A 57,671-nucleotide genomic window follows, 5' to 3' on the forward strand; every position below is an offset into this window, starting at 1 on the left:
TGTGACTAACATTGTCGGGTTTGCTTTTAGCAATATGAGTGCGGTAGCATCGTCACAAAGGGAACTTAAGGGCCGGGGAAAGACAATCTTTAAAGTAGTTATCTTTGCTGGACTTGGATCAGCGATTGGGTCGCTAATCCTACTCAAGAGTTCCAATAAAAGTTTTGCTGACATTGCTCCCGTGGTTATCATGCTTTCGGGATTATTAATTATGTGGCCCAAGAGTAAGAAACAGCAGACGGAAACTCACCTTAGTCTGTGGGGAAAGCGCTAACAGCAATTGCATTAACGGTAGTAGGAATGTACCTAGGCTACTTCGGAGCTGGTGGTGGTATCCTTATCATGGCCATTTTACTTCGAGCTCTTAACGAATCATATGCGGTTGATAATGCAATTCGAAATGTGATGTCCTTGGTCATGAATTGGATTTCAGCCATTATCTTTATTTTTACGATTCAAATTAACTGGTCCGTTTTAATTACTTTAACTATTGGACTAATCATTGGTGGCTACATTGGACCAGCAATTGTACGTCACATTCCATCTAATATTATGAAGTATGGTGTCGGAATTTTAGCAATTTTACTAGCTATTTATCTTGGCATTAAAACTTATTAATGATGTTGCAACGAGTCCTTGGTTATGGTATTTTTAAAGCAGATAAAATACGACAATAAAGAGGACGAGTACCATTAATTACTTTTTCAGCGAGTCGAAGATAGTGGAAGTTCGGTAAAGGATTAATGTGAAAAACACCTTGAGTTTTCAGTTTGAACTAAGTAGGACTGACGGTTACAATCCGTTATCATTGTTCGAGTTGGTTTATGTAATATAAACAAGATGGGTGGTACCGCGATGACTTCGTCCCTTTTGAGATGAAGTCTTTTTTTATTGTTTAAAGAAGGGTGATAAGAATGAAAAACGTGTTAGCAAAAGATCTTTATACTAAGAAACGGGACTTTGGAGACGAATCAGTTGTCCTAACGGGATGGATTCGGACCATTCGTAATTCTAAAAAAATTGCCTTTATTGAGGTAAATGATGGATCATATATCAAAAACGTTCAGGTGATTGTCAAAAGTGATCTGGATAACTTTGATGACGTAATTAAGCTTCCAATTAGTTCAACTCTAAAGGTAACTGGAAAACTAGTTGAGACCCCTGATGCACAACAACCATTTGAGATTCATGCCGAAAAGGTTGATATCGAAGGCGTGTCTGACTTAGATTACCCACTGCAAAAGAAGAAGCAATCCCTTGAATATCTTCGTTCCATTGCTCACTTACGTCCTAGAACCAACACGTTCTATGCCGTATTCAAGATTCGTTCATTAGCAGCTTTTGCCATTCATCAATATCTGCAAAACCGTGGCTTTGTATACGTAAACACACCAATTGTCACTAGTAGTGATACTGAGGGTGCTGGTGAGATGTTTCAGATCACTAGTTTAGATCAGAACGACCTCCCGAAGGATGCAAATGGTAAGGTTGATTATTCAAAAGACTTTTTTGGTCAAGAAACCAATTTGACCGTTAGTGGACAGCTTCCGGTTGAGGCATTTGCGTTGGCCTTCCGAAATGTTTACACCTTTGGTCCTACCTTTCGAGCTGAGAACTCACACACGAAGCGTCATGCTGCGGAGTTTTGGATGATTGAACCTGAAATGGCATTTGCCGACCTAGATGACATTATTGCCACTTCTGAAGACATGTTGAAGTATGTAATTAATTATTTGTTGAAAAATGCGTCAGAAGATCTGCAGTTTTTAAATGATAATGTTGATGACAATTTAATCAAATTGCTTCAAACCACTGTCAATGAAAAGTTTGCTCGTATTACTTATACGGAAGCCATTGATCTCCTTAAAAAGGCTGACGTTGACTTTAAATATCCAGTTAAATGGGGAATTGATTTAAAGGCCGAACATGAACGTTACCTTTCAGAAAAAGTCTTTGGTAAGCCAGTCTTTGTTACCGACTATCCACGTAACATTAAGGCCTTCTACATGCGGGATAATGATGATGGGAAGACCGTTGCCGCTTCTGATCTCTTGGTTCCACGAATTGGAGAATTGATTGGTGGAAGTCAACGGGAAGAACGTGAGAAAGAGTTGGCTGATAAGATGGATGAGTTCCACTTGTCAAAGGACGAATATGAATGGTACTTAGAGCTTAGAAAGTATGGTGGTACCAAACATTCTGGTTTTGGAATTGGGTTTGAACGTTTACTGATGTATGTGACCGGAATGGATAATATTCGGGACGTTATTCCTTATCCAAGAACGCAAGGTAGCATTAAATTTTAGATTTACATTAGTCCACGAGAAATCGTGGACTTTTTTGTGACAATTTGTAACAATTCAAATCAAAAAATGATAATCTATAACTAGCTATTAAATTAGCACAAATCGAAAAGGGAGCGCTTTATATGGCAAAAAGTAATGGACTTAGTAGATTAGAAAGATTTTGGTTTATCACCATTATGTTAATTGGTACTTTCACCATGTCGATTAGTCAGTCCTCATTATCAACGGCTTATCCCACGTTGATGAAGTACTTTGATATTTCAGCATCATCGGTTCAGTGGTTAACGACTGGTTTTATGATTATCATGTGTATTATGATGCCTATCAGTCCTTGGTTATTGAATAACATGAGTTTTAAGAAACTCTTTATGGGCGTGTTGCTGATGTTTGATTTGGAAACTTTAATCATTTTAATCAGTAATAGCTTCGCGTGGGTGCTTTTTGGAAGAGCACTAGAAGCCATCGCAGTTGGTATTTTGTTTCCATCGTATCAAACGGTCTTACTTAATATCACCCCAGAGGATGACCGGGGAACGATCATGGGAGTTGCTGGACTGGTTATGGGTTCGGCGCTTGCTTGTGGACCAATCATCTCTGGAATCGTTTTAAGATTTACAACTTGGCGGGGTTTGTTTGACGTCTTTATTGTCATCATTACCGCGGTTTTCTTGATTTCTTTCTTTGTTATGAAAGATGTAATGCCAAGGATTAAGTCCAAATTGGATTGGATTTCAATCATTTATTCATTTGGTTTGATTGGAATTTTGTATGTAATTAGTGAAATTGCTAAACCGAACAACAACTACGGATTATTACTACTGATTCTAGTCGTTAGCATCATCTTAATTGCATTGTTTGTCGTTCGTCAGTTTAGAATCAGTAATCCATTGTTAAACTTAAACGTTTTAAAGACCTTTAACTATGATTTGGCGGTTCTTCTGACGGGTTTCTCTTACATTTCATTAATTGTGGTTACGATTATTTTTCCACTGTATTACCAGCAAGTACTTAATGTGTCACCGTTTATTTCCGGGATGGCATTAGTTCCTGGAGCTGTTTTCCTAAGTATCTTGAACCCAATTACAGGTACCATTGTTGATAAAATTGGATTTAAGCCAGTTATGTTAACAGGAATGATTATGATTGTGCTTGGCTGGGCGGTCTTAGCCTTCTTCCCAATCTACAACATTTGGGCAATGATGATTATTGCCATGTTGATTGAAGGTGGCAATGCCTTTGTTATGATGCCTGCTGTTACTCTAGGTGCTGATTCACTTCCAGAAGATTTGATTTCTTACGGAACGGCCCTAATCACTACGGTTAGACAAGTGCTTGGATCAACCGGAGTAGCGGTTGCTACGATTGTATTAGTTAGAGCCACTGGTTTCTTCAAACTCAGCATGCCAGCAATGCCAGCACAAGTTAATGGATTTCATATGGTTTACTGGGTCTTCTTAGTAATTGCGGTGGTTGGATTAATCTTCGCTGTTATGATTAGAACCCCTAAAAAAGATCAAAAATAAATTGAAAAGTAAAAAGGATGGAAATTATATAATTTCCATCCTTTTTTATTTCGCCAAAGAGACACCATGGTCTGTAATTAATGGTTTTGAAATCGTGTTGTAACCGTTTGGTAGTAATCGCCACTTACCATAGAAAGTGTGAGGAGATTGTAAATAAAGACACAAGGATTACATAGAGAAAGAGGCTAGAGTATGTTTATAAAATTAGTTAAAGGAATCGTAGTTTCAGTTGCAGCACTTGGGATATTTGGCATTATTAATATGAGTGCCAATCAAACGCAAGCATCTGCAAGTAAAGTCCATTTTTCAAATGTTAAGAGAGTAGCAACGAATGAACTTGGCAAGCCATATTCATATGGTGCGGTTGGACCGAACAGTTTTGACTGTTCTGGATTCACACAATATGTCATGAAAAACGGTGCTAATCGCAATATTGTAAGAACTGCTCAAGCACAATATGACAGTTATAAGCATGTTAAGAAAAGCAAAATCAAGAAGGGTGATTTAGTCTTCTTTGGTTCAAGTAAGAGTGACATCTATCACGTTGGGATTGCTCTAAACAAACACCAAATGATTGATGCGCAAAATCGTGGAGTTATCATCGAACCAATTCACGCCCCATGGTGGAACTTGGTCGGAGTATCTCGCCCAGTTTCATTTGCTAAAAAAACAGTTAAAAGTCCCGTTAGGTTTTAATGAGCCTGACGGCTTTTTTGACACTCCTAACTTACCTGATTACTATATAGGCAAAAGTTGAAGGGAGTGGACCAAATTGCTAAGAAAAGACGAACCATTTTTACCAATTACATCAAGATCAGAATTGCGGAATTGGTTCACGGAAAACTGTCAAAAAGAGGGCTGTCTGTGGATCCCAGTTAGTATGAGCCCAACAAACGATGACAGGATGTTTTATTTGGATATCGTCGAAGAGGCACTGTGTTTTGGTTGGGTTGATGGTTTGCATAAGAGTTCGGATGAGACCGGATTATCCCAACGACTCACTCCTAGAAAAGAGAATAGTAATTGGACCGAGCTTAATAAGGAACGCGCTCGGAGATTAATTAAATTGGGTTTAATGACTGATGAGGGTCAAAAAGTTTTGCCCGATTTGTCACCCCAGTCATTTAAGATTATCAAACCAGTTAAGCGAGCCTTGAAACGTGATCCAAAGGTATGGGACAATTTCAATCAGTTTCCGGACTTGTATCAACGGGTTCGCGTTGATGGGGTCCAATCACGCTTGAAATTTAGTAAACCTCAATCATACAAGCACCGGTTACATAAGTTGGTGAAGAAGACGAGAGCCAACGAGATGTATGGTGGTTGGTGTGATAATGGGAGATTGTTGCATTATTAAGCTTTAATAGGTTAAATCCTTGCCTGGCATTTTATGGTTGTTATCACTTGAGATAAGTTTAATCAAAAAGATACAATTAATGGATTTATAAATATTACAGCAAAAAAGCGAACCAATCAACTTAATGACTGGTTCGCTTTTAATTATGGAGGCGGCGGGATTTGAACCCGCGTCCGGGCATATTGCCTCCTGAACGTCTACATTCGTAGGCTAATCATTTGAAGTTCACTGTACAATCCGCAATTAGTCAATGCTAGCATGCACAGCTAATCTGATTAATCTCTTCATACTACTTCAGATGGGAGCAGTAAGCGTATCCTATTAAAGGTAGGACCTAGGACTGATCCATAGGAAAAATCAGCTAGATCTACGTCAAGCGCTTATTAGGCAGCTACGGCGTAAGAATTGTTATTATTTTTTGCAGTTATAATTAAACTGAGCGATTTGACGCATCGTCGTACGGAATGCAATTCAGGCTCAAACTATACCCGTCGAATCCATAACGCCCCCGACAGATACATTACTACTATACCATGATATCTGCCTAATTTACAGTAATTAAATCAAGTTAAAATGCTTGAGACCATTCACGATTCCGTGGTCGGTATTCTTGGTGGTAATAAATTCACCATGTGGTTTGACGTTTGAGAGACCGTTACCCATCACAACCGGATGATCAACGTAGTCTAGCATTGGGATGTCGTTATTGCCGTCTCCAAAGGCGTAGGTTGGAATTCCCCTTAATCCAGCAGTGTCAATTAATTGCTTGATTCCAGTAGCCTTAGAAACCCCATGAACGACCACATCGATGGAGTAGGGTGAATTACGGTAGAAGGTTAAAACATCACCGAAAGCATCCTCATACTCAGTATCGAGGTCAGTGTTGGTAACAACCATCATGTTAATGGGATTTTCGTGCCAGTATGTCTTAGTAACAATCTTTGGTAGTGGGGCATGGACATGCTTGAATGCTTTAATGGCTAACTCATCATGATTGGTAATGGCACCGCGTTTTTGATTTAGTAGGACCAAAGTATTACCATGTTGTTCAACAAAATCATATAATTGGTCGATAATCTTTGGGTCAATCGTGTTAGAGAAGACTTCTTTTCCCCTTAACATTCCGAAGTCACCATTAGCGGCAACCACAGAATCAATCTTGGTCTTTTCCAGTGTGTCTTTGATTTCAAAAATATTCCTTCCAGTTGAAATAACCGGAAGGCCGCCGTGTTTTCTGATTTCTTCCATCGCATTTGCGACTTCGTCGTTCACCTTGGAATTTTCATCAAACAGGGTTCTATCTAAGTCAAAAAATACTAAATATTTATACATAGTTGAATCTCCTTTGCTTATTATTTTAACATATGGCATGCTTTGCATTCCTACTAATTAACACTCATTACATGTACAATAAAAGAAGGAAGAGATTTTTAAGGGAGAATAAATAATATGAAAAAAATTGAAATAACTGGTAAGGCCGTTAAGAAATTTGAGGGTGGTTATCCGCAAATTAGTGAAAAGGATTTGGTTAATCCAGCTGACTTTAGCAATGGTGAGGTTGTGGCACTCGTTAAGGGCGATCACTTCGTGGCAAGTGCTTATTTTGGTAAGCAAGCTGGTGGCATTGGCTGGATTTTAAGTCGGAAAGAGAATCAAGCCATTGATGATAATTTCTTTGGCCACTTATTTAGCCAGGCTTTTAGTAAACGGATCTTGCTTCAAGATGAGGGCATTGATATTCATCGCATGTTCAACGGACAGGGTGATGGTTTAGCCGGTATCACCATTGATAGTTATGATGGTCAGGATGTTATTAGTTGGGAAAATTCTGGAATTTATCAATTACGCAGTCAATTAATTTCAGTCATTATTAATCAATTAGGCGACTACCAGAACTTGTACGAATATCGTCAATTTGAACATGGATCTGAGATTAAATCAGTTGAGAATGCTAGTCCAGATCCAGTTTCATCTGCCAATGTTTTGGAGGGTGAAGTAACCTATCCTGTTAGTCTGCAAAATGCGAAAACAACTGGATTAGACGTTGTTTATCGTGATGTAAGACAAGACGTCTTTGATCAAGCACAGGATAAAATTGGATTAAATCTCTTTTATGAAGGGACTGGCGTTGCCAACGCGATGATTGGTGGTGGTACCGTTAAAACCGTCAATGTTGATGATAGTAATCGGGCTAAATCACAATTAATCAACGAGATTGATGCGAATGGTTATACCATCGGTGCCCAAGAGGTTCGAAAAATGAGCGTCTTTGGCTACTTAGATTATGCTAAAAAGCATAATTTAAAGTTTGATCTTATTACTGTTAACGTTCCGGTTTTTGTTAGAGATAAGAAAGATCGCTTTGAAATTAAAAAGGACCTAGGTAAACTAGTTAATGCCGTAAGTGAAGTGGCTAACCAGGATGCTTCCATCTTTTTTACCACCGATACTAACAAGATGAACTCGAAAAAATTTAGATCTGAAATCTCAGATGCATTTATTCAGAGTGGAATAAACGTTAATTTTGGCAAGACTTATGCTAATCCAAGTGATTTCCCAATTGATACTGATTACGAGCGTGAGGGATCATTTAAGGGCATTAACGTCCAAATTAAGTAGAAAGAGTGTTACAAATAAATGATAAATTAACGGGATAAAACCCCGCTATGGCTCTTAGCTTTGTTGTATAATGTATGTAAATATTTATAGAAGTGGGGATAGTGTAATGGCTTATTTAAAGTTTGACGATTCTAAATTAGGCAAGTTTGTACATCCAGATGAGTTACCTGAGATTCAAGCAATGGTAACTGCAGCTGATAAAGAATTAAGGGATGGTACTGGTGCCGGAAGCGATTTCCGTGACTGGTTGAATCTTCCTGAAAATTATGACAAGGATGAGTTCAAGCGAATCCAAAAGGCAGCTGATAAAATTAAATCTGATTCTAAGGTTTTAGTTGTAATTGGAATCGGTGGTTCATACTTAGGTGCTAAGATGGCCGTTGATTTTCTTAACGGCACGTTCTATAACTCAGAACCAGATGACAAACGCCGTGGTGTCAAGGTTGTTTTTGCTGGGAACTCACTCAGTGCTCCATACATTCATGATCTATTGAACTACATCGGTAACGATGACTTTTCAATTAATATCATTTCAAAATCTGGTACCACTACTGAACCAGCAATTGCTTTCCGGATTTTCAAAGAAAAATTGATTAAGAAGTATGGTGAAGAAGAGGCCAACAAACGAATTTATGCTACCACTGATGCTCATCGTGGTGCTTTGAAGCAAGAGGCTGATGCTAATGGTTACGAAACTTTCGTCATTCCTGATGGTGTTGGTGGTCGTTACTCAGTTCTAACTCCAGTTGGCTTGTTACCAATCGCAGCTACTGGTGCTGATATTAGTCAGTTAATGAAAGGTGCTTTTGATTCTTCAAAGGAATACACTAACCCAGACGTTAACAAAAATGATGCTTACCGTTATGCTGCATTGAGAAACATCTTATACCGAAAGGGTTACACGACTGAATTGCTTGAAAATTACGAACCAAACATGAGAATGTTCTCAGAATGGTGGAAGCAATTGATGGGTGAATCAGAAGGTAAGGATCAGAAGGGAATTTATCCTTCATCAGCTAACTTTACTACCGACCTTCATTCACTTGGACAATACATTCAAGAGGGTCTTCGTGACTTAATCGAAACCGTGGTTAAGCTCGACAAACCTGATTATGATATTGATATTCCTAAGGAAGAATCAAATCTTGATGGTCTTAAGTATCTCCAAAATGATACTGTAAACGAAGTTAATACTAAAGCTTACGAAGGGGTTGTCTTAGCTCATACTGATGGTGGAGTTCCAGTTATGACTGTTCATATTCCAGATCAATCAGAATATTCATTAGGCTACTTGATCTACTTCTTTGAAGTTGCTGTTGCCATCTCTGGTTACTTGAATGGAATTAATCCATTCAACCAACCTGGTGTTGAAGCTTATAAGAATAATATGTATGCATTGCTTGGCAAGCCTGGTTACGAAGAATTAACCAAGAAGCTTGACGAAGAATTAAAAGATGAAAACAATAACTAAATGAAGCAAAAAAGAACGAACCCGAATTTCTAGGTTCGTTCTTTTTGTATGGTTAATTTTTGAAGGAGGGGAGACTATTCCCATTTGCCCTCAAGTGTACGTAATTTTTTGATTAAACGTTGTTGCGCTCTTTCAAGATCGTTCATTTGATCATCAACGTGGCGATTTTTATCCATTCCTCGTTTGTCATCACGGGCAGGTTTAGCCACTTTGGTGTCACGTAAGCTGTTGGTTTGATTTTCGTTTTCAATTAATTCTTTGACAACGTCCATCCGTTCGTTGTAGTTATCCAACAAACTAGCATTGAATTTGTCTGAGCTTTCCTTTTGCAACTTTTCTTGATCTTTAATTAATTTTTTGAGTTCTTTTTCTTTTGAGTGTACATCCATAGTTATCCCTCCAATATAAAAAGAATAGCACTAATCGCATTCTAATAGCAATCTAATTAGACAAATAAAAATGGTCTCTCGATTAATTCGAGAGACCATTTTATGTGTTTAGATATTATTTATCAGTATCTTTACGTCTGAAACCAAGTACAGCAGCAAGGGCAACCATAATGGCACCGATGGCGCTCATAAGTAATGTGCTTGCTTGACCAGTTTGTGGCAAGATGTGACCATTCTTTTGGTCGTTCTTCTTAGCTGAATCAGCTTGGCCATTGTCGTTGGTAGCGATGTGTGAAGTAGCTTTCTTATCATCGTTTGCCTTAGCAACAGTTTCTTTCTTAGAAGCGTTCTTGTCAGAAACTTCCTTGTTTGAAACAACTTTAGCAGCCTTTGGATCATTGCTTGATTTAGTTGAAGCATTTAAATCAGTAGTGTTCTTCTTAGCAGTTGTGTTGTCTGACAAGTTAGTTACTTGATCATTTTTAGCTTGTTGTTCTTTTTGCGCAGCAGCTACTACTGAAGGATCTTGTTTAACAGGGTTAATTTGATTGTCAGTAGTGGCTATCTTTGAAGCTTGAACGTCTGCTTGCTTTGCATCATTGTTTGATGAGTCAGTCTTAGCAGTTTGTGCTGCTGGAGTAACGTCATTTTGAACGTTAGCTGATGCATTTTCAGCCTTTGCAGGTTGAGCGTTTAAGTTAACATTCTTAGCATCGTTGTTTTGTGATGCAATGTTAGTAGTAGTAGCTTTGCTAGTTGAAGCAGTTGCTGTTGGTGTAGCAGTATTAGCTGACTTGTTAGTGGTGTTCAATTGAGTAGTAGGTACATTAGCCTTTAAGTTATAATTGTAGTTTCTGTTGTTATTAGTAGCAGGCTTTGCGGCTGGGGTACTTACATTTAGTTGAACATTATTTGAACTAGCTTGGTTGTTAGTTTGAGGTGTGTATGAGTTGTTAGCTTTTGAAGATTTAGTAACTGAGTTGTTGTTAGTGCTTTGGCTTGATGTATTTGATGATGTACTTGGTGTGTATGAAGTGTTTGAACTTCCACCGTTAAAGCCGTTAACACGTCCGAATAACATAGTACCAGAGAAGTAGCTAACTGAATCATTATTTACAACTCCACGATTTTGAGCATCAAGCATTAAACCGTTACCTAAGTAAATTCCAACGTGGTAGAGATCTCCACCTTGTGAGAAGAACACTAAATCACCCTTTTGAGCTTGGCTACTTGAGATATGTTGAGTAGCTGGGTATTGTGAATAAGTAGTACGTGGCAGACTGTATCCAGCTTGTCCAAATACGTATTGAACAAATCCAGAGCAATCAAACCCAGCTGGTGTACTACCACCCCATACATATGGAGTACCAACATATTGCTTACCAATGTTAACTACTTGGTCAGCATTAGTTGAAGCTTTAAGGTTAGTAGTTTGAGCTCTTAGGTTAGTTGAAGCTGCTCGAGCAGCACTTAATTGAGCAGTTGAGTATAATTGAGTTGAAGCAGAAGTAACATTATTGTCATTGCTTGAGTCATTCTTAGCATTTGCTTGAGCATCGGTCTTGCTGTTTTGATCAGTATTTTGGTTGTTGTTAGCTACTTGATTGTTATCAGTTTTTGCTGAATCATTATCAGTTTTAGCAGCATTGTTGTTTGAATCAGTCTTAGCATTTGCTTGAACGTCATCAGTCTTGCTGTTTTGATCAGTGTTTTGGTTGTTATTAGCTACTTGATTGTTATCAGTTTTTGCTGATTGTTGATCATTAGTAGTGGTATCAGCCTTGGCTGAATCATTAGTAGTCTTTTGTTCAACGTTATTGTTAGTTTGGTTGTTATCTGCTTGGGCAGAAACGCCATTGTTAAGGTTTTGATTGTTAACATCAGTTTTTGCTGGTTGAGCAGAGGTAACAGCTTTTTCAACATTGTTTTCTACAATCTTATTTGACGTAGTATCTGATTTTTGACTATCAGTTTTAGCAACATCGTTATTTGAATCAGTCTTAGCATTTGCTTGAACGTCATCAGTCTTGCTGTTTTGATCGGTGTTTTGGTTGTTATTAGCTACTTGATTGTTATCAGTTTTTGCTGATTGTTGATCATTAGTAGTGGTATTAACCTTGGCTGAATCATTAGCAGTCTTACTTGCATCATTGTTTGTAGCAACATTAGTTTGTGTAGTGTCTTCTTGTTGAGCATTAGCGTTATTTGTTTGATTATCAACGTTAGTGTTAGCTGCGTCCTTAGTTGAGTTGTTTTTAATAGTACTATTATCTTTCTTAGCACTTTGAGTAGTTTGTGCATTATTTCCTAAGGCGTCAGCGTTAACAACGCTGCTGGTAGTTAGAAGTCCACCGGCAACCATTGAAGTTGCAAGAGCAGCAAACATCCATTTCTTTCCAGCTTTGTACATTTTATAGTGTAATTTTTCATTATTCATATATTTGATTTCCTCCTTTGGAATATATAAACCATAACATCAAAATTATGTGAAAAAAAGGTATATACCTAAGCGTAACTATAATGATATAGTACGAAACATTCAGGAAATAGTTTGTTAAACTAGTAAACTTACAGTAACAATACTGTAATATAACTGTGTTACCAGAAGAATTGCTTGAATTCAACGTTAGATGGTGATTAATCGTAATTTTGTAAATTTTAGAATAAGGGACAAGATGCCCGTAATTGCTGATATAGCAGCCCTTATTAATCATTTACTTCGATGCGTAATTAAATTGATCACTTAGTTTTGCAATTAAACTCAAAATCCGAAGTTCATGATCATGATTTTGGTAATATTTTGTAGTCATCTGTAATCTTATTTTACAAAAGAGTAAATTTTCAATTAGAAAAGTTCGAAAAAGATGGTGAAAATTATCCTTTGTTTTCACAATTGATTAGTAATTAACTTAAAAAATGATCAACTTATCAACCTATAAAAGTTGAAAATAATTAAGTATAGTAAGTATAAATGGAATAAATATTTACCAAACGTTATCCGACCTAGTTAAGGAATGTTTGGTAAAATTAAGAAAAAAGGACATAAGAGTGGAGATGATTATGGTGGCATACGGAAATTTAGATTACTATTATGCAATTTTGGGATTACCTGCAACTGCTGACAAGCAGGAAGTCGACCAAGCCTACCGCAAATTAGCCAAAAAGTATCATCCAGACGTTAATCCCTCACCAAATGCAGCTTCTAAGTTCAAAGAAATTACGAATGCATACGAAATTATTAAAGAAAATAATTACAGTTCTGGATTTGGATCGTATACAGGATCAGGCCAGTCTAGTTATGAGTCACATTCTCGTGATTCTAATACTAACAACGATTCCCATCAGCAAAATACTAATTACAATTATTCTAATTACCAACAACATCAGAATCAAAAACATGAGCCGCATCAATTTAATGATGCCGATATTGGCAAAATTATTTTGTGGATTGCGGTTGCTATTTCGATTGCAACATTAGTAATTGTTATTAAGGTTTTGCCTCTCAGTATTATTTACGCAGTTTTGATCGTTTGCGGTATTTTATATTATTTTTATCAGAGAAAGTAATCAATAAATAATTAATTAAAGGGATTAAACGTTTCGATGTTTAATCTTTTTTGATTTCATCATGATATAAAACCAACTTACATGAATAATTACTTTATGATAGTTTAATCACTGTTAAAAAATTAGGAGGTTAAGTATGCCAAAGGATTTTAAAGAAGAATTATTGTTTACTGGACTAATGGCTGGAATGATGGTCCTTGTGATGGAAGCTTATAATATTGCGTTAGGTAGTGGGGTTGACTCCACGTTTATTAAGAGTGTGTTAGTAGGATACCCATTAGCATTAGTGATCGCTGCGCTTTGTGATTTACTTTTTATTGGTCCACTCGCAAAGAAAATTTTCTTCAAGTTTATCTTTAATGAAAAGATGGAAGAAAAACCGTTTCTGATTTCACTAGGGATTTCAATTCTGATGGTTTTAGGAATGGTGACATGCATGTCAATTTTTGGCATTATCGTTCAAGGAGGAGTTTCAAGTCTAAACCTGACTTCATTCGGGATCACTTGGGTTAGAAATGTCATCTTGGCTTTACCATTGCAACTTATTATCGTTGGACCAATTGCTCGAACGATTTTAGGGAGGGTTCAAGAAATCAGAAGTTAGGGTTTGAATCATTAATAAAATCAAAATCATGTAAGAAGTGCATTTCGTGATGAAATGCTTTTTTAATCCATTAAAAAACGCCATCTCAAGTGGATACTTGAAATGACGTTTTAAATTTATAGTTGAGTATACTGGGCTCGAACCAGTAAATTGCGGATTCAGAGTCCGCTGCCTTACCAATTTGGCGAATACTCAATAATTGAACATCTAATATACTACAATTCTTTTCCGACACTTGTCAACAGAAAATTTAACATTCCTTTGTTGACAGACCGGTTTAAATTGGGTAAACTATGTAATTGTTCAGTTATTGCCCGTTGGTCAAACTGGTTTAAGACGTCGCCCTCTCAAGGCGGAGCTATGAGTTCAAGTCTCATACGGGTAATTCAAATATGATAGAGCCTTCAAACATCACGTTTGAGGGCTTTTTTTGTTGAAAAATTTAAGGAGGATGGTTTTATGTGTACATCAATTATTATTAAGTCAAAAGATGGTCATCCGTTTTGGGGTAGAACGATGGACTTTATCGTCCCACTTTTTGATTCATCAGAGGAAAAAGCTGCGGTTCCAACGAAAATCGTGAATATTCCAGCAAATCACATAATTAAGTCAGAATTAAAAGACTGGAAAAGTCAATATGCGGTCATGGGAGTTGGTCCTGATGAGGGAAGTATCCTCTTTGACGGCATTAATGAACGTGGAATTACAGGAGATTTTCAAGTTCTCTTAGAAACTACTCATGATAGTACTGAAAATTTAGAAAAACGGCATTTAACTCCTGTTTTTGGTGAAGAATTTGGGACTTATGTTTTGACCCAATGTGCAACGTTGGATGATGTAAAGAAATTGGCCCAGAAGACTGGATTAATTGATAGGGATTATGTTTTCCATGGTAAAAATGGCAAACTTCAACTGCACTATACTTTTTCTGATGAAAATGGAAATTCGATTGTTTTAGAAGCAACCAATAACGGTGGTTTTAAGATTTACGATAGCGTAGGTGTAATGACTAACAGTCCTGAATACTCTTTTCATACTACCAACCTTAGAAATTACATTTCACTTGATGCCAACAATCAAAAGGCCACAAAGATTGGTGGGAAGTTACCCATTGAACCAATTGAAGGTGGAACTGGTTATGGTATGTTTGGCTTACCAGGTGACTACACCTCACCATCCCGTTTCGTTCGAGCTACTTTTATCACTAAGAACATTGATGAGTTTTCCGACGTTGAAGGAATCAGTACATTGTACAATTGTTTTAAACCATTTATCGTTCCAAAGGGAATCAGTCACAATCCTGACACTCCTGGACAGAGCGATTCAACGCAATACTGGGTCGGTTATGATGTTATAAATAGGACTCTCTACCTTCAGACTCCGACATGTTTAACAATGACACGAGCTACTCTAGATCCAAAGGCAACGGAAATGAAAAAGTTGGATGTTGACCAGACATTGAAAGTTAATGATCCTCAATAATTAGATTTTAAAGTTTTTGAACTTCTCGATCTTTGAAAAGACTAGTATAATTGATTTTATTAGGAGATTACAAAATGAATTTTTCAAAGACAAAGAATAAAATTAAACAAATGGTTGAAGATCAAAGTATCCCCGGAGCTTCATTTTCATTTATTACTGGGATGAACGTTGAAAGTGACGAAGTGGGCTTGAAGCAGGTTGAGCCAAGCGAACAATCAGTTGGTCCGAACGATGTATACGACATTGCTTCATTAACTAAGGTAGTTGGAACTTTACCCGTGATCATGCAGTTACTTCAGGACGGACGCATTCACCTGGATGATTCTGTATCGGATTATCTGCCAGAATGGCAGTATCCTGAAGTTACGATTAGACATTTACTAACGCATACTTCTGGGATTGAGGGCTACATTCCTAATCGAAATGAAATGAACATTAATCAACTTCGTGAGGCTCTTCTAGGACTGCACGTGGGTGATAATTTTGATAAAAAAATGAAGTATGCAGACGTTAATTATATTTTCTTAGGCTGGATTGCTGGGCTCGTGATGGGAATTCCGATTCAACCCTTAATTACCCAAATGGTCTTAAATCCGTTGGGGTTAAATGAGACTACCTTTCACCCGGATGCCCAACGGTCGGTTCCAACGACCTATGACGAAAAAACGGGGACTAACTTGCAAGGGAAAGTTCATGATCCTAAAGCTCAGATTTTAGGTGATGACTGTGGCTCAGCTGGGATGTTTAGTACCCTCAACGATTTATCGCGCTTTGCACAATGGATGTTGCAAATTAATGATCGCAGTAACATCTTTAATAATAAGACCTTTGATGAGTTATATACCGATCAAACTCCGATGGGTAATGGAACTCGTTCGTTTGGTTGGGCCCTAGCGGATTATGATGACAATCCATATATTTGGCAGTCAGGATATACAGGAGTTGTTATGGTCCTTGTTCGTGAACGAAAGAATGGGTTTGTTTTCTTATCAAATCGAGTTCACCCCCAATTACGGGAACACTTTATGGAAGATCGTAATGATTTAATTAATACGTATCTTGATGAATTATTTAATTAAATAAAAGCACGTTTACCCTTAAAAAAGAATAAACGTGTTTTTTTATTTGTGTGGAATTTGTAAATAACTATTTTCTAGGTCAATCGTGTAGTCAATTTTCTGATTGCCACGTTGCGTCATTTGAAAATCAGTCCCATACAGGACCAGTCCTAACTTTCTTCCAGCTGGTAGATGATAAAAGGTTGGTTGGAAAGTTAGGTCGATATCATAAAATTGATGGGGTACAAGTTCATCATTTTGATAGGATGAATGCCGATTTTGAAGATTTATGTGACCAAATGAAATCATTTTACTAGGTGTGGGGTGTTTATTTAAGGTAAATTCTCTTAGATCATCTGTGTACCACTTGTGTCCAAGCAGCAGTCCCTTTGGTACAAGAGTTGTAGGGGTAACGTTCAATCGGTTAGCCTCTCCATAATCAACCAGTCGGGCTGACAAAAGTCCCACATTCTTGGACGTTGCGATTCTTAAATGAAGCTTTGGAAAGCCAGAAATGATCTGGTCTTCCGTCAAATTAGGAGTCTTGAAGAGAAGTTGGTTTGCTTCTATTGAGCCATTTTGATCAAGCAAGTCTTTTGCCCATTTTTGGGGACTGGTACGGTATTGCTTAAATTCTGCTTGATCTAATTGATCATGATAAGTTAGTTGGCCCGTTTCTGAAGTATCAGTTAATCCATGTTGGTTTAGGTAATATTTTTTCCCGCTATTATCAAGCCAACTTTTCTGCTTGGTCCAAGTTTCTGGCTTTACGTTATCCTGGACGATCATATCGGGAATTTGTTCCATTACATCGTTGTCAACGTCGTATAGTTCGTGTGAAATCCACATGTTAACAATGTCATTAAAATCAAATGATCGAAAAGCATTGATATAAATGTGTTGACCCTGGTGCAGAATAATTTTTTTATTAATTGGAAGATGAAAAATTTCCTGCCATAGTTTAGCAGCATTTACTGGTTTAACATTCCAATCATTCAATCCTTGGACGATTAATACATCAGCTTTGATGTTGGAAACATCATTGCGATAATTTCGTTCATCCCAGAACTCATTATAGTTACCCGTTGTTCGATCCATTAAGTTTTTCATACTTGCCAGATAGCGATCAAAGAAGGGGCGAATTTTTAGATTATCCCCGAGATTTAAGCTTCGACTAAATGTTTCAGCGGCCAGAACATCAGCATCTTCGCCCTGAAAACCACCAGGAGCCATTACTAGTCCATTTTCACGATAGTAATCGTACCAGGATGAAATCGCTGCCTCTGAGATGATAGTTTTGAGACCATCCACTCCGGTAGTGGCGGCTGCGTTGGCCAGTGTTCCAAGGTAAGAGCGACCAGTCATGGCTACATTACCATTAGACCAGTCAGCTTTTATCTCAATGTTATCGGTTCGATTAGTAAATGCTCGTCGTTTATGATTAATCCATTCGATGACTGCTACGGTAGCGTCAGTCTGAGCGTGTGAACCACAAGTTTGGATCCCATCAGAATCCTTGGTCCCAATTCCAGCAGAGTAGACCACGGCATATCCGCGCATCAAGAAGTAGTCGTTTAGGGTGTAACCTGGTTTAGGGGTGTGGTGTTCAGTAGCATGATCGGAAAAGCCCATGGTTTTTCTGGTACTGAACTTTTGTGGTTGTTTCTGATACTGAATATCAGAGTATGTGGTATCGTCGGGTTCTTTTCGGGCAAGAGGTTTGTCTACGTTATGGGTCATTCGTTCGCCCCAATCATCATTAGTTCCTTGATCATAGGGACTAGCAGTATAAAGTGTTCCTAACTTGAATGAAGTTTTAGGACGAGTGATCTCGACTTTAATTAAGTCGGCATTGCCGTCTTTATCAGAATCAGTGTCTGTTTCTACGTAGACGGTTTCGTAGATTAAGTCATTTGGTTCAAAGATTGCCTGGGCTTTACCGTTAAAAAAGAGGGGATGCTCTTTTGAAATTCCTTTAAAAAAACCTTGATTGGCTAAGTGATCTAGGTATGTTTGTCCATTTTTAGTGTGGGTGGTTAGGAGAAGATACCAGGCTTTTAGAAGATCGTTCTTATTCCACTTTGCTGCCTTAGGAATGTACGCTAAATTAATTTTTTTCATTGCTGAAATTGGATCATTGATTTTAAAATCAACGTCTGCCTGAAATTGAAGTAATTGAAGGGCAACTAAATAAAAGACCTGTTGATTAATTTCACCATTATTTACTAAGTAATTACCTAGTTGTTGGTCCGGAGTTGCAAGTAAATTATTTAATTTTTCAATTTGACTGGTTTTACCATTCACATTAACGAGAGCTTTTTTAAGTAATTTCCCAAAAGCATCTGCAACGTTCTTGGAATTTTCAATCTCTACTGGATCGAATCCAATTTGGGCTAACTCTTGTTTAACAGTATTCAGATTAACTGATTTCTGTGCAAACTGATTATTTTTCATATTTATCACACCATTTCTTTAATTGCAGTAATTATGACATAACCAAAGAATGGTGTTAACGAAATACAACTAAAAATTCAGCATGGTTTACGTGTATAATGGAAGTAAGCTAAATAGGGAAGTGGTATGATGCTCATTTGGATTCATTTACTTACATGGTTGGTTTTATTTATTGCAGTTTGTATTGCACTTCTTTCAAACTGGCACTTTAAGGCCATGACCATGATTGCTAGATTATGTTATGTAATTTTAATCATCTCAGGAATTTTCTTAGTTCCGTATGCCTGGGGACGTGACCCGATTCTGACGATTGTTAAAATTATTTGCGCACTACTGTTGATTGGTTTAATTGAAATGGCATTTGCTTTTAAATCACAACAAAAATTATCAAAAACATTTTTGTGGATTACCATTGTTGCGATTATTATTGTCGCAATTATCGGGATTATGCTGGCTGGTGGTCGTCCATTCATTCATTTTATGTAAAAAAATAAGCACTACCAACTAGTTGGTAGTGCTTTAATTTTAAAATGAATCAACCTTAACTTTGGGCTTTTCGCTTGTAAAATCAGTCTCTGGATATTTCTTTTCCAGGGCGTGAAACATCATTCTTTTGGCTAGATTGCCATTTCGTGCCAGGATTGGACCATGGAAGTAGGTACAAACGGTATTTTTATAGATGGCACCTTCTGTTCCATCTTTACCGTTGTTTCCATGTCCCTTAATGACTTTGCCAAGAGCACGCTCGCTTGGACCTAAGTAGGTCACTCCGGCATGGTTTTCGAAACCATGGTACTTTTCTTTGGTTTGTTCATTTTGAATTTCAATGTTACCAATAAAACGATTATCCTTCATGGCATCAGTATAGTGATCAAGGGCACCAATTCCGGGTAATTTCTTACCGTTGGCAGCAACATAGTAGTTACCGAGGAGCTGGAAGCCACCACAAATGGCAATGACCGGTTTACCTTGTTCAATGAATCGTTTGATTTCATCTTTTTTAGTCTGAATATCTTTAGAAACGATGGTTTGTTCGAAATCTTGGCCACCACCAAATACCATGAAATCATAATCATCCGCGTTAAAATCTTCTTCAAGACTGACAACGTTTGACGTAACTTCTACACCAATTTGTTTGGCGTAGTAACGTAGTGAAAGAATGTTACCAATATCACCATAAGTATTCATTAAATCACCGTACAAGTGTGCGACTCGAATGGTTTTTGTCATTAGTCCATCCCTCCTTTAATGAATCCCTTTTGTGCTAGTAAATGTCTAAACTGTAGCATTGCTGTGTAAGTCGCCAAGACATACACCTTTTTAGTTGGTAATGTTTTAATTTTTTCGAGTACTTTATCAATGCTAGGCTCAACTAAGTGGTCTTTATCTTGAACCCCAGCAACTTTGAGTCTAAATGTAATGTCCTTGTACCGCTCACCACCGGAGATGAATTTTTTAATGTTCATTTTTGGAAGTCGTTCGAAATCACCGTCCCAGATCCAACTTGTGTCGATTCCATCTGCGTAGTTAGCGTTTTCGAGGAAGACGAATGAGAAAGGATCCTTTTCGTGCGAGATCATGTCAATTACTTGGTTAAGTCCAACTGGGTTTTTAACTAAAACAATGGTAACTTCTTTGTCACCAACCTTGATTTCTTCCTGTCTTCCAAATAAACGCTTATTGGTTTCAAAGGCATGCTTGATTTGATCGGGTCGAACTCCCATCTGACGACCTGCAGCGTAGGCGGCCAAGGCGTTATAGATGTTATATGTTCCACCAACGTCAATGGAATATTGATTTCCATCGATATCAAACGTTGAGCTTGTGGGAGTTTCGTCAACAACCTTAGTAACTTTGTATTCTAGTGCTGGTCTGTGAAAACCACAATTAGGGCAGAAGTAGTCGCCAAGGTTTCCGTAAGTAATGTAATGGTAATGCATGATGTGAGAACAGACTGGGCAAAGAACTCCGTCGGTGTTAGGAGCAGCTCTAAGGTCTTTATCGGCGGGTTGATCTTCAAACCCGTAAAATATCTGTTGATTAGGCATCTTTTTAGAATTAAAGATGGCCGAATCGCCGTTGGCAACTACTAGTGCATCTGGTGCTAATAGAATTCCATTTAGAATTTTTTGATAAGTGGTGTAAATCTCACCGTACCGATCCAGTTGATCTCGAAAGATGTTGGTTAAAACAAACATTTTAGGTTTGATAGCTTCTACCACTGGCTTCACGTTTGCTTCATCGACCTCTAGGACCGCAATTGGATTCTCACCGTATTTGGGATGTTTGGCCTGGAGAAAGGTTGAAACAATTCCTTGGGTCATATTCGAACCCGTTGGATTAGTTAAAATCTGACTATATTCTTCCTTTAAGACCTGGACGATCAAAGCGGTCGTCAATGTTTTTCCATTGGTACCAGAAACGATGATAACATCGTAATTTTTGCCTAGGGTTTTTAAAATATTGGGATCAATCGCAGTGGTTATTTTTCCTGGTAATGAGCTACCACGGTGCAAAAAGTTATGCAAAAACCAGTAAGATGACTTACCAGCCATGGTGGCAATTCTACTCTGAAATGACATAAATGGGTTCTCCTTGAGAAATGATTAGTTTTACACAATCAAAAAATATTTTAGCATAAAATCACTCTTATAAGTAGAATAGCGGCTAATTTTAAAAAAAGCAATTTACAATGGTAGAACAAATTTTGAATTTGGATGCGAAAAGGTGGTAAATTCGATATAATGAAACAGTTAGTGAAAAAGAGAAAAGGGTGATAGTTTGGCGCAATTATTCTTTCGATATGGAGCAATGAATAGCGGAAAATCAATCGAAATAATCAAAGTGGCCCATAATTATGAGGAGCAGGGTAAATCAGTTATTTTGATGACCAGTGGGGTCGATACCAGGGAGAAGAAAGGTACTATTGCTTCTAGGATTGGCTTAACGCGTAAGGCCCTCTCAATTAATGCTGATTCTGACGTACTTAAGATGGTCAAAGCAGAGATTGAAAAGCGCGATGAACCCATCAGTTGTGTGTTAGTTGATGAGGCGCAATTTTTAAATAAACATCACATCTTCGAATTAACTGAAGTGGTAGATCAATTACATATCCCGGTCATGGCATTTGGGCTCAAAAATGATTTTCAGAACAAATTATTTGAGGGCTCAAAGTATTTACTGTTGTATGCGGATAAAATTGAAGAGATGAAAACAATTTGCTGGTTCTGTGAAAAAAAGGCAATTATGAATCTTAGAGTCCATGACGGGAAGCCTGTTTATGAGGGTGAACAGATTTTTATGGGCGGCAATGAGTCCTATTACCCAGTTTGTCGCTACCATTACTTTAATCCGCCAATCGAAGCACAGAAGAGTAAGGAGTAATAAAATGGCTGAAGCCGATATGGATAAGATTTTTGATAAATTGCAATCCGTTTCTGACAGATACGATGAACTGAATGAATTAATTAGTGATCCGGAAATAATTGCTGATACACAAAAGTTCATGAAGCTGTCGAAAGAAGAGGGTAGCCTCAGAGAAACGGTTGAAACTTATAACAAGTATAAAAAGATTAGTAAACAGTTGGATGACGACGAGACCATGCTCAGAGAAAAGCTCGACAGTGAGATGGAAGAGATGGTTAAGTCCGAGATTAGTGATCTAAAGGATCAAAAAGCAAAGTTAGAAGAGCAAATGAAACTGCTGTTGATTCCTAAAGATCCTAATGACGAAAAGAACATCATCATGGAGATTCGTGGTGCTGCTGGTGGTGATGAAGCTAGTTTGTTTGCTGCGGATCTGTATAATATGTACACCAAGTACGCAGAACGACAGGGATGGAAGATTGAAGTGATTGATGAGACTGACACTGAAGTTGGTGGATTCAAAGAGATCGTTTTGATGATTACTGGTGATAAGGTTTATTCTAAGTTAAAGTATGAAAATGGTGCCCATCGGGTTCAACGGATTCCTTCCACTGAGTCGGCTGGACGAGTTCACACTTCAACGGCCACTGTTGGTGTAATGCCAGAAGAGGAAGACGTTGATATTGACATTGATCCCGGTGACATTCGGACGGATGTTTATCGTTCTTCAGGAGCTGGTGGACAACATATTAATAAAACATCATCAGCGGTGCGGATGACCCACTTACCAACTGGAATTGTGGTTGCCATGCAAGATGAACGTTCCCAACAGCAAAACCGGGCTAAGGCAATGCGAGTTTTAAAAGCGCGGGTTTACGATTACTACAAGCAAAAAGAACAAAATGAATATGATGAAAAGCGTAAGGATGCGATTGGGACGGGGGATCGTTCTGAAAGAATTCGTACTTACAATTATCCGCAAAATCGGGTCACTGATCACCGCATTGGTTTAACTTTAAATAAGTTAGACAAGATTATGGATGGTGATTTAGATGACATTATTGATGCCCTAATTGTTTCTGATCAGGCTAAAAAGCTGGAGAAGTTAAATGATTCAGAAGCTTAAAAAGAATGCCACCGTTTTTGAAGCCCTTAATTGGGCTTCTTTGCGTCTTAAGGAGAAAAATTTGGATCCCGACCAGGGACGTTGGTTGATGAGGTCATTAATGGGGTGGAATCTAACCAACTTACTGATGAATTATCGGTTGAATTTAACTGATGATCAGCAAAGTCAGTTTATTCAAATGGTAAATCGGATCCTTAATTATGAACCACTTCAGTATGTCATTGGAACGACAGAATTTTACGGATATCACTTTCAGGTTAATCCAAATGTCTTAATTCCAAGACCTGAGACCGAGGAGTTGGTGGAATGGGTCTTAAATGAGCACGATGACCAGCCGATAAGTGTTTTAGACTTGGGAACTGGAAGTGGTGCCATCGCAATTTCTTTAAAAAAGCAACGTCCTAAGTGGAACGTAACGGGTTCGGATGTTTCTGAAGCCGCGTTAAAAGTAGCTCAAGCAAACGCAATAGCCAATCATGCTGAGGTGAAAATGGTTGAAAGCGATCTATTCGATTCTTTTAACGGACAAAGATTTGATTTAATTGTTTCTAATCCGCCATATGTCGCTAAAGATGAAATTAAGTATATGGATGAAAGTGTCTTAGAGTATGAACCACGTCAGGCACTCTTTGCACAAGATCATGGTCTTGCGGTTTACCAAAAGATTGCAAAGAACATTCATGCTTACTTAAAGAAGAATGGTTCACTTTATTTAGAGATTGGCTTTAAACAGGGAAATTCAGTCAAACGTTTGCTAGAGGCTGATAATCCTGACCGATCAGTTCGTCTAAGAAAAGACATGGCGATGCGTGATCGTATGATTAAAATGAATAAGGAGAATGAATAAGATGGATACTAAGATATTTACACCGGATCAAATTCAAGCGGCAGCAGCTGAGCTTAAAAAGGGTAATTTGGTCTCATTTCCAACCGAAACGGTTTATGGATTAGGAGCAGATGCTACTAATGTCTCGGCTGTGAAGAAGGTTTATAAAGCTAAGGGACGTCCAAGTGACAATCCATTAATTGTGCACGTTGCCGACGTTGAGACGGTTGAGAAGTATGCTCAACCACTAGATGAAAACGTCAAAAAGTTGATGAAGACGTTTTGGCCAGGTCCATTGACCATTATTTTGAAATTAAAGCCAGGTGCTCTTGCAAAAGAGGTTACTGGAGGGCTTGATACTGCTGCCTTTCGAAACCCAAATAAACAATCTACTTTGAATTTAATTCAAGCTGCTGGAGTTCCACTTGTAGGGCCATCTGCTAATACCTCGGGCAAGCCAAGTCCGACCCTTGCTAAGCATGTTTATCATGATTTAAATGGTAAGATTGCTGGGATCTTAGATGATGGGGCCACCGATTTTGGCGTTGAGTCAACGGTTATTGACATGTCGACTGATAAACCTGCCATTCTTCGACCTGGTGCTGTTACTGTGGATCAAATTGAGCGGGTGATTGGACCGGTGGATGATGCTGTGCACCATGTGAGTGCCGACCAAGTTCCAAAGGCTCCCGGAATGAAGTATCGTCATTATGCTCCGGATGCACAGGTTCAGGTTGTTGATCATAAAGATGACTGGAATCGTGCTGCTGATTGGATTAAAGATCAGGATGAAACTGTGGGTGTAATGGCCACGGATGATGTGATTGATTCAATTAATTGGCCCCAAAATGCCGAATTGTACAGTTTAGGAAAAGATGTTTCAACCGCTAGTCACTTACTTTTTGCCGGCTTACGCCATTTTGACCTAGAAGATGGTGTCGACAATATTTTGACGCAGGGATTTCCTGCAGCTGAATTGGGAGAAGCTTATATGAATCGATTAAATAAATCAGCGGGACAAAAACACTTTGAATAAGTATAATTGACTCAACTAATAAATTGGGGTTGATAATATGACAAATAAAGACTACGAAAAAATGGATCCTGAGCTCTGGGATGCCATTCATGACGAAAAAAAACGTCAGGATGATACAATCGAGCTTATTGCTTCCGAAAATATTGCTTCGAAGGGTGTTCGGGCTGCGCAAGGTTCAGTTTTAACCAATAAGTACGCAGAAGGATATCCTGGTCATCGATACTATGGTGGATGTGAGTATGTTGATAAGGTTGAGACTTTAGCCATTAATAGAGCCAAAGAACTATTTGGTGCGGAATACGTAAACGTTCAACCTCATTCCGGGTCTCAGGCTAACCAGGCTGCTTATGCTGCTTTTCTAAAACCAGGTGAAAAAATTCTTGGAATGGATTTAAATGCTGGGGGACACTTGTCTCACGGTGCTAAAGTTAACTTTTCCGGTAAGATTTACCAATCATTTACTTACGGAGTTGATCCACAAACTGAACAATTGGACTATGACAATATTCAGAAGATTGCTGAAGAAGTCCAACCCCAAATTATTGTTGCGGGGGCCTCGGCTTATAGTCGAATCATTGATTGGAAGCAGTTTCGTAAAATTGCCGATAGTGTTGGAGCATACTTAATGGTAGATATGGCTCATATTGCTGGTTTAGTGGCAGCTGGATTGCATCCCAGTCCAGTTGGAATTGCCGATGTAGTTACTACTACTACTCATAAGACTTTAAGGGGTCCTCGTGGAGGAATGATTTTAAGTCAGGAAAAGTATGCTAAGAAAATTAAGTCGGCGGTTTTCCCTGGCACTCAGGGTGGACCACTGGAACAGGTAATTGCTGCGAAAGCAGTCGCTTTTCATGAAGATTTACAACCTGACTTTCTTGACTATTCCAAACAAATCCTTAAAAACGCAAACGCGATGGCTGATGAATTTAACCAATCAGATCATCTAAGAGTAGTTTCAGGTGGAACTGATAATCATTTGATGACCGTGGATCTAACCGATACTGGTTTGAATGGAAAGCAGGTTCAAGACATGTTGGATTCGTTAATGATCACTACTAACAAGGAAGCAATTCCAAATGAAAAGTTAAAACCAACTTTAACGAGTGGTTTGCGAATTGGAACTCCTGCTATTACCTCAAGGGGATTTGATGAGGACGATTCTAGAAAAGTTGCAGATTTAATTATTAAAGCAATTGATAATTATGACGACCCGAGCGTGTTAGCACAGATTAAGGGTGAAGTAGCAAGGTTGTGTAAAGAGAATCCCATTACCCGATAGGATTCTAGAAATTTTTGTTTGTTCCTTGTGTTATAATATTGATAAATATAATACAAAGAGGAGAGTGCGTTATGGGCGAGTTTCACGTAATGGATCATCCGTTGATCCAACATAAATTAAGCATTATTAGAGATAAGAATTGCGGGACACGTGAGTTTAGAGAAGTCGTCAATGAGATTGCTAGTTTGATGGTTTTTGAAGTTGCTCGTGATATGCCGCTTAAAGACGTTGAAGTTGAGACACCTGAGGGAACTGCGCACGCTAAGAAATTAGCTGGCAAAAAAGTTGCCGTAGTTCCAATTCTTAGAGCTGGAATTGGAATGGTTGATGGAGTTCTTGATTTGATTCCAACGGCAAAAGTTGGCCATATCGGGATGTATCGTGATGAAAAGACCTTTCAGCCACATGAATACTTTCTAAAGTTACCAAGTGATATTGGCGAACGACAAGTCTTTGTGGTTGATCCGATGCTTGCCACGGGTGGTTCAGCAATCATGGCCCTTGATGCATTAAAGAAACATGGCGCTAACCCTAAGAACATCAAATTTGTTTGTTTGGTTGCGGCTCCAGAGGGTGTTAAAGCGGTTCAAAAAGCTGAGCCGGATGTTGATATCTATGCGGCGGCACTTGATGATCATCTTGATCATGGATACATTGTTCCTGGTTTAGGTGATGCCGGAGATCGTTTGTTTGGTACTAAATAAATATTAATTTTAAGTGAGAGCGAGTTAACTCCCACTTTTTTTGTTGGATTGCTTTACTTAAAGGTGGTATTTGAGTTTTAAAAACTTCGATTGTGTAACAATTGTTATAGAGACTATAAAATTAGAATTTTTGGTGCTTTATAGCTTTGAAATTTGCTCAGAATGGTGGTATTATTTCATCAGATTTGAATAAGTGAGCATGTGACTTATTTAAATAATGAATCGCAATTATTCAACTACTTTTTTATGGCACGTTTTTTATTGCGAGTGATAATAGTTGCGAAAAGAGGTGATATCTGTGGAGCCAACTCGTACTTTTCAATTTTTAGGTCTTACTTTCAACGTCAGCAATATGATTTCTGGTGTGATTGTGGCTGTCATTTTGTTTGCGTTTATATTTGTCTGCTCGAGAAACCTGCAGTTGAAGCCAAAGGGTAAACAAAATTTATTGGAGTACATGATTGATTTTACAAATGGAATTATAAAGTCAACGATCGGAAATGATGCACCTAAGAAATATGGACTATGGGCTTTTACGCTATTCTATTTCATCTTAATAGCTAACCTGCTTGGACTGTTTATACATATTCAGGTAGGTAACATTGTTTATGTTAAGAGTCCAACGGCTGATCCAATCGTTGCCTTAACGTTCTCATTAATGTCTCTGACATTTGCTATGTATAGTGGTGTTGAAAAGTTGGGTTACAAGGGACACTTTAAGGGATTCTTACAACCTGTCTTCTTGTTCCTACCAATCAACCTGCTTGAGGAGCTTACGAACTTCTTAACGCTTGGAATTCGTGTTTATGGGAATATTTTTGCTGGAGAATTGTTGGCCGGAATAATTGCTAATTTAGCATTTTCAAATGGATTGTGGCTGGTTCCGGTCGCTGCCCCGCTTGAATTGGCATGGCAAGGATTCTCAGTGTTTATTGGCTGTATTCAAGCCTATGTATTTGTAACATTATCATCTGTATATGTTTCTCAAAAATTATCAATTGAGGAATAAGAAAATAGGAGGATTATATTATGGGAGCTATTGCTGCTGGAATCGCAATGTGTGGTGCCGCTATTGGTGCCGGAATTGGTGACGGTTTAATTATTTCCAAGATGCTTGAAGGTATGGCACGTCAACCAGAATTATCAGGTACACTTAGAACTAACATGTTCATTGGTGTTGCCTTAGTCGAAGTTATGCCCATCTTGGCCTTTGTTGTTGCCTTCTTGGTTATGAACAAATAAAGAAAACATTTTCTTAGTTTAGAAAAAGGAGGTGTCAATAGATGTATACACATTTAGTTATTGCGGCTGGATTCAACGTTGGTGATATGCTGTTTTATGCCATTTTGTTCTTACTTCTAATGTGGATTGTTAAGATTTTCGCTTGGAAGCCAATTACCAAAATGATGCAAGATCGTTCAACTAAGATTGCCAACGATATTGATTCTGCTGAAAAATCACGTAACGACGCTGCTAAGTTAGCAAAAGAACGTGCCGATGCATTACAAAACTCGCATGACGAAGCAACTAAAATCGTTAGTGATGCTGAACAAGCTGGTCAAAAACGTCGAGACACAATTATTTCCGATGCTCAAAATGATGCTAAAGGTTTAAAAGATAAGGCTCATAAAGATATCGAACAAGAACGTGAAGACGCTTTAGCAAGTACTAAAGATGATGTGGCAGATTTATCTATTGAGATTGCTTCCAAAATCATTAAGAAGAACTTAAATGCTGATGATCAAAAAGCATTAATCGATTCTTATATTGAAGGGCTAGGTAATCCAAATGAGTCTAGATAAGGTTACGCTTGCCAAAAGATATTCTAATGCGTTGTTTCAAGTCCTGGAAGAACACAATGAATTGGAAACTGGAAACGCTGAATTAATGGCTATTAAAGCTGTTTTTCAAAATGATCCTAGTTTATCAATGGCATTGGCTGGTCCAGTTCTTGATCTTAAGCAAAAAGATTCGATCATTAATTCTTTGATTGATGGCTCAACTTCTGAGTACGTCAAGAATTTCGTAAAAATGGTTTATGACTATGGACGTATTAATGATATGGTCGCGATTATTGATGAATTTGGCAAATTATATGATAAGAAACAAGGAATCGTGCGTGCTAGCGTAGTTACAGCAGTTCCAATGAATGACGAAGAGAAAGATAAATTAACCCAAACATTTGCTCAACGAGTTGGTGCTAAGACGGTTGATTTGTCTGCGAAAGTAGACAGTAGTATCATTGGCGGCGCAATCTTGTCGTCTGATAACGTTGTTTACGACGGAAGCGTTCGAGCAAAGATTAAAGAAGTGCGAAAACTGCTCTCTTAGTCGATAAGATATCTATATTGAAGAGGTGAAACTTTTATGAGCATTAAGGCTGAAGAAATTAGTGCCCTAATTAAAAAACAATTAGATGGCTACAAAGACGAACTTAACGTCGACGAAACCGGTGTTGTTACCTATGTTGGTGATGGTGTCGCTCGTGCATATGGTCTAGATAATGCTTTATCCGGTGAATTACTGGAGTTCCAAAACGGTGTTTATGGAATGGTGCAAAACCTCGAAAGCAACGAAGTTGGTATCGTTGTTTTAGGTGACTTTACAGGTATTCGTGAAGGTGACAGTGTTAAAAGAACCGGAAGAATCATGGAAGTTCCTGTTGGAGACAACATGGTTGGACGAGTTGTTAACTCATTAGGTCAACCAATTGATGGTAAAGGTGAGATCAAGACTGATCAAACTGCTCCAATTGAGAAAAAAGCACCCGGAATCATGCAACGTCAAAGTGTTAAACAACCACTACAAACTGGTATCAAATCAATTGATGCTTTGGTTCCAATTGGTAGAGGTCAGCGTGAGCTGATCATTGGTGATAGAAAAACTGGTAAGACTTCAATTGCGATTGATACGATCTTGAATCAAAAAGATCAAGATATGATTTGTATCTACGTTTCAATTGGACAAAAAGATTCAACTGTTAGACAACAAGTAAACACGCTCCAAAAGTATGGTGCGATGGATTACACGATTGTCATGTCAGCTGGTCCATCTGAACCTGCCCCATTGCTTTACATTGCTCCATATGCTGGTGCAACAATGGGTGAATACTTCATGGATAAAGGAAAAGATGTTCTGATTGTTTTCGATGATTTAACGAAACAAGCTAATGCTTATCGTGAACTTTCCTTAATTTTGAGACGTCCACCTGGCCGTGAAGCATATCCTGGTGACATTTTCTACACTCACTCACGTTTACTTGAACGTGCTGCTAAATTGAGTGACAAGATGGGTGGCGGTTCAATGACCGCTCTTCCAATCGTTGAAACTCAAGCAGGAGATGTTTCAGCTTATATTCCAACCAACGTAATTTCGATTACCGATGGTCAGATCTTCTTAAATTCTGACATGTTCTATTCTGGAGATCGTCCAGCTGTTGATGCTGGTACTTCAGTTTCTCGTGTTGGTGGAGATGCTCAAATCAAGGCAATGAAGAAAGTTGCTGGTACATTACGTTTGGATCTTGCTTCATATCATGAACTAGAATCATTTGCTCAATTTGGTTCTGATCTTGATGAAGCTACTAAGGCTAAACTGGATCGTGGTGCTAGAACGGTGGAAGTATTAAAACAACCACTTCATTCTCCACTACCAGTTGAAAAACAAGTTTTGATTTTGTATTGCTTAACTCATGGTTACTTAGACAAGATCGCAGTTGATGATGTTTTAAGATTCCAGGATGAGATTTTCAAATTCTTTGATGCTAGTTATTCTGACTTACTTGAGACCATTAAGAAGACTGGTGATCTTCCAGATGAGAAGAAATTAAACAGTGCAATTCAAGAATTTGCAAGCACCTTTAAGCCCTCGGCTAAGGGTGACAGTGTAGTTAATAGTAATTAACTTGAAGGGAGGATAACAACTAATGGCTGAATCGATGAATGATGTAAAGCACAGAATCGCATCGACCAAGAGTACGCGTCAGATTACCGAGGCGATGCAGATGGTTTCAACTGTCAAGTTGAACAGAATTCAGGCACATACTGTGAACTATAATCAGTATGTATCTAAGGTTAAGTCTGTAATCGCTCATCTGGCTCAGTCCGATTTGTTAGAGGATAATAAACCTTCAAGTCAAGATTCAAAAAATGCTAAGAAAAAGACTGCGTATATTGTAATTTCATCCGATCGTGGAATGGTTGGAAGTTATAACAGTAATGTGATTAGAGGTACGAACGAGTTTATTGAAAAACATACTCCGAATACTGATGATTATATGATTTTAGCAATTGGTGGTAGTGGCGCTGACTTCTACAAGAAGCGTGGTGCAAACGTGGCGTACGAGAATCGTACGGTTTCAGATGTACCTACTTACACTGAAGTCCAAGGAATCGTTAAAACAATCACTTCAATGTATAACGACGGGATTTATACCGATTTGTACATTTGCTATAATCATTTCATTAACCGAATTTCTTCTGATTTTAGAGCCGAAAAGCTCTTGCCAATGGACAAAGATTCCATTCAATCTTCCATGGATGAAAAAGATAGTGGTCAAGCTGGATCTGACGTTAAAGTGAAAAACTTGATTGAAGATTACGATATTGAACCATCTGCTAAAGCAGTGTTGGGAGTCGTAATTCCACAATATGCTGAAAGTTTGATGTACGGGGCAATCTTGGATGCTAAGACTGCTGAACATGCTTCAAGTTCGACGGCAATGAAATCTGCTACGGATAATGCCGATGATTTGATTTCATCATTGGAACTTAAGTATAACCGTGCACGACAGGCCGCAATCACTACCGAAATTACAGAAATTACTGGTGGTCAAGAAGCATTGAACCAATAATAGATGGGAGGAATTAAAGCATAATGAATACTACTGGTAAAGTACAACAAGTTATCGGACCAGTTGTTGATGTTAAATTTCCCCTAGACGGTGATTTACCAGAAATCAATACTGCTTTGAACATTAAAAAGGGTGACAACCAACAGTTAGTTGTCGAAGTTGCTCTTGAATTAGGTGACGGAGTAGTACGGACCATTGCCATGGACGGAACTGATGGTTTACGTCGTGGAATGGATGTTGAAAATACTGGTGCTCCAATTGAAGTTCCAGTAGGTAATGATACTCTAGGTCGAGTATTTAATGTTTTAGGTCAACCGATTGATGGTGGGCCTGAGTTTGGCCCTGATCAGACAAGATGGGCCATTCACAGACAGCCACCTAAGTACGATGAGTTAAACCCATCTACTGAAGTTCTTGAAACTGGAATTAAAGTTATTGATTTATTAGCTCCATATATTCGTGGAGGTAAAGTTGGATTATTCGGTGGTGCCGGTGTTGGTAAGACTGTTTTAATTCAGGAATTAATTCATAACATTGCTCAGGGTCATAACGGTATTTCCGTTTTCACTGGTGTTGGTGAAAGAACCCGTGAAGGTAATGATATGTACTTCGAAATGAAAGGATCAGGTGTCTTAAAGCAGACTGCCATGGTGTATGGTCAGATGAATGAGCCACCTGGTGCTCGTATGCGTGTTGCATTAACTGGTCTTACAATCGCTGAATACTTTAGAGATGCAGAAGGAGACGATGTCCTTCTATTTATCGATAATATCTTCAGATTTACCCAAGCTGGTACTGAAGTTTCAGCCTTGTTAGGTCGTATTCCATCAGCCGTAGGTTATCAGCCTACGTTAGCTACTGAAATGGGACAATTGCAAGAACGAATCACCTCGACTAAAAAAGGTGCGATTACTTCAATTCAAGCTGTTTATGTTCCAGCCGATGACTACACCGACCCAGCTCCTGCAACAACGTTTGCCCATTTGGATGCTACTACCAACCTTGAACGTTCATTGACGCAACAGGGTATTTATCCTGCTGTTGATCCGTTGGCTTCAACTTCATCTGCTCTTTCTCCAGAAATTGTGGGACAAGAACACTTTGACGTTGCCAGCCAGGTTCAACACGTTCTTCAACGATATCGTGAATTGCAAGATATCATTTCAATTCTAGGAATGGATGAATTGTCTGACGAAGAAAAGACCATTGTTGGTCGTGCTCGTCGAATCCAATTCTTCCTATCACAAAGCTTTACGGTTGCTGAACAGTTTACTGGTCTTCCTGGTAAATACGTTCCAGTTAAAGATACTATCGCAGGTTTCAAGGGAATCCTTGAAGGTAAATACGATAATATTCCAGAAGATTGTTTCAGAAACTGTGGTGGAATTGATGATGTTGTTGCTAACTACAACAAACTGAAAGAACAAAAAGCAAGTCAGAGCAAATAGGAGGGTGATCTAATTGGCTGATAATAAATCATCAGTATTAACCGTTAGTATCGTTACTCCTGATGGCGAAGTTTATTCCAATGATCAAGTTACAATGGCCGTTATTGAGACCATGATGGGTGATCTTGGAATTCTAGCTAACCATGTTCCAGTGATTGCTTCTTTAAGAATTGGCGAAACGAGATTCAAGTTTAATGGGAATGACATGGACACGGTTGCCGTTAATGGTGGCTTTGCTGAATTTTCCAATAATACTTTGACAATCGTTGCTGATAGTGCTGAGCGTAAAGGTGACATTGATGTATCGAGAGCTACTCATGCCCGTGAGCGTGCAGAACAGAAAATTAAAGATGCTCAATCTAAGAACGATACGGATGCTTTGAAACGTGCACAAGTTGCATTACAAAGAGCTGTTAACCGAATTAATGTTGCACAGCATTAGTTTTAAAAAAGAGGAACTTTCTAGTTCCTCTTTTTTGTTACAATTTTTTACATGGACCTCCGATTTACGACAATTAGGTATTTTTATGATAGTATATACTAAGAATGAATATTAGGAGTATCGCGTAATGAACCCATTTGGAGTTGAATCATTAATCACAATAATTAGTCAGCTATTCTTTATTGCAGTAGCTTTTTGGGCTATACAAGGAATTCACTTTGAACGGTTCTTACCAATTCAGGAGCGTCAAGGTAAGGTCTTAATTGTCTTACTTTCGATCGTGATTGGTTTTATATGCAGTTCGTTCTTTATGTCATTCATTGATAACTTAAAAAATTTAACAGTACTATTTAAATAATACTTATAGGAGAGAGTACCATGGAAAAAATTGTTGTGCATGGCGGAAATAAGCTTAATGGACGAGTTCACATTGAGGGTGCCAAAAATGCTGTTTTACCGATTCTAGCTGCTACTATTCTTGCTAAAGATGGTCAGACCGTTTTAACTAATTGTCCCATGCTGTCCGATGTTTTTACTATGAATCAAGTTTTAAAACATTTAGGCATTAAAGTTGATTTTGATGAAAATAAAAATAAAATTACCGTGGATGCTTCCGGTGAAATTTCACCAGAAGCTCCATATGAATACGTTTCAAAAATGAGAGCATCAATTGTGGTCATGGGACCACTTCTTGCTCGTTTAGGACAGGCTAAGGTTGCTTTGCCAGGAGGATGTGCAATTGGCAGTCGTCCAATTGACTTACATTTACGTGGTTTTGAAGCTTTAGGCGATCATATTGAACAACATGATGGCTACGTTGAAGCTTCTGCCCCAAAGGGCTTAGTTGGAACTGATATTTACTTTGATTTTCCAAGCGTCGGAGCAACACAAAATGTGATGATGGCAGCTACCCTTGCTAGGGGAACCACTAAGATTCAAAATGTTGCTCGTGAACCTGAAATTGTCGACTTACAAAAGGTATTAAACAAAATGGGTGCCAAGGTTTCCGGTGCTGGTACTAATACAATCACAGTAGTTGGAGTTAAAAGTCTTCATGGTGCTGATCATGAAGTGGTTCAAGATCGGATTGAGGCTGGAACCTTTATGGTAGCGGCTGCGCTTACCGAGGGCAATGTTTTAATTGAGAATGGAATTACTGAACACAATCTTCCTTTGATTTCTAAAATGAAACAAATGGGGGTAAAAGTTGAGCAAGAACGTGATGGGGTTCGAGTAATCGGCCCCGCTGAATTAAAACCGGTTGACGTTAAAACTGCTCCATACCCAGGGTTCCCTACTGATATGCAACCTCAAATGACAGTTCTTCAATTAGAGGCTAATGGAGTTAGTAAATTAACAGAAACGGTGTTTGAAAACCGATTTATGCATATGGAAGAACTCCGCCGAATGGGTGCTAATTTTGATATTAAAGGTCAATCAGTCATTATGTATGGACCAACTCATTTTGAAGGTGCCAAAGTTGCGGCAACCGATCTTAGAGCTGCTGCTGCGCTGATTTTAGCAGGATTAGTTGCTGATGGTTATACTGAAGTTACCAATCTCAAGTATCTTGATCGTGGGTACTATGAATTTCACAAGAAGCTCCAAAAGCTTGGTGCAGAAGTTGAACGAATTCCCATCAAAGAAAGCGACGCAATTGCTAATGACTAACTTTGATCGTTAGAAAAACTTAGATAATTTCGTATGTGATAATTCTCTTTTGCTATTATGAATATGCTATAATTTAATTAAACGATGTTACGGAAGGAAGTATTTTTATGGCACAAGATATTGGGATTGATTTAGGAACTGCTAACGTTCTTATATACGTTACAGGAAAGGGTATTGTTCTTAATGAACCATCTGTAGTTGCCGTTGATACTAAGACTAATAAGGTATTAGCGGTTGGCACTGAAGCTTACCAGATGGTTGGAAGAACTCCCGGAAACATCAAAGCCATTCGACCATTAAAAGATGGAGTAATTTCTGATTTTGACATCACTCAGGAAATGCTTTCATATTTTATTAGTAAATTAAGCGTTAAGGGCGTTGTTTCTAAACCACAGACAATGATCTGTGCTCCTACAAACATCACTAACATTGAACGAAAAGCAATTATTCAAGCAGCAGAACGAGCAGCTGGTGGACAGGTTTTCATCGAAGAAGAACCAAAGGTAGCTGCTGTTGGTGCAGGAATGGATATTTATCAACCACATGGTAGTATGGTCATCGATATGGGTGGAGGAACCTCAGATATTGCGGTTCTTTCACTTGGAGATATTGTGGCTAGTAAGTCACTGAAAATTGCCGGTGACGTTATGAATGGTGACATTGTTAATTTCTTAAAACAAGAACATAATCTCATCATTGGAGAACATACTGCTGAAAGAATCAAGATGCAGATTGGAACGGCTGACGTATCAAGTCAAGATGTCAAAGGAATGGAAGTTAGAGGTCGTGACTCAGTCAGTGGGATGCCAAAGTCGGTAACCATTACTAGTCAAGAGGTTGCTCAAGCCATTAATGGATCTATTAATTCAATTGTATCTGGGGCAAAGGCAGTTCTTGAAACCATTCCTCCAGAAATCTCTGCTGATATTATTGATCGTGGTGTTATGTTAACTGGTGGCGGAGCACTACTTAAAGACATTGACACTGTAATTGCGAATGCTTTGACGGTTCCAGTTTATATTTCTGAAGATCCATTAGATAACGTTGCTAAAGGTGCTGGTGAAATGCTAGAACACATGAGTAACACTAAGAAGAATCGAGGGTTCTTCAGTAGAAAATAATTGAGAGAAAAAAGTTGAAACGAATATTTATATCTTTAATCAAATTTTATCAGCATTTTATTTCACCGTTATTTCCGCCTAGTTGTCGTTACTCACCGACTTGTTCCCATTACACGCTTGAAGCAATCGACCGCTTTGGAGCTTTTAAAGGGACTTTGATGGGTACCGCCCGAATTTTACGATGCAATCCACTTGTAAAAGGTGGATATGATCCCGTTCCAAGGAAGTTTTCACTGGGTAGAAATAAGAAAGCTGAAGAAGATTATCGTCGCTCAATGAAGTTAAAATAGTTGATTTTATCAACTATTTTTTATTCTAGGAGGTTTTAGAAGTGTCGAGAAAAGAAAAACAAATTGGAGTTAATATCGTCGAGGATCCAGAAGAAAAAGCGTTAAAGTTAGTTCAAATTGGTGGCCATACCGTTGGTACAATTGAAGAAAAAAATGGGAAATCTGTTTGCGTAATCGGTGATAAAACTTTCCATGAAAATAGTGAGGAAGATGCTGTCGCTGAAGTAATAAGAGAGTATAATTTACATCAAAGATAAGTATGATCTTATAAAAAGGGAGTTCTAATCGTGTTTAATAAGTCGGAAGATATAGACGATAATCGAATCGATTGGGGAATTATCTTTTGTGTACTGATGCTTGCTTTGGTAGGTTTAGAATCAATTTTTGTAGCAGCAAGTCATGACACTAGTCAGACTAGTGTCGTAAAAGCTGTGGTATCTCAACTAGTATGGTACGCAATTGGAGCAATTGCGATTGTCGTTGTGATGCAGTTTGATTCTGAACAGTTATGGAAACTTGCGCCATACGCGTATTGGTTTGGAATCTTTCTTCTGGTTGCTGTCCTATTCTTATACAGTCGATCTTATGAAGCACAGACCGGCGCTAAGAGTTGGTTTCAACTGGGTCCACTAACATTTCAACCATCAGAAATTATGAAACCAGCGTACATCTTGATGCTAGCAAAGGTGATTGCTGCCCATAATAATGAGCATCCCATTCATGAGCCACGAACGGATTGGGCACTACTTGGTAAAATGATTTTATGGACAATTCCCATCGTAATTCTGTTGAAGTTACAAAATGATTTTGGTACGACCATCGTGTTTATTGCTATTTTAGCTGGCATGATGATTGTCTCTGGAGTTACTTGGAAAATCCTCGGTCCCATCTTTGGAGTAACTGGTGGTTTAGGTGTGATTGCTCTTACCCTGGCTATTACCAAAGAGGGACGAGCATTACTAGGAAACTTTGGTTTCAAAGCTTATCAATTTGCTCGAATTGATACCTGGTTGCATCCTGAGTCAGATACGAGTAACCAAGGGTTTCAATTGTGGCAAAGTATGAAAGCTGTCGGTTCGGGAGGATTATCTGGAACTGGATTTAACGTTTCTAAAGTGTATGTGCCAGTTCGTGAATCTGATATGATTTTTTCCGTAATGGGAGAAAACTTTGGGTTCATTGGTGGCGTTTTATTGATTTTACTTTATTTCTTATTAATTTATGAAATGATTAAAGTTACCTTTGAAACTAAGAATGTTTTCTATGCCTACATTTCTAGTGGAGTGATCATGATGATCTTATTCCATGTTTTTGAAAACATTGGAATGAGTATTGGATTGCTTCCGATGACTGGGATTCCACTTCCATTTGTGAGTCAAGGAGGATCAGCCTTAATTGGTAATATGATAGGGATTGGGTTGATAATGTCAATGCAATACCATAATAAGAGTTCAATGTTCAGTACAGAAAAGAATTTCTCATAAAGCATGTTTATTCATGCTTTTTTATTTGGTTTCATCTACAATGAATTTTTTGTGTTATACTTAAGGTTCTATTATGAACGACAGAGGTGCGAAAATGACTAAAAATAAAAAGCACGTTGCGCTATTATTCGGTGGAAATTCATCAGAGCACGACGTCTCAAAAAGATCCGCGCATAATATTTATGATGCGATGGACAAGGATAAGTACGAAGTCAGCTTATTCTTAATTACCAAAAATGGAATTGTCTTGAGCAATGAAGCTTCTCACCGTGTATTTGACGGTGAGAATGAAGCTGATGTAGTAAAAGACGAGATTCCCAAGTTAGACATGAATAATCCCTTAGCACCTATCATTAATTTTGATAGTACTAGTGATATTGATGTTTTCTTTCCAATTATTCACGGAAATCTTGGTGAAGACGGAACGATTCAAGGGTTGTTACGGTTAATGAACAAGCCATACGTGGGTAGTGGAATCTTAGCTTCAGCAATGGCATATGATAAAGACATTACTAAGAAAATCTTAGATGAAGCTGGGATTAACAACACTAAATACGTATTGTTAACTCCAGATAATCGAAAAGATTGGAATTATGATAAGTTGGCAACAAAGCTGGGTTCTTTAATGTTTATCAAACCCGCTAATCAAGGATCTTCAATTGGAATTCATCAGGTTCATAATCAAGCAGAACTAGCAAGTGGATTAAACGATGCTTTTCGTTATGACAATAAAATTTTGATCGAAGAAGCAATTGAAGGTCCAGAAGAGGTTGAAATTTCTATTTTAGGAAATGAGGACCCTAAGGCTTCTAAACTTGGTGCAATTAAGGTTCCCGCTGATGATAAATTCTATACTTATGACAATAAGTTTGTAGATGCTAGTCAGGTTCAATTTACCATCCCAGTTCAATTACCTGATGGAGTTGATGATCAAATCACTAAAATGGCACTTGGAGCGTACAAAGCACTTGGATTAAAGGGAATGGCTCGAATTGATTTTCTGGTATCTAAAGACTTCAAACCATATTTAAGCGAAGTTAATACTTTGCCTGGATTTACAAACATCTCTTTATATCCTCAACTTTGGGAAGCTTCTGGAATTAGTTACACTGATTTGATTGATCAATTAATTGAATTAGCATATGCGGAGTTTAATCGTCAATCTAAAATTCTTCATGATTTTAAGCCACTTCAAAAGGGTGACCAGAAAAAAGTTTATGAAGATAAATAAACAAAAAAGATTATGACTTAATTTAGTCATAATCTTTTTTGTTTTTAAGAATTGTTGCGTATTTACTTGGTAGGAGGTGATAATGATGAAAAGATGTGATTGGGCTACCAAAAGTCTACAGCTAATGGATTATCATGATACCAAATGGGGCGTTCCTGATTATGATGAACAATCGTTGTTTCGAGATTTGTCACTTGAAATTATGCAAGCTGGCCTTCAATGGAATCTAATTTTAAAAAAATTAGATGGATTGGATGATATTTATCATCAATTTGACTTCGGTTACCTTGCTTATCATTTCGAGGAGGTTAGAAGGGGAGCCTTGAATGATGTCCGAGGAATTCGAAATCGATCTAAAATCGAGGCAATTTTAACGAATGCCCAAATTATGGCTGAATTAGAAGCGCAAAATATCCATTTTTTTGACCAACTATGGCAATTAGTTAATTACACGCCAATTGATCATTTAGTTAGTAATGATCAAGTTAATTTGGATGAAATGAAACCAATGATGGAAAAGTTTAAGCGTATGTTTCAAAAATACCATTTTAAAAGAGTTGGTCCCATGACGCTCTATTCTTTTTTACAAGCATCAGGAATCGTTAATGATCATGATGTTGAGTGCTTTAGGCACGATGAGATTTTGAAATACAGAGGGAGATGACGGGCTTGGAAGTCATCATGCCCTCAAAAGCGTTATTAAAAAAGATCGGAATAAGGATTAGAAAACGACGGTTGGACCTTCATATGACCCAGGCAGAATTAGCAAAAGGTCTTTGTACTCAATCGACGATTAGTGCGTTGGAAAACGATGGTTGTTTTAACCAATGGAGTATTATCCCAAAGATTGTATCACGATTAGGGATGAATCTGGATGAGATGTGTGTTTCTAATAATTACTGCTACGCCAAAGAATTATTGAAGCAAATTGAGTGTAAATTACTCCACTATCATTTTGAAAAGGCCAACACCATCATCAAAACGATCAAAGTTGAAAATATTGATTCAAAAGAAATTAAGGGACGTTATTATTGTGAACGTGGATTTGCTGAATTATTTTGCGGTGTTTCTTTAGACGAAGTCACTTTATGTTTTCATACGATGATTGATACCTATGCAGTTAAGGCGAATGTTGTTTGTACAGCATGGAGTTACTTAGGGATGTCCATCTCATATCGTAGATTGGGATGTCAAAAATTAGCCCATAAGTACTTAGATGATGCATTAATGAGAATGCATTATCTGCTTCATCAAAAGCAGACGAATTTAAACGAACGCTACATTATCATTAAGTTAGGATTAGCGATTGTTACCTTTGCGTTTATTTCTAACAATTACCAACTGGTTATCAATGAATCGAATCGGATGATTGCTTATTTAAAGCGTAAATATTCTTTTTATTGTTTGAAATCATTTTATAGTTTGAAGTACTTGAGTTATAAACAGGAAAAATTATGTTCAAAAGCTAAAGCGATCCAGAACAAGATTAACTTGTTGAATGGGGTTCGTGATAGTGGGAGAATTGATAAATTATTAAAAATTGCCAAACAAAAAAGCATTCGTTAAATTCAACGAATGCTTTTTTGTTTTATTTAGTAACTTTTTGTTTTCCCTTTTTAGGATCAACTTTTTGGTTATTTAAGTTAGTTCTAACAACTAAAACGTCACAAATAGCCATTCGCGTTACATATTCGGTCACAGAACCAATTAGTAAGCGTTCAACAGCATTTAATCCAGTAGCTCCAATCATGATCAAATCAATGTTTAATTTGGTTGGTAACTCTTTAGAAATAATTGTTTTAGGTGCCCCATATTCGATTGAGTAATCAACTTTGTCAACACCATCATCCTTGGCTTCACGAGCATATTGTTCTAGGGTTTTCTTAGCGTTTTGCGTTACTTCTTCAACCACGGAAGTATCAAAACTAGAAATGTTTTGAAAAGCTCGAGTATCCACAACGTGAACAATGTGCAAATGAGCATCATTTCGTTTAGCGACAGCAACGGCTTTTTTAAAAGCTAATTCGGATTCGTATGAACCATCAACGGGAACTAAGATATTATTGTATTCTTGTAGCATAAAAACCACCTCAATGTTTTATTTAACTTAATTCTAGTATTTTTTACTTGAAAAGTCAGATATAAAGGTTATTTATCCATGTACTGAATGATAAAAACTTCTGGAATAACAGCACATAAACAGCCGGCACATAAGACTAACAACGTGAAAACGGTGTTGTCAAAGAACAATGAAATAATCCCGAAAATTGCTACTACGAGCAGTATGATTCCACTAATAATTAAAATGATCCTTAATGAAGGAAATTTTTCAGGATGAAAGAGAAGGAAACTTTTATGAGCATGAGTTAAAAAGTAGATTCCGTTAATAATTAAAATTACGGAGAAAAATAACATTAAGACTTTGATGAGCATTAAAAACTATTCCTTTCCGTGATGCTTTTCAGCTTCATTAATTTTTTGATATTGATCAGCTAACGCTTTTTCGTATTTTCCGTTTAATTTTGGTTGGTAGTATTTCGCATCCTTAATTTTATCCGGAAGATATTGTTGTTGCACCCAATCGTTTGGGTAATTATGTGGATATTTATAGCCAACATGTCCCAGCCTCTTAGCACCCTTAAAGTGGGTGTCCTTAAGGTGATTGGGAATATCGCCATAATTTCCTGATTTTACATCTGATAGAGCATTATCGATAGCTTTAATGCCAGAATTAGATTTTGGTGATAGGCACAAATCAATAATCGCATCAGCCAAGGGAATCCGTCCCTCAGGAAGACCCAGCTTATCAGCAGCTTGCACCGCATTAACAGTTCTAGCAGCAGCTGCAGGATTAGCCAAACCAATATCCTCGTAAGCAATTACCATTAGTCTACGGGTTAATGAATTTAAATCACCTGATTCAATTAAACGTGAGGCATAATGAAGGGCGGCATTGACATCTGAGCCACGAATCGACTTTTGAAGGGCTGATACCACATTATAGTGAGCATCACCATTCTTATCCTGACTGAGGGCCTTCTTTTGTAGACAAGCTTCAATGTCAGAAAGGGTAAGATGAATAATACCATCCTTATCGGGTTCAGTTGATTTAACTGATAATTCTAATGCGTTTAATGCGCTTCTTAAATCACCATTCGTACTGTGAACTAAGAAGCGCATTGCATTATGATCAATTTTAACGTTTAACTTACCTAGTCCATTCTCTTTATCAGTTAATGCTCGTTCAACGGCTTTTTTAATATCATCACTACTTAATGGATGAACCTGAAAAATTTCAGTTCGGGAACGAATGGCTGGACTAATATTAATGTATGGATTTTCAGTTGTAGCACCAATGAGGATAATTTGTCCGCTTTCAAGTAAGGGTAGCAAAAAATCTTGTTTGGTCTTATCCAATCGGTGAATTTCATCTAAAAGAAGAACCACCGTACCGCTCATTTTTGCTTCCTCAGCGACAGCCTGAAGATCCTTCTTAGTATCAGTAGCTGCGTTTAACATTCGAAATGCATATTTAGTCGATCCAGCGATTGCACTTGCAATGCTAGTCTTTCCCGTACCAGGGGGTCCATATAGAATCATCGATGATAGTATTTTTGCCTTTACCATTCGATCAATAATTTTGCCCGGTCCAACTAAGTCTTGTTGACCAACAATATCTTCAATTTTAGTAGGTCTCATCCGATAGGCGAGGGGCTTTTGCATCATATATCTTCTTTCTACTTATGAAATAAACGTGAAAACCAAGATTCAGATTTTTTAGGTTGATCGTCTTGCTTCTTACTACTAGTCTTGTCAGGGTCAAAGTCAATTTGATCTTGATGGATTGCTTCCGGTGCAACGAGAACGACCGCATATTCGTCAGGTTTAGTTCCGTAAGCACTGTTATTTTTCAAAGTGAATTTAGCGTTATTTTGGCTCGCTAACTTCATGTAGGGCTGCTGCTGTTCCTCAGGAATATTACCATTAATGAAAAGTTGGTAATTAGGATGTTGTTTCATTTTGTCACTTAATTGATCAATCGCATTTTGGTTTTTATCATCAGCAACCGTAATTGCAAAATCGACTCTTTCACGAAAGGTTCCTAGGTATTTTCTTTGTTCATCAGGATTAATCTGAGGGGAATTCCCACTCATTGCTTGATCGAGACGATTTTGAACTGATCCTTTGTCATCTGCCATAATATTTGCTCCTTATTGGGTATTTATTATATTTTAACATTAAAGAAAATGGAGATACAAAAAGGCGGTCTCAATTGAGATCGCCTTTTTGTGAACAGACACAATATTTTAACGGTTGTAGTATTCAACAACTAATGAAGTATCGATATCTGCATTTAATTCATCTGGTTGTGGGTATCTAGTTAATGAACCTTCAAGCTTATCAGCATCAAATGATACGTAAGCAGGACGGCTAACAACTGATTCAACAGCTTCTTTGATGATTCCCATATCTTTATCCTTTTCACGAACGCCAATTACTTGGCCGGGCTTGACTTCGTAAGAAGGGATGTCAACACGTTTGCCATCAACAGTGATGTGACCATGGTTTACTAATTGTCTAGCTTGTCTTCTAGTAGTAGCTAAACCTAAACGGTAAACCATGTTATCTAAACGGCTTTCAAGCATAATTTCAAAGTTGTCACCATGCTTACCTTCACGAATCTTATCAGAGCGGTTAAACAATGAGTAAAATTGACGTTCAGTTAAACCATACATGTAACGTAACTTTTGCTTTTCACGTAATTGAACACCATATTCTGAGAGTTTTTGGCGACGACCTTGGCCGTGAACACCGGGAGCATATGGGCGACGTTGTAATTCCTTACCAGTACCTGATAAAGAAACTCCAAGACGACGAGAAATTCTCCAACTTGGACCTGTATATCTTGACATAAATGAATCCTCCAATAAAATATTTGGAGTAAAATAACGATGTGCGCTTAGTATTCGTGCATATTCCTCTGAATTTTCGCCTCAGCAGCCAATGGGTTACTAATTAAACTATAAGTAGCAAGAACATGTTGACGAGCTTACCGCGTACTGCTGCATTATTTTACACAAGCCTAATTATATGAAACTAAAGCATAAAAGTCAATGTAACATTAGAATTTGTGATGGTAAAAATTGGGAATGCTACCATACGTTTTGCCCATTTATGATATAATTATTTTAATAACAAGGAAAAGAATTTATACATAATTAATTTGTTGAAGGACGGATATTTAATGGTTAACGTCATTATTGGAATTTTAGTTGTAGTAGCTGTGATTTATTTTGCAGTTGTCATGTATCAACATCATTTATTAAAGATTGCAGAAGGAATCGAGGGCCGCGTTAAGCGGTTGAATGATCTGAATCTGCAGAATGAAATTAACAAGGTAAAGGATATTGGTCTAACGGGAGATTCACTGAGTAGTGTTAATAGTGCTCAGGCTGATTTTAATAATGTTACTAACAATTTAATTCCAACCATCAAGCAGAATGTTGAAGCTGTGAAAAGTGATTCAAAAGGAGTTAATTTTGTTAAAACTCGTGATGAATGTTCTGAAGCTGAACAATCCGTCAATACGGCTGAAGATGATGTGAAGGTCATTCGTCAATTTTTAGCCAAAATGAATCAGTTAAATTCTGAACATAAAAAGGCCATTACTGATCTGGAGGCACGTTATAAAGATTTAAGGAAAAAGTTATTGACTAAAAATGCTTCCTTTGGTCCAGCTATTGATGCCTTAGAAAATCAATTATCGACCATCGAAGGGACGTTTGATGATTTTTCTAGTCTTTCTAAAAATGGGGATCATGAAAAGGCCGATAAGATATTGGGGGATTTAAATAAATCAACTGACCAACTTGAGTTAGACGTTAAAAAGATCCCTCATATCTTTGCTACTAATAACGTTGAATTCAAAAATCAGATTGAAGAAATTAGTTCAACCCATGCCAAGATGAATGCAAGTGGCTATGAATTTGCAGATGATGAATTTGATGTTTCACTCGAAGAATTAAGAAGTGCGGTTTCGGATAATCTGAAAAACATTGCCCATTTGGATCTAAAATTAGCGGAAGATTCGGATAATGAGATTGAAACTAAAATTGATCGGCTTTATGACTTAATGGAAAAGCAGTTAGTCGCTAAGAAAAAGGTTGATAAGAACTTCAAAATTACCGGTGAATACATTCAGCATGCCAAAAAACAGAATCAGATTTTAATTTCAGAGTTAGATCGACTAAGTCATAACTATTCGTTAGAACATGGTGAGATTGACAATGCGAATGCTCTTGGCAAACAAATTGATGAAATTGAGGACACGTATAAAAAAGATCGCGATGCCATCAATAATAAGGAAGCCATTTATACTCATATTCTGGGGCACATCACCAGTAGTGATAGTCAACTCAATGAAATTGAAAAGAAACAACGCTTAATTAATGATTCAGTGGCCGACTTTAAGGATGAAGAGCAAAAGGCTCATCAAGTCCTAGATGATCTGGACTTAGAACTTCATGGTATTCAGCGTAAGATTGATGAATTGAATTTACCGGGAATTTCCCAGGACTATGTTGATTATTTTGGAATTGTTGCTGATGAAATTAAAGATTTGAACCGGACCATGGATAAAGTTAAGATCAGTATGGATGATGTGCAAAAACAGCTTAGTGTCATTAAATCAGATCGGGATACCCTCGAAGAAAAAACTGATGATTTAATTGATAGTTCGTCTCTAGCAGAGCAGGTCATGCAGTACGCTAACCGTTACCGCAATTCAAATCCAGAGATTAGTAGTGCCCTTTCTAAAGCTAAACATCTTTTTGATGATGAATATAAGTACCCTGAAAGTCTAGAGACAATTGCAACGGCAATTGATAAGGCTAATCCGGGATCATATAAAAGAATTGAAAATGCCTATTATAAAAATAAACAGGATTCACAAAACCAAAAATAATAAAAAACAAGTTGAATTGAAATTATATAATTTCAATTCAACTTGTTTTTATTATGATGTAATGCTGGTATAATGAAGTTTGTTGTAATTTGAACGAATTAAAAATAAGAGGAGATGCCATAATGATTTACTTTGATAATAGTGCGACGACTAAAGTGGATAGTAAAGTTCTGGACACTTATAATCAGGTAAGTGAAAAAATATGGGGAAATCCTTCCAGTCTTCATAACTTTGGTCAACAATCCTTTAATCTATTGAGTCAGTCACGGGACCAAATTGCTAAACTTTTAGGAGTGGAACCCAATGAAATTTATTTCACCAGTGGTGGAACCGAAGGTGATAATTGGGTTATCAAAGGAACTGCTAAGGAAAAACATCAATTTGGAAAACACATCATTACTAGTTCGGTTGAACATGCAGCTGTTAAGAATTCGATGCACGCGTTAGAGGATCTGGGGTTCGATGTTACCTACCTTCCCGTTGATAAAGAAGGACGAGTATCAGCTCAAGATTTAGAAAATGCGATTAGACCGGATACTATTCTAGTCTCCATTATGGCAGTGAATAACGAAATGGGAGCAGTTGAACCACTTGATGAGATTAGTGATGTTTTAAGAAAGTACCCTAAGATTCACTTTCATGTTGACGCTGTTCAAGCCGTGGGAAAGGGTCTCCATGATCTCGTTTTTAATGATCGGGTTGATTTTGTCACTTTTTCAGGACACAAATTTCATGCTCCAAGAGGAATTGGACTAATTTATGGTAGAAATGGCCGAAAGATTGCCCCATTAATGGATGGTGGCGGTCAAGAACGCGGTCAAAGAAGTGGAACCGAAAATTTGCCAGCCATTGCTGGAATGGCTAAAGCTTTGAGAATCATTTCAGATCATGAGACTGAAAGTGTCGCTAGCGAGCAAAAGATTCGAAAACAAATTTATGATCATATTACAAAATTTGATAAGGTGCATACTTTTTCTGGTTTATCCGATCATTTTGCTCCTCATATTTTATGTTTTGCAGTCGAGGGTGTTAAAGGTGAGACAATTGTGCATGCGTTTGAAGAACATGGAATCTACATTTCAACCACCAGTGCATGTTCATCTAAGAAGGAGGAGACGGCTAGCACGTTAGATGCTATGGGCATCGATCCTAGTATTTCACGAAGTGCAGTTCGAATCTCTTTAGGCGACAAAAATACTTTAGAGGAAGCTAATCAATTTAACCAAGTGTTTGATCAGTTGTACGAAGAATTCAAAAAGTTAAGCTAATTAATAATAATTATTAAATAATAAAGGAGTGAGAACGTGAAATACAGCGAAATTATGGTCCGTTATGGTGAATTATCAACCAAGGGGAAAAATCGAAAGGTTTTCATTGGTCAATTAGGTCATAATGTTAGACAGGTCTTAAAGCAGTTTGACGGAGTCACGGTAGATGCCCAACGTGACCGAATGCACGTTAGCTTGCATGACCAGGATGCAGGACCAGTCATGGACGCTTTGCAAAAGGTCTTTGGAATTGAAACCTTTTCGCCAGTCGTTAAATTAGAAAAAAATACCCCAATTGAAAAAATTCAAGAAACCGCTTTAGAAATGATTTCAAACCAATTTAAAAATGGTGAAACTTTCAAAATTTCCACGAATCGCCAAAACAAAGATTATCCATTAAATACTTATCAAATGAATGATGAAGTAGGTGGTTATGTTTTAGATCATTTAAAGGAAATTGAGGCTCAAATGAAGCATCCTGACATTAATTTACAAATTGATGTTCGAATGTCAGGAATTTATTTGTCTAGTCAGACCATTCAAGGCGCCCTTGGACTACCAGTTGGAACTGGTGGACGAGGGACAATGATGTTATCAGGTGGAATTGACTCACCAGTAGCTGCCTACATGGCAATGAAGCGCGGAGTTAAGTTAGATATGATTCACTTTTACAGTCCTCCATATACTAGCGAACAGGCGTTAGCCAAAGCCAAAGATTTAACCGCTAAGCTTTCTGCCTTAGGTGGAACCGTGGACTTTATTCAGGTTCCGTTTGCTAAGATCCAAGAAGAGATTAAGGAAAAGGTTCCCGAGGGATACTTGATGACGGTTCAAAGACGAATGATGTTACGAATTGCCGCAGCAATTACCATTGCACGTCACTGCGATGGTGTGTTCACAGGAGAATCCTTGGGGCAAGTTGCCTCTCAGACGCTTGAAAGTATGCGTGCCATTAACGATGTCACCAACTTGCCAGTACTTAGACCACTACTGTCTTTGGATAAAACTGAAATCATTAAGATTGCAGAGCAAATTGATACTTATGATTTATCAATTCTTCCTTATGAAGATTGCTGTACCATCTTTACTCCACCCGCACCCAAGACTAAGCCTAAAGTGGAAAAAGCTCGTGAGTTTGAACAAAATATTGATGTTGATGGATTAATGAAAGAAGCTCTCGATGGTATTAAGATTAGTAAAATCCATCCTGATGATGATTATCTAAACGCTAATGAAGATGTTTTTTCAGAATTACTTTAATGTGGTTGACGAAGCATCCTAAATTAAGTAGTATTTATTATGTTAAATGCATTGATCAAGAGTTTAATTGTTAGGACACACAGAGAGTGAATGAAAGCTGAGAAATTCATGTGTTAAAACGATTAATGTTGCTTGTGAGCAGTTATGTTGAATTAATAAAGATGTAATCGGTACTAGCCGTTATCTAGTTAAGTTGGAATTAGTAATAATTCAATTTAGGTGGTACCGCGAGCATTCGTCCTATTCTGGACGGATGCTTTTATTTTATAATGAGGTGAAGAAATGGCAAGAGAAGTTGATATGTCAACGAAGTATGATCCCACTTCTGTTGAAGCAGGGATGTATAAAAAATGGCTTGATGAAGATGTTTTTAAACCCAGTGGGAACCCAGAAGCAAAACCATATTCAATCGTTTTGCCTCCACCAAATGTTACTGGTAAGCTTCATCTAGGGCACGCTTGGAATACGACCCTCCAAGATATGCTGATCAGACAGAAACGGATGCAAGGATACGATACCGTATGGATTCCAGGCATGGATCATGCTGGAATTGCAACCCAAGCCAAAGTAGAGGCCATGTTAAATGAACAAGGAATCTCTCGTTATGATCTTGGTCGGGAGAAGTTTGTTGATAAGGTTTGGGAATGGAAGGATGATTTTGCTGATACCATTCATAAGCAGTGGGCTAAACTAGGATTATCACTTGACTACAGCCGTGAACGATTTACTTTAGATGATGGTTTGTCAAAAGCTGTTCGCAAGGTTTTTGTTGACCTATATAATCAAGGATTGATTTATCGTGGGGAATACATCATTAACTGGGATCCTAAGGCTCGCACTGCATTATCCGATATTGAAGTAATTCATAAGGATGATCAGGGGGCCTTCTACCACGTTAAGTATCCCTTTGCTGATGATACGAAGTTCAATGGGAAAGATTACATTGAAATTGCCACTACTCGACCTGAAACGATGATGGGTGATACCGCAGTTGCCGTTAATCCAAGCGATGAACGTTATAAGGATTTAGTTGGTAAGAAAGTGGTGGTTCCACTTGTAAACCGTACTATTCCAATTATTGCTGATCAATACGTCGATCCAGAATTTGAAACTGGAATGGTTAAAATTACACCCGCTCATGATCCTAACGATTTTAAGGTTGGAAATCGACATGATTTGAAGCGCATCAATACCATGAACGAAGACGCAACCATGAACGAAAATGCTGGTAAGTACGACGGTATGGATCGTTTTGACGCTCGCAAAGCCATGGTAAAAGACTTAAAGGATCAGGGATTGATGATTAAGATTGATCCAATTGTCCATTCTGTTGGTCATTCTGAAAGGACGGGAGTTCAGGTTGAAGCTCGGCTTTCGACCCAGTGGTTTGTCAAAATGAAACCATTGGCTCAAAAGGCAATGGAAAATCAGAAGACCAAGGATTCCGTTAACTTCATTCCAGAACGATTTGAGCATACGTTTATGCAATGGATGGAAAATGTTCATGATTGGGTCATTTCAAGACAACTATGGTGGGGACATCGAATTCCAGCTTGGTACAATAATCAAACTGGCAAAATTTATGTTGGTGAAAAGGCTCCCAAGGATCCAGAAAATTGGACCCAAGATCCAGATGTACTCGATACATGGTTCTCATCAGCTTTGTGGCCGTTTACGACTCTTGGTTGGCCGGACATTGATTCTAAGGATTACCAACGGTATTTCCCAACGAATACCTTGGTTACTGGATACGACCTGGTTTTCTTTTGGATTTCTAGGATGATCTTTCAAAGTTTACATTTCACTGGTAAGCGTCCCTTTAAAAACGTTCTTCTTCACGGCTTAATCCGGGATGAACACGGGGTTAAGATGAGTAAATCACTTGGAAATGGAATTGATCCGATGGATGTGATCGATCAGTATGGGGCTGACGCATTACGTTGGTGTCTTTCAACTGGAACAACTCCTGGCCAAGATATGAAGTTCAGTTACAGTAAAGTTGAGTCAGCTTGGAATTTTGTTAATAAAATTTGGAATGCTAGTCGCTACGTCATCATGAACCTCGGTGATATGAAACAGCCAAAATTGCCAGCACAATCTGAATGGAATTTAGCTGATCGTTGGATTCTTTCAAAGCTGAATCATGTGGTAAACCACGTTACCGAAGAATACGATAAGTTTAACTTTGGTGAAGCTAACCGTTCTCTTTATGATTTCATTTGGAATGACTTCTGTGATTGGTACATTGAAATGAGTAAGGAAATTTTAACTGGTTCAGACGAAGTGGCCAAGGAAAATACTAGAAACATTTTGGCGTACGTCCTTGATCAAATCTTGCGACTACTTCAACCGGTGATGCCATTTGTTACCGAAAAAATCTGGCTTTCAATGCCACATGTTGGAAAGTCTTTGGTAGTCGCTGATTATCCGGCAAATCATGACGAATTTAACGATTCACAGGCTGAATCCGACATGAATCATTTAATTGATGTTATTAAGGCGGTTAGAAATATCCGTTCTGAAGTTAATGCACCATTATCAAGCCCAGTGGATATCTTGGTTAAAACTGATGACCCAGAATTGAAAAAGGTTTTGGAAGATAATAGTGACTACATTGACCGATTTGGTCATCCCAACAAGTTAGAAATTGGGACTGATATTAACATTCCTAAGTTGGCCATGACATCAGTGATTACGGATGCTGAGATCAGCATTCCGTTGGATGAACTAATTGATTTAAATGATGAAAAAACTCGTTTGCAAAAAGAAGTTCAAAAATTTGAAGCAGAAGTTCAACGGGCACAGAAAAAGCTGGCTAATAAAAAATTCGTTGAAAATGCTCCTGAAGCCGTTGTAAACGAACAAAAAGAGAAGCAGAAGGATAATGAAAATAAACTTAAAGCCGTTCAGATTCGCTTAAAAGACGTTGAGGATGCTCTAAATAAATAACATTAAAGCTCAGCTAACAAGCTGAGCTTTATTTTTGGAGATGTAAGACCATGATTACTAGTTATAAAGCCGCCTTGAATTATATTCACGGGCGGCCACGCATTAAAAAAGAACCTCCCACTAAACGAATGGAACATTTGATGGGAAAATTAAAGCATCCAGAAGCCAAATTAAAGTGTATTCATGTAGCAGGAACGAATGGGAAGGGTTCCTGTGTAGCTTACTTGAGTAACATGCTCCAAGCTGCTGGGTTGACAGTAGGAACGTTTACCTCACCATTTATGATTAGGTTTAATGAACGAATTAGTGTTAATAATGTTCCCATTTCTGATGAAGCAATTCGCAAACTTGTTCAAAAAATCAAGCCAGTTGTTGATCAAATTGATCAAACAACTCCATCTCTTGGACCGTCAGAATTCGAAATCATTTGTGCCATGATGTTTTTATATTTTCAAAGCCATCCGGTTGACATTGTCATTGTGGAAGCAGGAATTGGGGGAAGGTCTGATTCTACCAATGTGGTTCATTCTCAACTTTCAGTTATCACTACCATTGGAATGGATCATATGAGACTTTTAGGTGACACTGAAGAACAAATTGCTGATAATAAAGCTGGTATTATTCGACCCAATCGTCCGTGTGTGATTGGAAAAATTAAAAGGGGACCACGTGAGGTAATTGAGAAGACGGCTCAGAAACTTCAAAGCCCGATCTTTAGAGAAGGGGAAGATTACCGTTTTATTCCTCAAGAGCAAAACCAATTTGATTTTATGAGTTCCAAATTTAGGATCAAGAATCTCACGATGAAACAAATTGGAAGCTTTGAGATGGAAGACGCCGCCATTGCTATCGAAGCCTTCCTGATTTATGCTTCTAATTATTTAAACCAAGATCAAGGGAAACTCGAAAAGGCCGTCAGATTAGGAATTGCTCAAGCGCGATGGATTGGACGAATGGAATTAATTCAACCTAACCCTCCAATTATGATTGATGGAGCTCATAATGTTCCCGCCATTAAAAAACTGTTTTCGGCAATTCGGGCTTCCTATAGTCAATGGAAAGACTATCACCTTACCGTTATCATGGGAGTTTTTGCTGACAAACAATACCCAGAGATGTTTAAAATTGTGAATCAAATTCCTAATGCTGACATTATTTTGACCCGTTTTACTGCCAACGAAAACAGGGCCAGCGCTGATTTCAATGGTCTTGATGTTTCTGGCAGTGACCACGTCGCATTCATTAGTGATTGGAAGCTGGCGTTAAAGCAAGCGATTGATCAAGATTTGAAAAGTAAGAATGAGCAACGATTGATTTTAGTCACTGGTTCACTTTTATTTATTTCGGAAGTTCGGAAACTAATTAAAGAAAATGAAGAAAAACTTAAGTAACTAAATTTGGCTTTATATTCCTGACTGATGTAAATGCAGTATGATATACTAGTCTTATCAAAGTAATAACTTAAAATTTAAAACTTAAAAATTGAAGGGATGAATAAATTGTTCGGATTAGGTACGAAAAACATCGGAATCGATTTAGGAACCGCTAATACCATTGTATATGTTGATGGAAAGGGAATCGTTTTACGAGAACCATCTGTGGTTGCTAAAAATACCAAAACCGGTGAAGTTGTCGCTGTGGGACAGGAAGCAGAATCGATGATTGGCAGAACGCCAGCTAGTATCGAAGCCATTCGCCCAATGAAGGATGGGGTAATTGCTGATTATGATACTACGGTAGCCATGATGAAGTATTATATTGATAAAGCCCTTGGCAACCACGGGGCCAAACCATACGTAATGGTTTGTGTTCCTAGTGGAATTACAGCCGTTGAAAAACGCGCCGTAATTGATGCTACTCGTGTGGCAGGAGCCAAAGATGCTTATGTAATTGAGGAACCATTCGCTGCAGCTATTGGTGCGGGATTACCAGTGATGGATCCTACTGGTAGTATGGTAGTTGACATTGGTGGTGGAACTACTGATGTGGCAACCATTTCTCTTGGCGGAATTGTTTCGTCTCGTTCAGTTCGAATGGCTGGTGATAAACTTAATGAAGTGATCGTTACTTTCATTAGAAAAAACTATAACGTTTTAATTGGTGAGCCCACCGCTGAACATCTTAAGTGTTCAATCGGTTCTGCCTCAATTGGCACTGCCAAAGATATGAGTGATGAAACCGTTCGTGGAAGAGACCTTCTGACGGGGTTACCAAAATCAGTTGAAGTCACTGCTGAAGATGTTGCTTCTGCGATGCATGAAGATATTCTTGAAATTATTACCACAATTAAAGAAACCTTGGAAGAAACATCACCCGAAATCTCGGCTGATGTGATTGATCATGGAATTGTGTTAACTGGTGGTGGTGCATTACTTAAGAATCTCCCCGAAGTAGTCTCAGATGCCACTCAAGTTCCCGTAACCATTGCTAAGGATCCTATGGATTGTGTTGCCATTGGTACGGGTGAATCACTTAAGAGTATTGAAGTAATGAATAAAAAATAAACTGGATAAGCGGGGATTTAATTCCCGCTTATTTATTTTAAGCACGCACGGAGGATTATTATGCACAAGTTTTTTTCAAGTCGAAAGCTAGTAATCATTGTCGTTTGCTTAATTATTGGCTTAGGTTTGATTAGTGGGTCAGTGGCAGTTAGAAAAAACCGTGCTACTCCTCCATTGATTCAGCAGGTAGGAAATGACGTTGTTGGATTTGGTGATCGGATTGTTAGCCTCTCTGCGAATGGTGTTGGTTCACTCTTTGGTGCAACTGGTAATTTATTAAACACTTATCAGGAGAACAATCATTTAAAGGGTCAAGTTGAACAATTAGCTCAAACTCAAGTTAAAAATCAAGCACTTGAAAATGAAAATACAAAATTAAGACAACAGTTGGATATTAAAGGAACTCCCACGGACTACAAATCAATTAATGCTAGTGTAATTACTAGAACGCCATCTTCTTGGTTGAACCAATTGATCATTAATAAGGGATCAGCTTCTGGAGTTCAAAAGAACATGTCTGTAATCGTTAATTCAGGATTAGTAGGTCGAGTTGCCGAAGTCAACAAAACCAATAGTAAAGTTGAATTAATCACAGATAAAGGTGATAACGCTAGTCGTTTCTCTGTTCAAGTTCAGGGACAAAAGAAAGTTGTTAATGGTCTCATTGATGGCTATAATCGTGATACTAACGAGTTGGTAATGGGAAGTGTCACTAATCAGGATAAAATCAAGACGGGGACGAAAGTCATGACAAATGGTCTTGGTGGTGTCACTCCCAAAGGACTTTTTGTAGGAAAAGTGGCCGGAACCAAGCAGAATAGTGATGGCATTTCTGAAAAAGTTAACATTAAGCCAGCTGCAAATATGGATGATATTGAGGCGGTGACCGTAATTGGCAAGAAGGATTAGAAGAGGGCGTACGATGCGTCGCCCATCCCGTTTGAAATTCTTATTTCCAATTGGATTGGTAATTGCATTCCTACTAGAGGGGTCAATCTCTAAACTCTTTTCACCAGTACTTTTTGAAAAATTTTCGATGGTACCATACCTAACTTTAATGTGGTTAGTGATGGCAACGCTTTTTGCGCGCCACGAAAAACTTCATATTGGATGGTGGGCCTTAGGAATTGGAATCGTCTACGATGTTTATTACGTTGGAATCGTTGGAATCTTTATGTTTGCCTTTCCACTGGTGGTTTATATTAATCGCATTGTTTTTAAGTTTGTTCGTGAAAACCTGGTAACTTCATCCCTAATTTATATGGGGGATGTTTTAGTGGTATTTGTCTTGAGTTACTTGGGTGATCGAATTGCCCACATTGCGTCTCTTAGTGGAACTCAGTTATTGATTTACACCTTGGGGCCAACGTTAGTATTGAATCTGATCCTGTTTGTTATTCTTTATTTCCCAATCAGGGCACTTTTCAATTATTTTAGTTAAACTAGGAGCATTGATTGTATGGAGAACGTAGTTTTAAAGGGTACTCAGAATGGTTATGAGATTAATATTTCTGATACCAGTAATTTTGACAGTGACATTAATGAGTTTAAGAATTTAATGGAGCAACTGAGTAGTGGTAAGGAACTAGGAAACACTAAACAATTTTCCTTCGATGTCTTTACCGGGAATCGCATCTTAACCGGAGCCCAAAAGCAAGAGTTAAGGGAGATCGTTTCCAAGTATCCACAAATGAGTATTAGACGTTTTATGGCCGATGTAGTTACAACTTCAGAGGCCTATCGCATTCGTGATTTAAATAAGGTTTCAGTAATTGGGAAAACCATCAGAAATGGCGAAGAAGTCATGGTTAAGGGTGACGTGCTATTCTGTGGAGCAATACATGAAGGTGGGAAGTTACTTGCCGGTGGTAACGTTTATAACTTAGGGTATGTTAAAGGAATCGTTCATGCTGGATTCCCTAATGATGAAGAAGCCCTTGTGATCGGAAACTTAAATGATGCTCAACAAGTTCGGATTGGTGAACAGTTTGATATTGTGAGTGATAATAAAGATAGAATGTCTGAAAATAGCCGTACCGTAATTTACATTAATGACCTACATACTATCGAGTATGGCAATTTAGATGAGATTAAAAACATTAGTCCAAAGTTTTATAATCGAATAGGAGGAACTGAATAATGGGAAAAGCAATCGTTATTACCTCTGGAAAGGGTGGAGTTGGTAAAACAACTACTTCTGCTAACATCGGGACTGCTTTAGCCTTGATGGGTAAGCGTGTCTGCCTAATGGATTTGGATATCGGCCTAAGAAACCTTGACGTTGTTCTTGGCTTGGATAATCGAATTATGTATGATATTGTCGATGTCGCAAATGGTCGAGTTCCGCTTCAGAAAGCCCTAGTAAAAGACAAACGGTTTGATGATAATTTATACTTATTACCCGCTGCACAAAATACAGATAAAACAGCTCTAAAAGAGGATCAAGTTAAAGAAATTGTTGATGAGTTAAAACCACAATTTGACTTCGTGTTGATTGATTGTCCGGCTGGAATTGAACAAGGATTTTTGAATTCAGTGGCTGGTGCTGATAGTGCCATTGTGGTTACTACTCCTGAAATCTCGGCTGTTCGTGATGCTGACCGCATTGTGGGCTTATTAGGGAAGCATCCCTTAAAAGAGACACCCAGTTTGATCATTAATCGAGTTCGTCCTAGCATGATGGATGATGGTGATGTAATGGATGTTGATGAAATTACTCATCATTTAGGAATTAGTTTACTTGGGGTTGTAGTTGATGATGATAAGGTCATTACTACATCCAACCACGGTGAACCAGTCGTTTTAGATACGGATGATCCTGCTTCAACGGCGTACCGAAATATTGCGCGTCGTTTGTTAGGTGAAACCGTTCCTTTGATGAAGATCAAACCACAGAAACAAGGATTCTGGTCAAAATTTAAGCATGTGTTTACAAAGAATTAGTTGTACTAATTGATAAAGTTCTCTTAGAATTCTTTCTAGGAGAACTTTTTGTTTTGGAGGAATTGGTTTGAAGA

General features: G+C 38.1%; 57 protein-coding genes, 2 tRNA genes, 1 other RNA gene and 2 other annotated features (2 of these 62 cut by a window edge). Of the genes, 48 read left to right on the forward strand and 12 right to left on the reverse strand.

All coding sequences use genetic code 11. The annotated features are described in order from the left end of the window. From FC73_RS07110 to FC73_RS04065, 6 genes are all read left to right on the forward strand, one after another. A protein-coding gene (locus FC73_RS07110) for a sulfite exporter TauE/SafE family protein (RefSeq protein WP_263852799.1) crosses the window boundary here: on the forward strand, positions 1 to 274 show its 3' portion. It extends 140 nt beyond the left edge of the window; 274 of the gene's 414 nt are visible here — the last part of the coding sequence; its start codon lies beyond the left edge, outside the window; it ends in the stop codon at positions 272 to 274. Continuing rightward, complete coding sequence (locus FC73_RS07115; protein ID WP_263852800.1) at positions 259 to 618, forward strand: sulfite exporter TauE/SafE family protein; 360 nt, start codon at positions 259 to 261, stop codon at positions 616 to 618. Before FC73_RS07110 ends, FC73_RS07115 begins: the two co-directional genes overlap by 16 nt. Before the next feature lie 46 nt (positions 619 to 664). Continuing rightward, positions 665 to 872: a binding site (T-box leader), on the forward strand. Positions 873 to 914: 42 nt separating this feature from the next. Next, positions 915 to 2,306, forward strand: coding sequence for an asparagine--tRNA ligase (asnS, locus tag FC73_RS04050; RefSeq protein WP_010021914.1), 1,392 nt, complete (start codon positions 915 to 917; stop codon positions 2,304 to 2,306). Between the two features lie 122 nt (positions 2,307 to 2,428). Beyond that, complete coding sequence (locus FC73_RS04055) at positions 2,429 to 3,829, forward strand: DHA2 family efflux MFS transporter permease subunit (protein WP_010021916.1); 1,401 nt, start codon at positions 2,429 to 2,431, stop codon at positions 3,827 to 3,829. A 192-nt stretch (positions 3,830 to 4,021) separates the two neighbouring features. Further along, positions 4,022 to 4,525, forward strand: a complete 504-nt coding sequence (locus tag FC73_RS04060; protein ID WP_010021918.1) for a C40 family peptidase — start codon at positions 4,022 to 4,024, stop codon at positions 4,523 to 4,525. A gap of 76 nt (positions 4,526 to 4,601) precedes the next feature. Continuing rightward, a complete protein-coding gene (locus FC73_RS04065) occupies positions 4,602 to 5,186 on the forward strand; it encodes a YdeI/OmpD-associated family protein (RefSeq protein ID WP_040472290.1) in 585 nt (194 codons plus the stop codon). Positions 5,187 to 5,329: 143 nt separating this feature from the next. Here the strand turns inward: FC73_RS04065 and ssrA are convergent. Together ssrA and FC73_RS04070 are read right to left on the reverse strand one after the other, a co-directional pair. Further along, positions 5,330 to 5,696: a transfer-messenger RNA gene (ssrA, locus tag FC73_RS06925) on the reverse strand. A 48-nt stretch (positions 5,697 to 5,744) separates the two neighbouring features. Then, positions 5,745 to 6,518, reverse strand: coding sequence for a Cof-type HAD-IIB family hydrolase (locus FC73_RS04070; protein WP_010021922.1), 774 nt, complete (start codon positions 6,516 to 6,518; stop codon positions 5,745 to 5,747). Positions 6,519 to 6,635: 117 nt separating this feature from the next. Between FC73_RS04070 and FC73_RS04075 the strand changes: the two genes are divergently transcribed. Both FC73_RS04075 and FC73_RS04080 read left to right on the forward strand, forming a co-directional pair. Continuing rightward, positions 6,636 to 7,805, forward strand: coding sequence for a class I SAM-dependent methyltransferase (locus FC73_RS04075; RefSeq protein ID WP_010021923.1), 1,170 nt, complete (start codon positions 6,636 to 6,638; stop codon positions 7,803 to 7,805). Positions 7,806 to 7,911: 106 nt separating this feature from the next. After that, the gene (locus FC73_RS04080; protein ID WP_010021924.1) at positions 7,912 to 9,276 is read left to right on the forward strand and encodes a glucose-6-phosphate isomerase; all 1,365 of its coding nucleotides are present in this window, start codon (positions 7,912 to 7,914) and stop codon (positions 9,274 to 9,276) included. A gap of 74 nt (positions 9,277 to 9,350) precedes the next feature. Here FC73_RS04080 and FC73_RS04085 read toward each other — a convergent pair whose 3' ends face one another. Then, a complete protein-coding gene (locus FC73_RS04085; protein WP_010021925.1) occupies positions 9,351 to 9,665 on the reverse strand; it encodes a hypothetical protein in 315 nt (104 codons plus the stop codon). Between the two features lie 115 nt (positions 9,666 to 9,780). After that, positions 9,781 to 12,102 carry an NlpC/P60 family protein gene (locus FC73_RS04090; protein ID WP_010021926.1) on the reverse strand — a complete coding sequence of 774 codons (2,322 nt, stop codon included), beginning with the start codon at positions 12,100 to 12,102 and terminating at the stop codon, positions 9,781 to 9,783. A gap of 623 nt (positions 12,103 to 12,725) precedes the next feature. Here FC73_RS04090 and FC73_RS04095 point away from each other — a divergent pair. Both FC73_RS04095 and FC73_RS04100 read left to right on the forward strand, forming a co-directional pair. Continuing rightward, positions 12,726 to 13,232 carry a DnaJ domain-containing protein gene (locus FC73_RS04095; RefSeq protein ID WP_010021929.1) on the forward strand — a complete coding sequence of 169 codons (507 nt, stop codon included), beginning with the start codon at positions 12,726 to 12,728 and terminating at the stop codon, positions 13,230 to 13,232. A gap of 136 nt (positions 13,233 to 13,368) precedes the next feature. Further along, a complete protein-coding gene (locus FC73_RS04100) occupies positions 13,369 to 13,836 on the forward strand; it encodes a DUF2798 domain-containing protein (RefSeq protein WP_010021930.1) in 468 nt (155 codons plus the stop codon). A gap of 122 nt (positions 13,837 to 13,958) precedes the next feature. Here the strand turns inward: FC73_RS04100 and FC73_RS04105 are convergent. Beyond that, positions 13,959 to 14,031, reverse strand: a tRNA-Gln gene (locus FC73_RS04105). A gap of 116 nt (positions 14,032 to 14,147) precedes the next feature. On the opposite strand from FC73_RS04105, the gene FC73_RS04110 reads away from it, so the two are divergent. The 3 genes from FC73_RS04110 to FC73_RS04120 all read left to right on the forward strand — a co-directional run bounded on the left by FC73_RS04110 (position 14,148) and on the right by FC73_RS04120 (position 16,397). After that, positions 14,148 to 14,221, forward strand: a tRNA-Glu gene (locus tag FC73_RS04110). Between the two features lie 74 nt (positions 14,222 to 14,295). Beyond that, entirely contained in the window at positions 14,296 to 15,318 is a 1,023-nt protein-coding gene (locus tag FC73_RS04115) for a linear amide C-N hydrolase (protein WP_010021931.1), read from the forward strand. Positions 15,319 to 15,392: 74 nt separating this feature from the next. After that, on the forward strand, positions 15,393 to 16,397 hold the full coding sequence (locus FC73_RS04120) for a serine hydrolase domain-containing protein (RefSeq protein WP_010021932.1): 1,005 nt from the start codon (positions 15,393 to 15,395) through the stop codon (positions 16,395 to 16,397). Between the two features lie 42 nt (positions 16,398 to 16,439). Here FC73_RS04120 and FC73_RS04125 read toward each other — a convergent pair whose 3' ends face one another. Continuing rightward, the gene (locus FC73_RS04125; RefSeq protein ID WP_010021933.1) at positions 16,440 to 18,830 is read right to left on the reverse strand and encodes a Xaa-Pro dipeptidyl-peptidase; all 2,391 of its coding nucleotides are present in this window, start codon (positions 18,828 to 18,830) and stop codon (positions 16,440 to 16,442) included. A 126-nt stretch (positions 18,831 to 18,956) separates the two neighbouring features. On the opposite strand from FC73_RS04125, the gene FC73_RS04130 reads away from it, so the two are divergent. Next, positions 18,957 to 19,316, forward strand: coding sequence for a DUF1516 family protein (locus FC73_RS04130; protein ID WP_225416839.1), 360 nt, complete (start codon positions 18,957 to 18,959; stop codon positions 19,314 to 19,316). A 39-nt stretch (positions 19,317 to 19,355) separates the two neighbouring features. On the opposite strand, the gene FC73_RS04135 is transcribed toward FC73_RS04130, so the two are convergent. Further along, positions 19,356 to 20,060, reverse strand: coding sequence for a type 1 glutamine amidotransferase (locus FC73_RS04135; RefSeq protein WP_010021936.1), 705 nt, complete (start codon positions 20,058 to 20,060; stop codon positions 19,356 to 19,358). After that, positions 20,060 to 21,412, reverse strand: coding sequence for a Mur ligase family protein (locus tag FC73_RS04140; RefSeq protein ID WP_010021937.1), 1,353 nt, complete (start codon positions 21,410 to 21,412; stop codon positions 20,060 to 20,062). Before FC73_RS04140 ends, FC73_RS04135 begins: the two co-directional genes overlap by 1 nt. Before the next feature lie 199 nt (positions 21,413 to 21,611). Here FC73_RS04140 and FC73_RS04145 point away from each other — a divergent pair, with 199 nt between their 5' ends. The 23 genes from FC73_RS04145 to FC73_RS04255 all read left to right on the forward strand — a co-directional run bounded on the left by FC73_RS04145 (position 21,612) and on the right by FC73_RS04255 (position 41,275). Next, a complete protein-coding gene (locus FC73_RS04145; protein WP_010021938.1) occupies positions 21,612 to 22,214 on the forward strand; it encodes a thymidine kinase in 603 nt (200 codons plus the stop codon). Between the two features lie 19 nt (positions 22,215 to 22,233). After that, positions 22,234 to 23,322: a peptide chain release factor 1 gene (prfA, locus tag FC73_RS04150; RefSeq protein ID WP_010021939.1), complete on the forward strand. Its 1,089-nt coding sequence runs from the start codon at positions 22,234 to 22,236 to the stop codon at positions 23,320 to 23,322. Beyond that, on the forward strand, positions 23,306 to 24,169 hold the full coding sequence (gene prmC, locus FC73_RS04155; protein WP_010021940.1) for a peptide chain release factor N(5)-glutamine methyltransferase: 864 nt from the start codon (positions 23,306 to 23,308) through the stop codon (positions 24,167 to 24,169). The genes prfA and prmC overlap by 17 nt, the downstream gene beginning before the upstream one ends. 1 nt (position 24,170) lies before the next feature. Then, positions 24,171 to 25,184 carry an L-threonylcarbamoyladenylate synthase gene (locus FC73_RS04160; RefSeq protein WP_010021941.1) on the forward strand — a complete coding sequence of 338 codons (1,014 nt, stop codon included), beginning with the start codon at positions 24,171 to 24,173 and terminating at the stop codon, positions 25,182 to 25,184. 37 nt (positions 25,185 to 25,221) lie between these two features. Next, positions 25,222 to 26,466 (forward strand): serine hydroxymethyltransferase, encoded by a 1,245-nt coding sequence (glyA, locus tag FC73_RS04165; protein ID WP_010021942.1) that lies wholly within the window; start codon positions 25,222 to 25,224, stop codon positions 26,464 to 26,466. Between the two features lie 71 nt (positions 26,467 to 26,537). Then, entirely contained in the window at positions 26,538 to 27,170 is a 633-nt protein-coding gene (gene upp / locus FC73_RS04170) for a uracil phosphoribosyltransferase (protein ID WP_010021943.1), read from the forward strand. Between the two features lie 298 nt (positions 27,171 to 27,468). After that, positions 27,469 to 28,179 carry a F0F1 ATP synthase subunit A gene (gene atpB, locus FC73_RS04175; protein ID WP_010021945.1) on the forward strand — a complete coding sequence of 237 codons (711 nt, stop codon included), beginning with the start codon at positions 27,469 to 27,471 and terminating at the stop codon, positions 28,177 to 28,179. 20 nt (positions 28,180 to 28,199) lie between these two features. Beyond that, a complete protein-coding gene (gene atpE / locus FC73_RS04180) occupies positions 28,200 to 28,412 on the forward strand; it encodes a F0F1 ATP synthase subunit C (protein ID WP_010021947.1) in 213 nt (70 codons plus the stop codon). 41 nt (positions 28,413 to 28,453) lie between these two features. Next, positions 28,454 to 28,972: a F0F1 ATP synthase subunit B gene (gene atpF, locus FC73_RS04185; protein ID WP_010021949.1), complete on the forward strand. Its 519-nt coding sequence runs from the start codon at positions 28,454 to 28,456 to the stop codon at positions 28,970 to 28,972. Further along, positions 28,959 to 29,501 (forward strand): ATP synthase F1 subunit delta, encoded by a 543-nt coding sequence (gene atpH, locus FC73_RS04190; RefSeq protein ID WP_010021951.1) that lies wholly within the window; start codon positions 28,959 to 28,961, stop codon positions 29,499 to 29,501. The genes atpF and atpH overlap by 14 nt, the downstream gene beginning before the upstream one ends. A gap of 36 nt (positions 29,502 to 29,537) precedes the next feature. Next, positions 29,538 to 31,073 carry a F0F1 ATP synthase subunit alpha gene (gene atpA, locus FC73_RS04195; protein WP_010021952.1) on the forward strand — a complete coding sequence of 512 codons (1,536 nt, stop codon included), beginning with the start codon at positions 29,538 to 29,540 and terminating at the stop codon, positions 31,071 to 31,073. Between the two features lie 22 nt (positions 31,074 to 31,095). Then, entirely contained in the window at positions 31,096 to 32,022 is a 927-nt protein-coding gene (locus FC73_RS04200) for a F0F1 ATP synthase subunit gamma (protein ID WP_010021953.1), read from the forward strand. A 23-nt stretch (positions 32,023 to 32,045) separates the two neighbouring features. After that, a complete protein-coding gene (gene atpD, locus FC73_RS04205) occupies positions 32,046 to 33,470 on the forward strand; it encodes a F0F1 ATP synthase subunit beta (RefSeq protein WP_010021954.1) in 1,425 nt (474 codons plus the stop codon). A gap of 13 nt (positions 33,471 to 33,483) precedes the next feature. After that, positions 33,484 to 33,912, forward strand: coding sequence for a F0F1 ATP synthase subunit epsilon (locus FC73_RS04210; protein WP_010021955.1), 429 nt, complete (start codon positions 33,484 to 33,486; stop codon positions 33,910 to 33,912). A gap of 127 nt (positions 33,913 to 34,039) precedes the next feature. After that, positions 34,040 to 34,270 carry a DUF1146 family protein gene (locus FC73_RS04215; RefSeq protein ID WP_010021956.1) on the forward strand — a complete coding sequence of 77 codons (231 nt, stop codon included), beginning with the start codon at positions 34,040 to 34,042 and terminating at the stop codon, positions 34,268 to 34,270. 20 nt (positions 34,271 to 34,290) lie between these two features. Continuing rightward, the gene (murA, locus tag FC73_RS04220) at positions 34,291 to 35,583 is read left to right on the forward strand and encodes a UDP-N-acetylglucosamine 1-carboxyvinyltransferase (protein WP_010021958.1); all 1,293 of its coding nucleotides are present in this window, start codon (positions 34,291 to 34,293) and stop codon (positions 35,581 to 35,583) included. Between the two features lie 107 nt (positions 35,584 to 35,690). Continuing rightward, positions 35,691 to 36,704 carry a rod shape-determining protein gene (gene mreB, locus FC73_RS04225; protein WP_010021959.1) on the forward strand — a complete coding sequence of 338 codons (1,014 nt, stop codon included), beginning with the start codon at positions 35,691 to 35,693 and terminating at the stop codon, positions 36,702 to 36,704. 14 nt (positions 36,705 to 36,718) lie between these two features. Continuing rightward, entirely contained in the window at positions 36,719 to 36,994 is a 276-nt protein-coding gene (yidD, locus tag FC73_RS04230; protein ID WP_029327123.1) for a membrane protein insertion efficiency factor YidD, read from the forward strand. 41 nt (positions 36,995 to 37,035) lie between these two features. Continuing rightward, a complete protein-coding gene (locus FC73_RS04235; RefSeq protein WP_010021961.1) occupies positions 37,036 to 37,251 on the forward strand; it encodes a DUF2969 family protein in 216 nt (71 codons plus the stop codon). Between the two features lie 30 nt (positions 37,252 to 37,281). Beyond that, positions 37,282 to 38,478 (forward strand): FtsW/RodA/SpoVE family cell cycle protein, encoded by a 1,197-nt coding sequence (locus tag FC73_RS04240; RefSeq protein WP_010021962.1) that lies wholly within the window; start codon positions 37,282 to 37,284, stop codon positions 38,476 to 38,478. Between the two features lie 94 nt (positions 38,479 to 38,572). Continuing rightward, positions 38,573 to 39,709, forward strand: coding sequence for a D-alanine--D-alanine ligase family protein (locus FC73_RS04245; RefSeq protein ID WP_010021963.1), 1,137 nt, complete (start codon positions 38,573 to 38,575; stop codon positions 39,707 to 39,709). An 82-nt stretch (positions 39,710 to 39,791) separates the two neighbouring features. Further along, entirely contained in the window at positions 39,792 to 40,373 is a 582-nt protein-coding gene (locus FC73_RS04250; RefSeq protein ID WP_029327124.1) for a DNA-3-methyladenine glycosylase I, read from the forward strand. Positions 40,374 to 40,390: 17 nt separating this feature from the next. Beyond that, positions 40,391 to 41,275, forward strand: a complete 885-nt coding sequence (locus FC73_RS04255) for a helix-turn-helix domain-containing protein (RefSeq protein ID WP_158529764.1) — start codon at positions 40,391 to 40,393, stop codon at positions 41,273 to 41,275. A gap of 22 nt (positions 41,276 to 41,297) precedes the next feature. Here the strand turns inward: FC73_RS04255 and FC73_RS04260 are convergent, their stop codons facing one another. From FC73_RS04260 to rpsD, 4 genes are all read right to left on the reverse strand, one after another. Further along, positions 41,298 to 41,789 (reverse strand): universal stress protein, encoded by a 492-nt coding sequence (locus FC73_RS04260; RefSeq protein WP_010021967.1) that lies wholly within the window; start codon positions 41,787 to 41,789, stop codon positions 41,298 to 41,300. A 359-nt stretch (positions 41,790 to 42,148) separates the two neighbouring features. Then, positions 42,149 to 43,432: a replication-associated recombination protein A gene (locus tag FC73_RS04270; protein ID WP_010021969.1), complete on the reverse strand. Its 1,284-nt coding sequence runs from the start codon at positions 43,430 to 43,432 to the stop codon at positions 42,149 to 42,151. Between the two features lie 14 nt (positions 43,433 to 43,446). Continuing rightward, positions 43,447 to 43,908 carry a YueI family protein gene (locus tag FC73_RS04275; RefSeq protein WP_010021970.1) on the reverse strand — a complete coding sequence of 154 codons (462 nt, stop codon included), beginning with the start codon at positions 43,906 to 43,908 and terminating at the stop codon, positions 43,447 to 43,449. Between the two features lie 108 nt (positions 43,909 to 44,016). Then, the gene (rpsD, locus tag FC73_RS04280; RefSeq protein WP_010021971.1) at positions 44,017 to 44,622 is read right to left on the reverse strand and encodes a 30S ribosomal protein S4; all 606 of its coding nucleotides are present in this window, start codon (positions 44,620 to 44,622) and stop codon (positions 44,017 to 44,019) included. A gap of 332 nt (positions 44,623 to 44,954) precedes the next feature. Here rpsD and ezrA point away from each other — a divergent pair, with 332 nt between their 5' ends. From ezrA to yfmF, 11 genes are all read left to right on the forward strand, one after another. After that, a complete protein-coding gene (gene ezrA, locus FC73_RS04285; RefSeq protein WP_010021972.1) occupies positions 44,955 to 46,673 on the forward strand; it encodes a septation ring formation regulator EzrA in 1,719 nt (572 codons plus the stop codon). Between the two features lie 122 nt (positions 46,674 to 46,795). Beyond that, positions 46,796 to 47,941: a cysteine desulfurase family protein gene (locus FC73_RS04290; RefSeq protein ID WP_010021973.1), complete on the forward strand. Its 1,146-nt coding sequence runs from the start codon at positions 46,796 to 46,798 to the stop codon at positions 47,939 to 47,941. 36 nt (positions 47,942 to 47,977) lie between these two features. Further along, on the forward strand, positions 47,978 to 49,201 hold the full coding sequence (gene thiI / locus FC73_RS04295; protein ID WP_010021976.1) for a tRNA uracil 4-sulfurtransferase ThiI: 1,224 nt from the start codon (positions 47,978 to 47,980) through the stop codon (positions 49,199 to 49,201). A gap of 42 nt (positions 49,202 to 49,243) precedes the next feature. After that, positions 49,244 to 49,447, forward strand: a binding site (T-box leader). 36 nt (positions 49,448 to 49,483) lie between these two features. Beyond that, the gene (locus FC73_RS04300) at positions 49,484 to 52,150 is read left to right on the forward strand and encodes a valine--tRNA ligase (protein WP_010021977.1); all 2,667 of its coding nucleotides are present in this window, start codon (positions 49,484 to 49,486) and stop codon (positions 52,148 to 52,150) included. 50 nt (positions 52,151 to 52,200) lie between these two features. Beyond that, positions 52,201 to 53,541: a bifunctional folylpolyglutamate synthase/dihydrofolate synthase gene (locus FC73_RS04305; protein ID WP_010021979.1), complete on the forward strand. Its 1,341-nt coding sequence runs from the start codon at positions 52,201 to 52,203 to the stop codon at positions 53,539 to 53,541. Between the two features lie 99 nt (positions 53,542 to 53,640). Then, positions 53,641 to 54,654: a rod shape-determining protein gene (locus FC73_RS04310; protein ID WP_081454153.1), complete on the forward strand. Its 1,014-nt coding sequence runs from the start codon at positions 53,641 to 53,643 to the stop codon at positions 54,652 to 54,654. A 60-nt stretch (positions 54,655 to 54,714) separates the two neighbouring features. Next, positions 54,715 to 55,563 carry a rod shape-determining protein MreC gene (gene mreC, locus FC73_RS04315; protein ID WP_010021982.1) on the forward strand — a complete coding sequence of 283 codons (849 nt, stop codon included), beginning with the start codon at positions 54,715 to 54,717 and terminating at the stop codon, positions 55,561 to 55,563. Next, positions 55,547 to 56,095, forward strand: a complete 549-nt coding sequence (mreD, locus tag FC73_RS04320) for a rod shape-determining protein MreD (RefSeq protein WP_147299366.1) — start codon at positions 55,547 to 55,549, stop codon at positions 56,093 to 56,095. Before mreC ends, mreD begins: the two co-directional genes overlap by 17 nt. 18 nt (positions 56,096 to 56,113) lie before the next feature. Beyond that, the gene (locus tag FC73_RS04325; protein ID WP_010021985.1) at positions 56,114 to 56,794 is read left to right on the forward strand and encodes a septum site-determining protein MinC; all 681 of its coding nucleotides are present in this window, start codon (positions 56,114 to 56,116) and stop codon (positions 56,792 to 56,794) included. Beyond that, a complete protein-coding gene (minD, locus tag FC73_RS04330) occupies positions 56,794 to 57,597 on the forward strand; it encodes a septum site-determining protein MinD (protein ID WP_010021987.1) in 804 nt (267 codons plus the stop codon). The genes FC73_RS04325 and minD overlap by 1 nt, the downstream gene beginning before the upstream one ends. A 67-nt stretch (positions 57,598 to 57,664) precedes the next feature. Further along, positions 57,665 to 57,671: the 5' portion of an EF-P 5-aminopentanol modification-associated protein YfmF gene (gene yfmF, locus FC73_RS04335; RefSeq protein ID WP_010021989.1), read on the forward strand. The gene runs 1,256 nt beyond the window's last position; the window shows 7 of its 1,263 coding nt (coding positions 1–7); it begins with the start codon at positions 57,665 to 57,667; its stop codon lies off the right edge, out of view.

The organism is Fructilactobacillus fructivorans, assembly GCF_001434095.1.
Classification (GTDB): domain Bacteria; phylum Bacillota; class Bacilli; order Lactobacillales; family Lactobacillaceae; genus Fructilactobacillus; species Fructilactobacillus fructivorans.

Bases quoted from the DNA above. Each gene is read 5' to 3' on its own strand.
- asnS (WP_010021914.1), top strand. From the start codon at position 915: ATGAAAAACGTGTTAGCAAAAGATCTTTATACTAAGAAACGGGACTTT.
- FC73_RS04055 (WP_010021916.1), top strand. From the start codon at position 2,429: ATGGCAAAAAGTAATGGACTTAGTAGATTAGAAAGATTTTGGTTTATC.
- FC73_RS04060 (WP_010021918.1), top strand. From the start codon at position 4,022: ATGTTTATAAAATTAGTTAAAGGAATCGTAGTTTCAGTTGCAGCACTT.
- FC73_RS04070 (WP_010021922.1), bottom strand. From the start codon at position 6,518: ATGTATAAATATTTAGTATTTTTTGACTTAGATAGAACCCTGTTTGAT.
- FC73_RS04075 (WP_010021923.1), top strand. From the start codon at position 6,636: ATGAAAAAAATTGAAATAACTGGTAAGGCCGTTAAGAAATTTGAGGGT.
- FC73_RS04080 (WP_010021924.1), top strand. From the start codon at position 7,912: ATGGCTTATTTAAAGTTTGACGATTCTAAATTAGGCAAGTTTGTACAT.
- FC73_RS04085 (WP_010021925.1), bottom strand. From the start codon at position 9,665: ATGGATGTACACTCAAAAGAAAAAGAACTCAAAAAATTAATTAAAGAT.
- FC73_RS04090 (WP_010021926.1), bottom strand. From the start codon at position 12,102: ATGAATAATGAAAAATTACACTATAAAATGTACAAAGCTGGAAAGAAA.
- FC73_RS04095 (WP_010021929.1), top strand. From the start codon at position 12,726: ATGGTGGCATACGGAAATTTAGATTACTATTATGCAATTTTGGGATTA.
- FC73_RS04100 (WP_010021930.1), top strand. From the start codon at position 13,369: ATGCCAAAGGATTTTAAAGAAGAATTATTGTTTACTGGACTAATGGCT.
- FC73_RS04115 (WP_010021931.1), top strand. From the start codon at position 14,296: ATGTGTACATCAATTATTATTAAGTCAAAAGATGGTCATCCGTTTTGG.
- FC73_RS04120 (WP_010021932.1), top strand. From the start codon at position 15,393: ATGAATTTTTCAAAGACAAAGAATAAAATTAAACAAATGGTTGAAGAT.
- FC73_RS04125 (WP_010021933.1), bottom strand. From the start codon at position 18,830: ATGAAAAATAATCAGTTTGCACAGAAATCAGTTAATCTGAATACTGTT.
- FC73_RS04130 (WP_225416839.1), top strand. From the start codon at position 18,957: ATGATGCTCATTTGGATTCATTTACTTACATGGTTGGTTTTATTTATT.
- FC73_RS04135 (WP_010021936.1), bottom strand. From the start codon at position 20,060: ATGACAAAAACCATTCGAGTCGCACACTTGTACGGTGATTTAATGAAT.
- FC73_RS04140 (WP_010021937.1), bottom strand. From the start codon at position 21,412: ATGTCATTTCAGAGTAGAATTGCCACCATGGCTGGTAAGTCATCTTAC.
- prfA (WP_010021939.1), top strand. From the start codon at position 22,234: ATGGATAAGATTTTTGATAAATTGCAATCCGTTTCTGACAGATACGAT.
- prmC (WP_010021940.1), top strand. From the start codon at position 23,306: ATGATTCAGAAGCTTAAAAAGAATGCCACCGTTTTTGAAGCCCTTAAT.
- FC73_RS04160 (WP_010021941.1), top strand. From the start codon at position 24,171: ATGGATACTAAGATATTTACACCGGATCAAATTCAAGCGGCAGCAGCT.
- glyA (WP_010021942.1), top strand. From the start codon at position 25,222: ATGACAAATAAAGACTACGAAAAAATGGATCCTGAGCTCTGGGATGCC.
- upp (WP_010021943.1), top strand. From the start codon at position 26,538: ATGGGCGAGTTTCACGTAATGGATCATCCGTTGATCCAACATAAATTA.
- atpE (WP_010021947.1), top strand. From the start codon at position 28,200: ATGGGAGCTATTGCTGCTGGAATCGCAATGTGTGGTGCCGCTATTGGT.
- atpF (WP_010021949.1), top strand. From the start codon at position 28,454: ATGTATACACATTTAGTTATTGCGGCTGGATTCAACGTTGGTGATATG.
- atpH (WP_010021951.1), top strand. From the start codon at position 28,959: ATGAGTCTAGATAAGGTTACGCTTGCCAAAAGATATTCTAATGCGTTG.
- atpA (WP_010021952.1), top strand. From the start codon at position 29,538: ATGAGCATTAAGGCTGAAGAAATTAGTGCCCTAATTAAAAAACAATTA.
- FC73_RS04200 (WP_010021953.1), top strand. From the start codon at position 31,096: ATGGCTGAATCGATGAATGATGTAAAGCACAGAATCGCATCGACCAAG.
- atpD (WP_010021954.1), top strand. From the start codon at position 32,046: ATGAATACTACTGGTAAAGTACAACAAGTTATCGGACCAGTTGTTGAT.
- FC73_RS04215 (WP_010021956.1), top strand. From the start codon at position 34,040: ATGAACCCATTTGGAGTTGAATCATTAATCACAATAATTAGTCAGCTA.
- murA (WP_010021958.1), top strand. From the start codon at position 34,291: ATGGAAAAAATTGTTGTGCATGGCGGAAATAAGCTTAATGGACGAGTT.
- mreB (WP_010021959.1), top strand. From the start codon at position 35,691: ATGGCACAAGATATTGGGATTGATTTAGGAACTGCTAACGTTCTTATA.
- FC73_RS04245 (WP_010021963.1), top strand. From the start codon at position 38,573: ATGACTAAAAATAAAAAGCACGTTGCGCTATTATTCGGTGGAAATTCA.
- FC73_RS04250 (WP_029327124.1), top strand. From the start codon at position 39,792: ATGATGAAAAGATGTGATTGGGCTACCAAAAGTCTACAGCTAATGGAT.
- FC73_RS04255 (WP_158529764.1), top strand. From the start codon at position 40,391: ATGCCCTCAAAAGCGTTATTAAAAAAGATCGGAATAAGGATTAGAAAA.
- FC73_RS04260 (WP_010021967.1), bottom strand. From the start codon at position 41,789: ATGCTACAAGAATACAATAATATCTTAGTTCCCGTTGATGGTTCATAC.
- FC73_RS04270 (WP_010021969.1), bottom strand. From the start codon at position 43,432: ATGCAAAAGCCCCTCGCCTATCGGATGAGACCTACTAAAATTGAAGAT.
- FC73_RS04275 (WP_010021970.1), bottom strand. From the start codon at position 43,908: ATGGCAGATGACAAAGGATCAGTTCAAAATCGTCTCGATCAAGCAATG.
- rpsD (WP_010021971.1), bottom strand. From the start codon at position 44,622: ATGTCAAGATATACAGGTCCAAGTTGGAGAATTTCTCGTCGTCTTGGA.
- ezrA (WP_010021972.1), top strand. From the start codon at position 44,955: ATGGTTAACGTCATTATTGGAATTTTAGTTGTAGTAGCTGTGATTTAT.
- FC73_RS04290 (WP_010021973.1), top strand. From the start codon at position 46,796: ATGATTTACTTTGATAATAGTGCGACGACTAAAGTGGATAGTAAAGTT.
- FC73_RS04300 (WP_010021977.1), top strand. From the start codon at position 49,484: ATGGCAAGAGAAGTTGATATGTCAACGAAGTATGATCCCACTTCTGTT.
- FC73_RS04305 (WP_010021979.1), top strand. From the start codon at position 52,201: ATGATTACTAGTTATAAAGCCGCCTTGAATTATATTCACGGGCGGCCA.
- FC73_RS04310 (WP_081454153.1), top strand. From the start codon at position 53,641: ATGAATAAATTGTTCGGATTAGGTACGAAAAACATCGGAATCGATTTA.
- mreC (WP_010021982.1), top strand. From the start codon at position 54,715: ATGCACAAGTTTTTTTCAAGTCGAAAGCTAGTAATCATTGTCGTTTGC.
- FC73_RS04325 (WP_010021985.1), top strand. From the start codon at position 56,114: ATGGAGAACGTAGTTTTAAAGGGTACTCAGAATGGTTATGAGATTAAT.
- minD (WP_010021987.1), top strand. From the start codon at position 56,794: ATGGGAAAAGCAATCGTTATTACCTCTGGAAAGGGTGGAGTTGGTAAA.